48 protein-coding genes are annotated in these 50764 nt (G+C 72.7%); 26 read left to right on the forward strand and 22 right to left on the reverse strand.

Annotation, left to right across the window (positions count from 1 at the left end; translation table 11 throughout):
* Positions 1-120 precede the first annotated feature (120 nt).
* Together ACW62_RS29855 and ACW62_RS29860 are read right to left on the reverse strand one after the other, a co-directional pair.
* Positions 121-768 carry an HAD family hydrolase gene (locus ACW62_RS29855; protein WP_053207778.1) on the reverse strand — a complete coding sequence of 216 codons (648 nt, stop codon included), beginning with the start codon at positions 766-768 and terminating at the stop codon, positions 121-123.
* 382 nt (positions 769-1150) lie between these two features.
* On the reverse strand, positions 1151-2455 hold the full coding sequence (locus ACW62_RS29860) for a cytochrome P450 (protein ID WP_053207779.1): 1305 nt from the start codon (positions 2453-2455) through the stop codon (positions 1151-1153).
* Positions 2456-2537: 82 nt separating this feature from the next.
* Between ACW62_RS29860 and ACW62_RS29865 the strand changes: the two genes are divergently transcribed.
* Positions 2538-4157: a glycoside hydrolase family 3 protein gene (locus tag ACW62_RS29865; protein WP_083460334.1), complete on the forward strand. Its 1620-nt coding sequence runs from the start codon at positions 2538-2540 to the stop codon at positions 4155-4157.
* Here ACW62_RS29865 and ACW62_RS29870 read toward each other — a convergent pair.
* Positions 4154-5326: an amidohydrolase gene (locus tag ACW62_RS29870; RefSeq protein WP_053207780.1), complete on the reverse strand. Its 1173-nt coding sequence runs from the start codon at positions 5324-5326 to the stop codon at positions 4154-4156. The genes ACW62_RS29865 and ACW62_RS29870 overlap by 4 nt on opposite strands.
* A 4-nt stretch (positions 5327-5330) precedes the next feature.
* A complete protein-coding gene (locus tag ACW62_RS29875) occupies positions 5331-6461 on the reverse strand; it encodes a glutamate--cysteine ligase (protein WP_053207781.1) in 1131 nt (376 codons plus the stop codon).
* Positions 6462-6715: 254 nt separating this feature from the next.
* Here ACW62_RS29875 and ACW62_RS29880 point away from each other — a divergent pair, with 254 nt between their 5' ends.
* Together ACW62_RS29880 and ACW62_RS29885 are read left to right on the forward strand one after the other, a co-directional pair.
* Positions 6716-7414: a glycerophosphodiester phosphodiesterase gene (locus tag ACW62_RS29880; protein ID WP_053207782.1), complete on the forward strand. Its 699-nt coding sequence runs from the start codon at positions 6716-6718 to the stop codon at positions 7412-7414.
* A 96-nt stretch (positions 7415-7510) separates the two neighbouring features.
* A complete protein-coding gene (locus ACW62_RS29885) occupies positions 7511-8041 on the forward strand; it encodes a hypothetical protein (protein ID WP_157575074.1) in 531 nt (176 codons plus the stop codon).
* A 19-nt stretch (positions 8042-8060) separates the two neighbouring features.
* Here the strand turns inward: ACW62_RS29885 and ACW62_RS29890 are convergent, their stop codons facing one another.
* The gene (locus tag ACW62_RS29890) at positions 8061-8522 is read right to left on the reverse strand and encodes an NUDIX hydrolase (RefSeq protein WP_053207784.1); all 462 of its coding nucleotides are present in this window, start codon (positions 8520-8522) and stop codon (positions 8061-8063) included.
* A 13-nt stretch (positions 8523-8535) separates the two neighbouring features.
* On the reverse strand, positions 8536-9708 hold the full coding sequence (locus ACW62_RS29895; protein ID WP_205629693.1) for a class I SAM-dependent methyltransferase: 1173 nt from the start codon (positions 9706-9708) through the stop codon (positions 8536-8538).
* A 179-nt stretch (positions 9709-9887) separates the two neighbouring features.
* Here ACW62_RS29895 and groES point away from each other — a divergent pair, with 179 nt between their 5' ends.
* The 4 genes from groES to ACW62_RS29915 all read left to right on the forward strand — a co-directional run bounded on the left by groES (position 9888) and on the right by ACW62_RS29915 (position 13507).
* Positions 9888-10187 carry a co-chaperone GroES gene (gene groES, locus ACW62_RS29900; protein ID WP_053207786.1) on the forward strand — a complete coding sequence of 100 codons (300 nt, stop codon included), beginning with the start codon at positions 9888-9890 and terminating at the stop codon, positions 10185-10187.
* Positions 10188-10279: 92 nt separating this feature from the next.
* On the forward strand, positions 10280-11893 hold the full coding sequence (gene groL, locus ACW62_RS29905; RefSeq protein ID WP_053207787.1) for a chaperonin GroEL: 1614 nt from the start codon (positions 10280-10282) through the stop codon (positions 11891-11893).
* Positions 11894-11966: 73 nt separating this feature from the next.
* Positions 11967-12491 carry a hypothetical protein gene (locus tag ACW62_RS29910; RefSeq protein ID WP_205629694.1) on the forward strand — a complete coding sequence of 175 codons (525 nt, stop codon included), beginning with the start codon at positions 11967-11969 and terminating at the stop codon, positions 12489-12491.
* A complete protein-coding gene (locus ACW62_RS29915; protein ID WP_053207789.1) occupies positions 12488-13507 on the forward strand; it encodes a DUF2891 domain-containing protein in 1020 nt (339 codons plus the stop codon). Before ACW62_RS29910 ends, ACW62_RS29915 begins: the two co-directional genes overlap by 4 nt.
* Before the next feature lie 471 nt (positions 13508-13978).
* On the opposite strand, the gene ACW62_RS29920 is transcribed toward ACW62_RS29915, so the two are convergent.
* Entirely contained in the window at positions 13979-15067 is a 1089-nt protein-coding gene (locus ACW62_RS29920; RefSeq protein WP_053207790.1) for a galactose oxidase, read from the reverse strand.
* 309 nt (positions 15068-15376) lie between these two features.
* On the opposite strand from ACW62_RS29920, the gene ACW62_RS33510 reads away from it, so the two are divergent.
* Together ACW62_RS33510 and ACW62_RS29930 are read left to right on the forward strand one after the other, a co-directional pair.
* Positions 15377-17209 (forward strand): sialidase family protein, encoded by a 1833-nt coding sequence (locus tag ACW62_RS33510; RefSeq protein WP_083460336.1) that lies wholly within the window; start codon positions 15377-15379, stop codon positions 17207-17209.
* Positions 17210-17250: 41 nt separating this feature from the next.
* Positions 17251-18240 carry a TIGR03557 family F420-dependent LLM class oxidoreductase gene (locus tag ACW62_RS29930; RefSeq protein WP_053207791.1) on the forward strand — a complete coding sequence of 330 codons (990 nt, stop codon included), beginning with the start codon at positions 17251-17253 and terminating at the stop codon, positions 18238-18240.
* 77 nt (positions 18241-18317) lie between these two features.
* On the opposite strand, the gene ACW62_RS29935 is transcribed toward ACW62_RS29930, so the two are convergent.
* The 4 genes from ACW62_RS29935 to ACW62_RS29950 are packed head-to-tail and all read right to left on the reverse strand — an operon-like array spanning position 18318 to position 21434.
* Positions 18318-18524 (reverse strand): hypothetical protein, encoded by a 207-nt coding sequence (locus tag ACW62_RS29935; protein ID WP_053207792.1) that lies wholly within the window; start codon positions 18522-18524, stop codon positions 18318-18320.
* A 38-nt stretch (positions 18525-18562) separates the two neighbouring features.
* Positions 18563-19363 carry an ABC transporter ATP-binding protein gene (locus tag ACW62_RS29940; protein ID WP_083460337.1) on the reverse strand — a complete coding sequence of 267 codons (801 nt, stop codon included), beginning with the start codon at positions 19361-19363 and terminating at the stop codon, positions 18563-18565.
* The gene (locus ACW62_RS29945) at positions 19360-20427 is read right to left on the reverse strand and encodes a putative F420-0 ABC transporter permease subunit (protein WP_240477453.1); all 1068 of its coding nucleotides are present in this window, start codon (positions 20425-20427) and stop codon (positions 19360-19362) included. The genes ACW62_RS29940 and ACW62_RS29945 overlap by 4 nt, the downstream gene beginning before the upstream one ends.
* Positions 20424-21434: a putative F420-0 ABC transporter substrate-binding protein gene (locus ACW62_RS29950; RefSeq protein WP_053207793.1), complete on the reverse strand. Its 1011-nt coding sequence runs from the start codon at positions 21432-21434 to the stop codon at positions 20424-20426. Before ACW62_RS29950 ends, ACW62_RS29945 begins: the two co-directional genes overlap by 4 nt.
* Positions 21435-21637: 203 nt before the next feature.
* Between ACW62_RS29950 and ACW62_RS29955 the strand changes: the two genes are divergently transcribed.
* On the forward strand, positions 21638-22813 hold the full coding sequence (locus ACW62_RS29955; RefSeq protein WP_240477454.1) for a pyridoxal phosphate-dependent aminotransferase: 1176 nt from the start codon (positions 21638-21640) through the stop codon (positions 22811-22813).
* Positions 22814-22823: 10 nt separating this feature from the next.
* Here ACW62_RS29955 and ACW62_RS29960 read toward each other — a convergent pair whose 3' ends face one another.
* Positions 22824-23330, reverse strand: a complete 507-nt coding sequence (locus ACW62_RS29960; RefSeq protein ID WP_053207822.1) for a TetR/AcrR family transcriptional regulator — start codon at positions 23328-23330, stop codon at positions 22824-22826.
* 54 nt (positions 23331-23384) lie between these two features.
* Between ACW62_RS29960 and ACW62_RS29965 the strand changes: the two genes are divergently transcribed.
* On the forward strand, positions 23385-23732 hold the full coding sequence (locus ACW62_RS29965) for a VOC family protein (RefSeq protein ID WP_053207795.1): 348 nt from the start codon (positions 23385-23387) through the stop codon (positions 23730-23732).
* Here ACW62_RS29965 and ACW62_RS29970 read toward each other — a convergent pair.
* Entirely contained in the window at positions 23698-24264 is a 567-nt protein-coding gene (locus ACW62_RS29970; protein WP_053207796.1) for a DUF2269 family protein, read from the reverse strand. The genes ACW62_RS29965 and ACW62_RS29970 overlap by 35 nt on opposite strands.
* 187 nt (positions 24265-24451) lie before the next feature.
* On the opposite strand from ACW62_RS29970, the gene ACW62_RS29975 reads away from it, so the two are divergent.
* The 3 genes from ACW62_RS29975 to guaB all read left to right on the forward strand — a co-directional run bounded on the left by ACW62_RS29975 (position 24452) and on the right by guaB (position 27321).
* Positions 24452-24997 (forward strand): AMIN-like domain-containing (lipo)protein, encoded by a 546-nt coding sequence (locus tag ACW62_RS29975; RefSeq protein ID WP_205629695.1) that lies wholly within the window; start codon positions 24452-24454, stop codon positions 24995-24997.
* An 89-nt stretch (positions 24998-25086) separates the two neighbouring features.
* Complete coding sequence (locus ACW62_RS29980; RefSeq protein ID WP_157575075.1) at positions 25087-25731, forward strand: hypothetical protein; 645 nt, start codon at positions 25087-25089, stop codon at positions 25729-25731.
* A gap of 84 nt (positions 25732-25815) precedes the next feature.
* On the forward strand, positions 25816-27321 hold the full coding sequence (gene guaB, locus ACW62_RS29985) for an IMP dehydrogenase (RefSeq protein ID WP_053207798.1): 1506 nt from the start codon (positions 25816-25818) through the stop codon (positions 27319-27321).
* Here guaB and ACW62_RS29990 read toward each other — a convergent pair.
* Positions 27303-27971, reverse strand: coding sequence for a TetR/AcrR family transcriptional regulator (locus tag ACW62_RS29990; RefSeq protein ID WP_053207799.1), 669 nt, complete (start codon positions 27969-27971; stop codon positions 27303-27305). The two genes, guaB and ACW62_RS29990, sit on opposite strands and share 19 nt — an antisense overlap.
* An 87-nt stretch (positions 27972-28058) precedes the next feature.
* On the opposite strand from ACW62_RS29990, the gene ACW62_RS29995 reads away from it, so the two are divergent.
* From ACW62_RS29995 to ACW62_RS30010, 4 genes are all read left to right on the forward strand, one after another.
* On the forward strand, positions 28059-29015 hold the full coding sequence (locus ACW62_RS29995) for an NAD(P)-dependent alcohol dehydrogenase (protein ID WP_053207800.1): 957 nt from the start codon (positions 28059-28061) through the stop codon (positions 29013-29015).
* A gap of 25 nt (positions 29016-29040) precedes the next feature.
* Positions 29041-30150, forward strand: a complete 1110-nt coding sequence (locus ACW62_RS30000) for a GuaB3 family IMP dehydrogenase-related protein (RefSeq protein WP_053207801.1) — start codon at positions 29041-29043, stop codon at positions 30148-30150.
* A 156-nt stretch (positions 30151-30306) separates the two neighbouring features.
* Entirely contained in the window at positions 30307-31878 is a 1572-nt protein-coding gene (locus tag ACW62_RS30005) for a succinic semialdehyde dehydrogenase (protein WP_053207802.1), read from the forward strand.
* 133 nt (positions 31879-32011) lie between these two features.
* Positions 32012-32974, forward strand: coding sequence for a type IV toxin-antitoxin system AbiEi family antitoxin domain-containing protein (locus ACW62_RS30010; protein ID WP_053207803.1), 963 nt, complete (start codon positions 32012-32014; stop codon positions 32972-32974).
* Between the two features lie 51 nt (positions 32975-33025).
* Here ACW62_RS30010 and ACW62_RS30015 read toward each other — a convergent pair whose 3' ends face one another.
* Entirely contained in the window at positions 33026-34825 is a 1800-nt protein-coding gene (locus tag ACW62_RS30015; protein ID WP_053207804.1) for an ABC transporter ATP-binding protein, read from the reverse strand.
* Positions 34822-36528, reverse strand: coding sequence for an ABC transporter ATP-binding protein (locus ACW62_RS30020; RefSeq protein ID WP_053207805.1), 1707 nt, complete (start codon positions 36526-36528; stop codon positions 34822-34824). Before ACW62_RS30020 ends, ACW62_RS30015 begins: the two co-directional genes overlap by 4 nt.
* Before the next feature lie 152 nt (positions 36529-36680).
* Here ACW62_RS30020 and guaA point away from each other — a divergent pair, with 152 nt between their 5' ends.
* Both guaA and ACW62_RS30030 read left to right on the forward strand, forming a co-directional pair.
* Positions 36681-38252, forward strand: coding sequence for a glutamine-hydrolyzing GMP synthase (guaA, locus tag ACW62_RS30025; protein WP_053207806.1), 1572 nt, complete (start codon positions 36681-36683; stop codon positions 38250-38252).
* Between the two features lie 196 nt (positions 38253-38448).
* A complete protein-coding gene (locus tag ACW62_RS30030) occupies positions 38449-39579 on the forward strand; it encodes a glycerophosphodiester phosphodiesterase family protein (protein WP_053207807.1) in 1131 nt (376 codons plus the stop codon).
* A gap of 79 nt (positions 39580-39658) precedes the next feature.
* Here ACW62_RS30030 and ACW62_RS30035 read toward each other — a convergent pair whose 3' ends face one another.
* Positions 39659-40951: a PspC domain-containing protein gene (locus ACW62_RS30035; RefSeq protein WP_169792157.1), complete on the reverse strand. Its 1293-nt coding sequence runs from the start codon at positions 40949-40951 to the stop codon at positions 39659-39661.
* A gap of 124 nt (positions 40952-41075) precedes the next feature.
* Here ACW62_RS30035 and ACW62_RS30040 point away from each other — a divergent pair, with 124 nt between their 5' ends.
* From ACW62_RS30040 to ACW62_RS30060, 5 genes are all read left to right on the forward strand, one after another.
* Positions 41076-42620, forward strand: coding sequence for a PspC domain-containing protein (locus ACW62_RS30040; protein WP_157575078.1), 1545 nt, complete (start codon positions 41076-41078; stop codon positions 42618-42620).
* A gap of 5 nt (positions 42621-42625) precedes the next feature.
* Entirely contained in the window at positions 42626-43300 is a 675-nt protein-coding gene (locus tag ACW62_RS30045; RefSeq protein WP_420843628.1) for a LuxR C-terminal-related transcriptional regulator, read from the forward strand.
* A 45-nt stretch (positions 43301-43345) separates the two neighbouring features.
* Positions 43346-43702 (forward strand): hypothetical protein, encoded by a 357-nt coding sequence (locus ACW62_RS30050; protein ID WP_053207810.1) that lies wholly within the window; start codon positions 43346-43348, stop codon positions 43700-43702.
* 73 nt (positions 43703-43775) lie between these two features.
* Positions 43776-44198 carry a peptidase inhibitor family I36 protein gene (locus tag ACW62_RS30055; RefSeq protein ID WP_053207811.1) on the forward strand — a complete coding sequence of 141 codons (423 nt, stop codon included), beginning with the start codon at positions 43776-43778 and terminating at the stop codon, positions 44196-44198.
* A 24-nt stretch (positions 44199-44222) separates the two neighbouring features.
* Positions 44223-45137, forward strand: a complete 915-nt coding sequence (locus ACW62_RS30060) for a hypothetical protein (protein WP_053207812.1) — start codon at positions 44223-44225, stop codon at positions 45135-45137.
* Here ACW62_RS30060 and ACW62_RS30065 read toward each other — a convergent pair.
* The 3 genes from ACW62_RS30065 to ACW62_RS30075 form a co-directional block, all read right to left on the reverse strand.
* A complete protein-coding gene (locus ACW62_RS30065) occupies positions 45055-45792 on the reverse strand; it encodes a YwaF family protein (protein WP_053207813.1) in 738 nt (245 codons plus the stop codon). The genes ACW62_RS30060 and ACW62_RS30065 overlap by 83 nt on opposite strands.
* 104 nt (positions 45793-45896) lie before the next feature.
* On the reverse strand, positions 45897-46220 hold the full coding sequence (locus ACW62_RS30070; protein WP_053207814.1) for a YciI family protein: 324 nt from the start codon (positions 46218-46220) through the stop codon (positions 45897-45899).
* A 51-nt stretch (positions 46221-46271) separates the two neighbouring features.
* Positions 46272-46892, reverse strand: coding sequence for a dihydrofolate reductase family protein (locus tag ACW62_RS30075; RefSeq protein ID WP_053207815.1), 621 nt, complete (start codon positions 46890-46892; stop codon positions 46272-46274).
* A 221-nt stretch (positions 46893-47113) separates the two neighbouring features.
* On the opposite strand from ACW62_RS30075, the gene pcrA reads away from it, so the two are divergent.
* The gene (gene pcrA / locus ACW62_RS30080; RefSeq protein ID WP_053207816.1) at positions 47114-49426 is read left to right on the forward strand and encodes a DNA helicase PcrA; all 2313 of its coding nucleotides are present in this window, start codon (positions 47114-47116) and stop codon (positions 49424-49426) included.
* Here pcrA and ACW62_RS30085 read toward each other — a convergent pair.
* Together ACW62_RS30085 and ACW62_RS30090 are read right to left on the reverse strand one after the other, a co-directional pair.
* Positions 49402-50130 carry a DUF1700 domain-containing protein gene (locus ACW62_RS30085; protein ID WP_053207817.1) on the reverse strand — a complete coding sequence of 243 codons (729 nt, stop codon included), beginning with the start codon at positions 50128-50130 and terminating at the stop codon, positions 49402-49404. The genes pcrA and ACW62_RS30085 overlap by 25 nt on opposite strands.
* 5 nt (positions 50131-50135) lie before the next feature.
* Positions 50136-50453 carry a PadR family transcriptional regulator gene (locus ACW62_RS30090; RefSeq protein ID WP_240477455.1) on the reverse strand — a complete coding sequence of 106 codons (318 nt, stop codon included), beginning with the start codon at positions 50451-50453 and terminating at the stop codon, positions 50136-50138.
* Positions 50454-50764 lie beyond the last annotated feature (311 nt).

The raw sequence follows: 50764 nt of genomic DNA on the forward strand, positions 1-50764 counted from the left end.
AGAACACCTTCGGCATCGGACAACACCTTCCACCAGGCGTTGCTACGACCGATGGAATCCGCCTCCGATTGATTCCGCGCTTACTCCAAGATCAACAGTGGCTGGTGGCGGGCTGGTCGGTTAGAGGCGGGCCAGCGCCGCCGGGAGCTCGCCGATGCCGTCGAGGACGACGGTCGCGGTCGCGGCCAGCACCTCCGGGTCCGGCGGGAAGTGCGGGTTCGGCACCGCGACGACGGTCAGGCCGGCGGCGTGTGCGGACCGCAGCCCGTTGGTGGAGTCCTCGACGGCGGCGGCGCGGCGCGGGTCGACGTCCAGGCGGCGGGCGGCCTCGAGGTAGACGTCCGGGGCGGGCTTGCCGGCGGCGACGTCCTCGCTGGACACCGCGACCGGCACGAGACCGGTGAGGCCCGCGTAGGACAGGAAGGACGCGATCAGCACCGGCGGCGAGGAGCTGGCGATGCCGACCGGCCCGCGCGCGGCCACCGCCCGGACGACGTCGACGGCGCCGTCGATGACCGGCGGGGCGGCGGCGTAGCGGCGGGCCATCTCGTCGACGACGGCGCGCGCCACCTCGTCGGGCGTCAGGTCCGCCCCGAGGTCGTCGACGAGGTAGGCGGCCCACTCGGGTGTGCTCATGCCCTGCATGGCCCGCGTCGCCGCGTCCGTCCACGTGCCCCCGTGCTCAGCCACGACCGCCCGGCGCACCTCGTCCCACGCCTGCTCGGAGTCGACCAGCACCCCGTCGAGGTCGAAGATCACCGCATCCATGCCCGCCACGCTACGGGGTCAGCGACTGCCAGGCTTCGCGCACAGTGGCCAACGCATCAGCGGCGCTGATCCGAAGTCGGGTCTGGCCGGCCAACGACCGGCGCCAGGTCTCCTCGTCCGGTGCGGTGGCGAACTGGTTGGGATGCGGCAGCCGATTCGTCGGTCCGAACCGCCGCTAGCCGGCCCGGCATCGGAGGAGCGCTGGACGAGCTCGCGCCGCACCGTGGGCCACGGTGCATAGCCGGTTTGGCGTAGCAGCTGGACGTGCACCGTCGTGCCGTCCGGGTGACGAGCGACGCTGGCTGCGTCTCGCGCACCTCGCCCGCTCGCGCGGCAGCGTGGCGAGCCATGACTGTCACCTCCGTAGGCTAAGAGCCTACGCTCATGCCAGTCGTGAGGCATGCTCGCGGGGCTCGGGGATCAGCCAGAGCCCGCCACGGGGACGCAGGGTGATCAGCGGGTCCAGCCGCAGCGGCCGGCCGGGGACGGGGCGCAGCCGCCAGTGCCGCACGATCGTCGCCAGGCCGAGCACCGCCTCGGTCCAGGCGAACCCCTCGCCGATGCAGCGGCGCAGGCCGGCGCCGAACGGGAAGAACGCCCACCGCGGCCGGTCGGAAGCACCGTCCAGCCAGCGCGCCGGGTCGAAGGAGAACGGCTGCGGCCACCACCGTTCGTCGTGGTGGACGACCCATTGGGGCAGGACGACGAGGTCGCCCGGCGCGATGACCTGGTCGCCCACCTGATGCGAGACGAGCGCCTGGCGGCCCATCATCCACGACGGCGGGTAGAGCCGCAGCGTCTCGGACACGACGGCGCGGCACAGCGGCAGCCGGTCGAGGTCGGCCGGCCCGAGCTCGCCGCCGATGCCGGAGACCTCGTCGTGCACGGACGCCTGCACCGACGGGTGGACGGCGAGCAGGTGCAGCGCGAACGCCAGCGTGTTCGCCGTCGTCTCGTGGCCGGCCAGCAGCAGTGTCGTCGCCTCGTCGCGCAGCTCCTGCGACGACAGGCCGCCGGAGTCCAGGACCAGCGCGGACAGCAGGTCACCGCCGTCCCGCCCCGACGACGAGCGCTCCGCCACGACGGAGTCGACCAGCCCGTGCAGCCGCCGCCGGCCCCGCTGCAACCGCCGCAGCGGCCCGACTGGCAGCCCCTGCAACTTCTCGCTGAACGGCAGGAACGCCAGCTTGTACGCGCTCAGCAGGTCCGCCAGCGCCCCCTCGACGGAGCCGACGTCGACGGACGTGCCGAGCAGCGTCGCCCCGGCCGTCTCCAGTGTCATCCGGACCGTCGCCGCGTGCACGTCCAGCGGTTCGCGCGGCGTCCACGCCGCCGTCACGGCAGCGCAGCGCTCCACCATCACCGACGCGTAGCCGGTGATGCGCCGCGAGTGGAACGCCGGCTGCACGAGATCGCGGTGCTGACGGTGCACGTCGCCCTCCGCGGTGAGCAGGCCGTCGCCGAGGACGACGCGGGCCCGTTGCAGCACCATGCCCTTGCGGAACCCGGCGGCATCGGTGACCAGCACCTGCCGGACGAGGTCGGGGTGCGCGAGCTGCCACACCGGGAACGGGCCGAGCTGGAACCGGGCGACGTCACCGTGCTCGCGCTGCATGGAGGTGACGAAGCGCAGCCGGTCGGACTGGAAGGCGAGGAGGTCACCGACGACCGGCAGCGGGCGGCGCATACCCCGACGCTACGAGCGCCGGCCCGCGCGCCGCCACCCGTTGGCTCACGGTCCGGACACCCGGCGTGGCAGACTGGCGGAAATGCGGCGACTGCTCTTCCTCCTCGCCGGTGCGCTTCTGCTCGCCTCCTGCGGCGGCGGTGACGACGGTGCCGACGACGACTCCTCGGCCACCGAACCCGGCACACCGGCCACCACCAGCCCGACACCGTCGCCGACCCCCACCACGCCGCCGCCACTGGCCTGGGGGCCCACGCAGGACGAGTTCGACCGCGCCGCCGCGCTGGTCGCGGAGCTGCCGGTGGAACGGCAGGCCGGCCAGGTCATCGTCGCCCGGTACAGCGGCCTGGAGCCGCCGGTCGAGCAGATCGAGCAGCTCGGCCTCGGCGGCGTCATCCTCATGGGCGACAACGTCGAGTCGCCCGAGCAGGTCGAGCGGGCGACGGCCGAGATCCAGCAGGCCGGCGGCGACCGCGGCTACCCCCTCATCATCGGGATCGACCAGGAGGGCGGCACGGTCGCGCGCATCAAGGCGCCGGCGACGGAGTTCCCCGCCTATCTGACGCTCGGCGCGTCCCGCGACACGGCGATGGCCGCCGAGGTCGCGCAGGCCAGCGGCGAGGAGCTCCGCGGCATGGGCCTGACCATGGTGTTCGCGCCCGACGCCGACGTCACCTCCGGCCCGGACGACCCCACCATCGGCACCCGGTCGGCATCGTCCGACCCGCAGGTCGTCGCCGAGACCGTCCAGGCGTCGCTGGGCGGCTACGCGGCTTCCGGCATCGTCGCGGTGTCCAAGCACTTCCCAGGGCACGGGTCGGTGCCGGCCGACAGCCACGAGGAGCTGCCGGTGCAGACGGCGAGCCTGGACGAGCTGCGCGCCCGCGACTTCGTCCCGTTCCAGGCGGCGGTCGAGGCGGGGGCCGAGGCCATCATGGTCGCGCACATAGACGTCGAGGCGGTCGACCCTGGCGTGCCGTCGTCGCTGTCGCCGAAGGTCATCGGGCTGCTGCGGGACGAGCTCGGCTTCGACGGGCTGGTGGTCACCGACGCGCAGGACATGGCCGCCATCAGCGACGGCTACGGCTCCGGCGCCGCCGCGGTGAAGTCGCTGGCCGCCGGCGCGGACGTCGTGCTGATGCCGGCCGACGTCGAGTCCGCGCACACCGCCATCGTCGACGCCGTCGCGAGCGGCGAGCTGCCGGCCGACCGGCTGGCGCAGGCGGCTACCCGCGGCGTCGCGCTCATGCTGCACGAGGCGGCCGGACCGGCGCCCGACCCGGCCGCCGTCGGCTCGCACGAGGAGCTGTCCTACCAGGAGTCGCTGGGCGGCGTCACGGTCGTCGCCGGCGCCTGCGAGGGCCCGCTGGTCGACGGCGCCGTCCGGGTCGTCGGCGGCGAGGAGTCCGACCGCGTCCGCTTCGACGAGGCCGCCGCGGCCGCCGGGCTCACGACCGACGCGAACGCGCCGACGACCGTCCGGCTGCTCGGCGGGACGGAGCCCGGCTCCGGCGACGTCGTGGTCGCGCTGGACCGCCCGTACGCGCTCGGCGGCAGCGACGCGCCGGTGCAGATCGCGCTGTACGGGCGCACCCCAGGTGCGTTCCGCGCGCTGGCCGAGGTGCTGGCCGGGACGTCACCGGCCGGCGGCACGCTGCCCGTCCCGGTCGACGGTGTGGCCCAGCAGGGCTGCGCGTCCTAGCGCGACGCCGTCAGCGCGGCCAGCGCCGTGCTGACGAACACCCGCACGCCGTAGGTCAGCGCCTTCTCGTCGATGTCGAAGTCGCCCTGGTGGAGGTCGCCCATCTTCGGCAGCGCGCTGCCGTGCACGCCGATGCGGGCCAGCGCCAGCGGCACGTGCTCGCCGTACCAGGCGAAGTCCTCGCCGCCCATGCTGGTCGAGGTGCCGGTGACGGCGTGCGGGCCCAGCTCGGTGGCGACGGCCTGGCGCATCAGGCGCACGCTGGCCTCGTCGTTCACCACCGGCGGCACGCCCCGCTCGTAGTCGATCTCGACCCGGGCGCCGCTGGGGTGCGCGAGGTCGCGGACGACGGCGCGGACGTACTTCTCGGCGTCGGCCCAGGCGGCGTGGTCGAGCACCCGGACGGTGCCGCGCAGCACGCCCTCGGACGGGATGGCGTTGGGCGGGCCGCCGGCCTGGATCGACCCCCACACCAGCGAGAACCCGGCCCGGATGTCGATCTGCCGGGCCAGCAGCGCCGGCGCGTCGACGGCGATGCGGGACAGGGTGTCGACGGTGTCGACGGTCAGCTGCGGCCGCGCGGTGTGCCCGCCGGGGCCGGAGACGCGCACCTCGACGAGGTCGCAGGCCGCCGTGATGGGGCCGGCGCGCATGCCGATCTGGCCGACCGGCAGCCGCGGGTCGCAGTGCAGCGCGAACGCCCGCTCGACCCCCTCCAGCGCGCCGGCCGCGATGACCTCGCGGGCGCCGGCCATGATCTCCTCGCCGGGCTGGAAGATCACCCGCACCCGGCCGGGCAGCCGCGGCACCTTCGCCAGCGCCATGGCCGCGCCGAGCGCCATGACGGTGTGCGCGTCGTGGCCGCAGGCGTGGCAGACGCCGTCGACGGTGGAGCGGTAGGGGACGTCCTTGAGGTCCGGGAGCGGCAGCGCGTCGATGTCGGCGCGCAGCGCGACGGTGCGCGAGCCGGTGCCGATGTCGACGACCACGCCGGTGCCGCGCGGCAGCACCCGTGGCTCGAGGCCGGACATCCGCAGTTGCCGGACGAGGAGGTCGGTGGTCTGGTGCTCGTTCAACCCGAGCTCGGGTCGCGCGTGCAGCGTGCGACGCAGCGCCGTGAGGTCGTCGGTATGAAGGTCGAGCCAGCTCGCAAGCCAGTCGTAGGTCACTCGGTCACAACCCTGTAGCCATCTCTTCCAAGAGGCTGTCGACGACCTTGGTCAAATCACCGCCGTTCGCCTCTGCAATTGTCCGTTGCCGTTGATAGCTCGCCCCGTGCGCGACAATGCGTTCGATGTCGGCGAGTTCCGCGGTGCAGGACAGTCTACGGGCAATGGGCATGAGCTCGTCGGTCAAATCGAGCAACGCCCTGCGCACGGGCACGACGGTGTCCTTGTCGTCGACGATGATCTCGGCGTCGAGGCCGAACCGGGCGGCGCGCCACTTGTTCTCGCGGACCACCCAGTTCTTCGGCGACGGCAGCCGGTAGCCGCGGTCGATCTCGCGGTCCAGCCGCTCGACCAGACACTGGGCCAGCGCGGCGACAGCGCCCACCTCGTCCAGGGTGGGCAGGCCGTCGCAGATGCGCAGTTCGACGGTGCCGAAGTCGGGGTGCGGGCGGATGTCCCACCACACCTCGCGGACGGAGTCGATGGTGCGGGTGGAGATCAGCGTCCCCATGTAGCTCTCGAACTGGTCCCAGCCGGACAGCTGGTACGGCAGCCCGGCCGTGGGCAGCGCCTCGAACACCTTGCTGCGGGCCGACGCCAGGCCGGTGTCGTGGCCCACCCAGTACGGCGACGACGCGGATAGCGCCAGGAAATGCGGTACGTAGGACGTCAGGGCGTTGACAATGGGAATGACTTTCTCCGGCGAGCGCACGCCGACGTGCACGTGGACGCCGAAGATCTGCAGCCGGCGGGCCAGCCACTGCAGGTTCTCGACGAGTTGCTCGTAGCGCGGCTTCGGACTGATCTTCTGGCTGTTCCAGTTGGTGATCGGGTGGGTGCCGGCGCACATCAGCGCCAGCCCGCGGCGATCGGCCGCTTTGGCCACCGTCCGGACCGTCTCGGCGAGATCGGCCTTGGCCTCACCGACCGTCTGGCACACGCCCGTGACGACCTCGATGGTCGACTGCAGCAACTCGTGCTTGGCCTTCGGATGCTCCTCGGCGCCGGCCGGGCGGAGTTCGTCGAGGATCTCGATGGCTCCGGAGGTCAGCTCGCGGGTCTCGGGGTCGACCAGTTGCAGTTCCCATTCCACGCCGAGGCTGCTGTGGGTGTTCGGCGCGAAAGGGATCTGCATGTCCGGAAGTGTTGCATGCCTTCCGGTAATTACGGAATGCCCAATCTCACACCTTTTGCGGAGTGAAACCGCAGCGTGTATTGACAAGAGGCATCGCTTCACCAACGAGTGCGAGTCACGGGCACGTGCCCGGCGGGGACGACTCGCACCCGGCGCGGCCAGCGACGGGCGTGGGCATACGGTGAGCGGGCTGGCTCAAGATCCAATGCTCGCAGCATGACCACCCCGTGACAAGGCCTGAGAGGATGCATCCGATGACTCTCCCCCGGGTCCCGCCCATCACGTTCGCGCACCGTGGCGCCATGGCACGGGAGCGCGAGAACACGCTGCCGGCGTTCGAGCTGGCGCTGCGGCTGGGCGCGTCGGGCCTCGAGAGCGACGCCTGGGTCACCGCCGACGGCGTCGTCGTGCTGGACCACGACGGCCTGGTGGGGCCACGGTTCGGCCGTCGGCCGATGTCGCAGGTGCCACGGTCGGAGCTACCGCCGCACGTGCCGTCGCTGGCCGAGCTGTACGCCGCCTGCGGCACGGACTTCGAGCTGTCGCTGGACGTCAAGGACCCGGCCGCGTTCGAGCCGGTGGTCGCGGCGGTCCGGGCCGGCGGTGAGCCGGAGCGGACCTGGCTGTGCCACCCGTCGCTGTCCGTCGTGACGCGGTGGCGCCAGCAGGCGGACGACGTCCGGCTGGTCGACTCCACCCGGGTGAGCCGCCTGCAGGACGGCGTCCGCGGCCGGGCCCGCACGCTGGCCGACCGCGGCATCGACGCCATCAACCTGCACTGGCTGGACTGGACGCCGATCTACGTGCGCCTCTTCCACGAGGTGGGCGTGCACGCGTTCGGCTGGGACGCGCAGTCGCGCTCGTCCATCGATCGCCTGCTCGCCACCGGCGTCGACGCCGTCTACGGCAACCACGTCGACCGCCTGGTCGCGGCGGTCGCCCGGCTCGGCTGACCTCCGGCCGCGGGAAAGGCGGAGGAAGGCGGGAGGCAAGTGGTCGCCGCCACCGTGTACCCGTCCTGATGACGGAACACACACGGGAGACGACTCATGCAGGAACGAACGGCCCGCACGGCGCGACGCGGTGTGCGCAGGTGGACGGCGCTGGCCGCGGCGGCGCTGGTGGGCGGGGCGCTGATCCCCGGCACCGCGGCCGCCGACGAACCGGCGGCTCCGGCGGACGTGGAGGTCGCGGCCGTGCCGTACTGGCCGGGGGAACGCGAGTACTGCTGGACGTCCGACCAGGGTTCCGGCGGCATCTCCTGGCAGTCCAAGCCCACGGGAGGCGGCGGCTACGCGTTGTTCAGCGAGTCGGGCGAGAAGCTCGAGGTGGTGGACACCAAGTCCAACGGGTACCGCGTGGTGGCGCTGTTCAGCTGGTGCGAGGGCCCGTTGTACGACAAGGGTGTCTACCGGTCCTGGCTGCACCGCGACAGCGGGCCGGATGAGGGAGCGATCGACCGGCAGTACTACGACTTCGACTTCGCCGAGGGGCGCCGCCTGCTCATGCGGGTCTGCGAGAAGAAGATGAGCACCGGCCAGCTCATCGACTGTTCCTGGCCGGTCCGGATGTTCGGCTGATCGTTCCCGGCGGCCGTCCTCAGCCGAGGGCGGCCGCCAGCCGGTCGAGGAACGCGGCCTGCGCCTTGACGATCTTCTCGCGGGCGACGTCGAGCGGGAACCACTCGGCCCGGTCGATCTCGGGGAACTCCTGCGTGCGCCCGGATCGCGGCGGCCACTCCAGCTCGAACGTGCCGGGCACGACGGCGGCCGGGTCGAGGTCGCCGCGCAGCGCCCACGCCGTCACCGTCTTGCCGCCCGACTGCTTCACCGTGCCCAGTTCGACCAGTTCGCCGCCGGGGACCGGCAACCCGAGTTCCTCGGTGAACTCGCGCCGGGCCGCGGCCTCCGGCGTCTCGTCCGGGCCGTACTCGCCCTTCGGCAGCGACCACGCGCCGGCGTCCTTCTTCGCCCAGAACGGCCCGCCCATGTGCCCGAGCAGCACCTCGACGCCGTCTGCTCCGTCCCGGTGGAGCAGGATGCCCGCGCTCTGCTTGCCCATGTCCGCCAGGATCTCAGAGCGGGTCGGCGACGAGCACCGTCGCCGCGCCGGCCACCCGGGTGACGACGAACGTCGCGGTCCGCTCGCCGCGCGGCCGAACCGCCGCCCGCAGCTTCTCCGGCACGACGCCGACGCCGCGCTTCTTCACCGTCAGCACGCCGATGCCGTGGTCGCGCACGTACCGGCGCAGCGCCTTCACGTCGTACGGCAGGGTGTCGAGGACGCGGTAGCCGCGGGCGAACGGCGTGCTGACCGCCGTGTCGGCCGTCACGTAGGCGATGGACGGATCCACCAGCCCGCCGCCGACCCGATCGGCCGCCGCCGTCACCAGGCCGGCCCGGATGACGGCGCCGTCCGGCTCGTACAGATACTCGCCCAGCGGGCGGACGACCGGCCCGGGGTCGTCGCGGTCGGTCAGCGTCGCGCCCGACGGCAGCAGCGTCGCCCGCCGCGCGACGCCGTCGAGCGCGAGCCCGCCGGACCACAGCGCCGCCTCCTTCACCTCGCCGCGCTCGGACACCCACTCGGCCTCGACACCGTCGGGGATGCGTGCGTGCGGCAGGCCGGGCGCGACCTTGACGCACGCCGTCCCGGCCAGCAGCTCCAGCACGAACGACCACGGCGGCCGGTACGCGTCGGGGTCGAACACCCGCCCGCGGCCGCCGCGACGGGCCGGGTCGCACACGACCGCCGGGTACGCCGTCCGGTCCACCGTCGTCGCGTCGGCGTGCACCACCCGCGCGGGCACGCCCAGCGCGGCGACGTTCGCCGCTGCGATGGACGCCGTCAGCTCGTCCGCCTCGACTCCCGTCACCGCCAGCCCGGCCCGGGCCAGCTCGACGAGGTCGCCGCCGATGCCGCAGCACAGGTCCGCGACCGCCGCGCCCGCACCGAGCGTCGCCGCCAGCCGAGCGGCCCGGTGCCGCGCCACCCCCACCCGCGTCGCCTGCTCGTAGCCGTCGACCGTGAAGAACATCCGGGCCGCGTCGGCCGGTTCGAACTTGTCCACCGCCCGGGCCCGCAGCCGCGCCTGCGTCAGCGCCGCCGCCACTAGGTCCGGCGCGTGGGTGCGCCGCAGCCGGGTGCCCAGCGCGAACTCGTCCTCGCGTCCGTACGCGGCGCTCGCCTCGGCCAGCAGCCCGGCGCCGTCCGCCGACCTGAGCGCGTCGAACGTGGCCCTCTGCACGGCGCTCAGCCTCTCACTCCTGGCGACTAGCACTCACCCAGACCGAGTGCTAAGTTGGGCGTTGGCACCCTCCACTGGAGAGTGCCAACGGTCGAGTCGCCGGCACCCGCGACGACGGCGGCATGCGGCCGGTCCACCAGAAGCATTCGTGACATCCCGCGAAAGGGGAGGTCAGACAAGTGTCGGTCTCCATCAAGCCACTCGAGGACCGTATCGTGGTCAAGCCGCTCGAAGCGGAGCAGACCACGGCGTCCGGGCTCGTCATCCCTGACACCGCCAAGGAGAAGCCCCAGGAGGGCGAGGTCGTCGCCGTCGGCGATGGCCGCTGGGACGACGAGGGTGAGAAGCGCATCCCGCTCGACGTCAAGGTCGGCGACGTGGTGCTCTACTCGAAGTACGGCGGCACCGAGGTGAAGTACGGCGGCGAGGAGCTGCTCATTCTCTCCGGCCGCGACGTGCTTGCGATCGTCCAGAAGTGACGCGCTGACGCCCTGACCCGATCCGGCTCGACGCCGGCGCGGGTCGGGGCGTTTCCTCGTTCAGCAATACCTCCGAAAGGGACCGGTTCCCCATGCCCAAGATCCTCGAGTTCGATGAGGACGCCCGCCGGCGCCTGGAGCGCGGTGTCGACGCCCTCGCGAACACCGTCAAGGTGACGCTCGGCCCCAAGGGCCGCAACGTCGTCCTCGACAAGAAGTTCGGTTCTCCCACCATCACGAACGACGGCGTCACCATCGCCCGTGAGGTCGAGCTGGAGGACCCGCACGAGAACCTCGGCGCGCAGCTCGCCAAGGAGGTCGCCACCAAGACCAACGATGTCGCCGGTGACGGCACCACCACCGCGACGGTGCTCGCGCAGGCCATGGTGCACCGCGGCCTGAAGTCCGTCGCCGCGGGCGCGAACCCGATGGGCATCAAGCGCGGCATCGACGCGGCCGTCGAGGCGGTCCGCGCCCGCCTGGTCGAGTCTGCCCGCCCGGTCGACGAGAAGACCGAGATCGCCGCGGTCGCCGCCATCTCCGCGCAGGACCCGACCATCGGCGAGGTCATCGCCGACGCGTTCGACAAGGTCGGCAAGGACGGCGTCATCACCGTCGACGAGTCGCAGACCTTCGGTACCGAGCTCGAGTTCACCGAGGGCATGCAGTTCGACAAGGGCTACCTCAGCCCGTACTTCGTCACCGACCAGGAGCGTCAGGAGGCCGTCCTCGAGGACGCCTACATCCTGATCCACCAGAACAAGATCTCCTCGGTCAGCGACCTGCTGCCGCTGCTGGAGAAGGTCGTCCAGGCCGGCAAGCCGCTGCTGATCGTGGCCGAGGACGTCGACGGCGAGGCGCTCTCCACGCTGGTCGTCAACAAGATCCGCGGCACGTTCACCTCGGTCGCCGTCAAGGCGCCGGGCTTCGGCGACCGCCGCAAGGCGATCCTGCAGGACCTCGCCGTCCTCACCGGTGGCCAGGTCGTCGCCGAGGAGGTCGGCCTCAAGCTCGACCAGGTCGGGCTCGACGTGCTCGGCTCGGCCCGCCGCATCGTCGTCACCAAGGACGACACCACCGTCGTCGACGGCGGCGGCACGCAGGCCGACATCGACGGCCGGGTCACGCAGATCCGGGCGGAGATCGACAACACCGACTCCGACTGGGACCGCGAGAAGCTGCAGGAGCGGCTGGCCAAGCTGGCCGGCGGCGTCGGCGTCATCAAGGTCGGCGCGGCCACCGAGGTCGAGCTGAAGGAGCGCAAGCACCGCATCGAGGACGCCGTGTCGGCGACGCGCGCGGCCATCGAGGAGGGCATCGTGTCCGGCGGTGGCGCGGCCCTGGTGCACGCGCGGTCGGCCATCGACGACCTCGACCTGTCCGGCGATGAGGCCACCGGCGCCGCCATCGTGCGCGGCGCGCTGGTCGAGCCGCTGCGGTGGATCGCCGAGAACGCCGGCGAGAACGGCTACGTCATCGTGGCCAACGTCGAGAACGGCACGCCGGGCCACGGCTACAACGCCGCCACCGGCGAATACGGCGACCTCATCGCGCAGGGCGTCCTCGACCCCGTCAAGGTGACCCGTTCCGCGGTCGCCAACGCGGCGTCGATCGCCAGCCTGCTGCTCACCACCGAGGTCCTCGTGGCGGAGAAGCCCGAGGAGCCGGTGGCCGAGGGCGGTCACGGCCACGGTCACGGCCACTGAGGTTCATTGCTGCACCGGCGGCCCGGGTCCCCTGCGCGGGGGCCCGGGCCGCCGCTTTGAGACGATGTCCGGCGTGATGCGCCGCCGCTGGGTCCTCGTGCTGCTGCCGCTGCTGGTGCCGGCCGCGTGCGGGTCCGGTCCGGCCGACGCGGACGAGCTGGCCTCTCGGGCGGCCTCGATCGGCGTCGACCCGGACGTCGTCTACGCGGTGTCGCTGGACGGCTTCGAGCCGGCCTCCCAATCCGTCGGGGTGTACGGCGACGCCGGGTTCAGCGTCGCGTACACGTCGCCCGCCGGCGGCTTCGCGCAGCTCACCACGGACCCGCGCGGCGGGACCGACGCCGGTTGTGTCGCCGTCGACGACCAGCGCGAGTGCGTCGCCGTGCACGACGGCGTCGCGGTGCGGTTGTCGGCAGCCGGGGACGCCGTCGACGAGGACACGCTGCGCGCCGCGGTCGAAGGTGCGCACCCGCCGTCGGCGGACGAATTGGCCGCGCTGTTCGCGGACGTGCCAGACGGCGGCGAGCCCGTCGACCGCGGCGACCTGCCACCGGTCGGCGACGGTGCCCCGGTCGATCCCGAGGGCGCGGCCGGATGAGCACCCGACTGGACGTGCTGCGCGAGAACGCCGCCGCCTACGCGCGCACCGCGCTGACCTGTATCGACCGCGAGTACCCGCACCTGCCGATCATCTACGCCGTCGAGCCGGGACCGTATCCGCGGCACCGCGACCAGCATCCGGCGTTCTACGGCTCGCTGGACTGGCACTCGGCGGTCGAGATGCACTGGGTGCTGGTGCGGCTGCTCCGGCTGGCCGGTTCCGACCTGCCGACCGCGCTGGCCGCTTCGGTTCGGGACGCGCTGGGGGCGCACCTGACCCCGTCGAACCTGGCGCGGGAGGCCGAGTTCTTCGCCTCTGGGCCGGGCCGCACGCGGGAGCGCCCGTACGGCTGGGGCTGGCTGCTGACGCTGGCGCACGAGCTGGCGTCCTGGCCCGACGCGGACGGCGCGGCCTGGGCGGCGGCGGTGCGGCCGCTGGCCGACGTGCTGACGGCGAACCTGGTCGGCTGGCTGCCGGCGCAGACCTATCCGGTGCGCGGCGGGCTGCACCCGAACTCGGCCTTCGGGCTGCTGCGCTCGTACGACGGAGCCGGCGGCGACCTGCGCGACGCGATCGACGACGCCGTCCGCCGCTGGTACCTCGCCGACACCGACTATCCGGCGCACTACGAGCCGTCGGGCAGTGACTTCCTCTCGCCGGCGCTGGCCGAGGCCGAGCTGGTGGCGCGGGTGCTGCCGCCGGCCGAGTTCGCTTCCTGGTTCGGCCGGTTCCTGCCCGGCGCCGCGGCGTCGTCGCCGGCGCGGCTGTTCGAGCCGCCGGTGGTCTCCGACCCGTCCGACGGGCAGTTGGCGCACCTGGCCGGGCTGAACCTGAGCCGGGCGTGGTCGATGGTGGCGGTCGCGGATGCGTTGCCGGCCGGCTCGGCGGCGGCCGCCGCGCTGACGGCGTCGGCCGTCGTGCACGCCGATGCCGGCCTGCCCTACGTGGTCGGCGGCGACTACATGGTCGAGCACTGGCTCGCCGCCTACGCCGTCGGCTACCTGACGGAGTAGGCCACGCACGAAGAAGCCCCGGTGCGGAGTCACAACAGCACGCACCGGGGCTTGGCCGGGATCAGCGGTGTTAGAGCACCTACTCCAGCCACCACCCATGCTAGCCGTTGACGGGCTGATTGTCCGAATGTCATTCTGGTCGGCTAACTACATCGGGAATCCGCCCGGCGTAGTCCAGAGATGGGCTACCGGGCGGACTGTTAGAGCGGTTCACCGGTGCCCTCAGCACACAGGAAGGCATCCGTGTGAGTCACAACGACAGGCGAGGGACGTCGCTGCGCAGGCTACGAGAGCTGCGTCAGCACACCGAGGTCATCGGGCAGATCCTGAGGGATCTGCGGCCTTTGGTCATCGGGGCGTTCTCGATTCTGGGTGTCACCCTGCACCAGTTCGTCACGCTGCTGAGGTAGCGGGCGAGCCGCAGGGGAGCGAACGGGGTCGGCTGAGGCCGGCCCCTTCGTGCGTCGCGACTCAGAGCTCCGCCTGCCAGACCCGCGGGGTGCGGATGCCGGGGCCGACCTCGCCGCTCGCCACGACCAGGTCGCCGTCCCAGTTCACGGCCGGGGTGGTGGCCGGCGGCGGGCCGGGGAACCAGCCGTCCACGCTCCACCGGTCGCGTTTCGTGTCGTACCGCAGCAGTTCACCGTTGAAGCCGGTGTGGTGGTCGTAGATCCAGGTCACGATGTCGTTCTGGCGCTGCCACTCGGCCGATCCGGGCGTCGCCGCGGTCCGGAGCGCGACGTGGTGCTCGATGAGGTTCCAGCGGTCGATGTCCTTGTCGCCGCCGACGACGACCAACCCGGTCCGGCCGACGGGGTGGGCGAGCGCCGCGGTGACGCACCAGGGCAGGTCGGCGATCCGGTCCCAGCGCCGGCGCCGCGGCGAGTACGCGTACGCGTCGCGGTAGAACGTCCACGACTTGTCTGCATGCTGCGCCCGGCCGCTGAGCAGGAAGAACCGGCCGTCCTGGGCGGCCCCGACGGCGACGGTGCGCGGGTCGCCGGGCCAGCGCGGCAGCGTCGCCCAGCCGCGGTCCGGCCGGTCCAGGTCCAGGCCGTAGAAGTCGCCGCCCTCCGCGACGTGCACGACGCCGTCGACGATGCCCGCGACGCCGTACGACAGGGCGCGGGGGAGCGGCGGCAGGTCCGTGCGTTCGAGCCGCGACCGCCGGGCGTCCCAGCGCAGCACGAACACGTCGGCGAACTTCTCGGCCGGGCGCTGCAGCGTGCCGCCGGGCCCGCCACGGTAGCCCTCGCCGCCGATCACCAGCACGCCGTCGCCGGTGCTCAGCGTCGCCGCGTAGCCGACGGCGTCGGGCAGCTGCCCGGCCGACTGCCAGCGGCCGGACGCGCGGGAGTAGACGAACGCGTCGGTCCAGTACACCTTGCCGAGGGTGTTCGCCCGGGTCGCGGTCAGCGCCGGCTCCGGGAAGTTCGCCCCGCCGGCGACGATCAGGTGGTCGCCGTGCGCGCCCGCGATCGGGCCGGCCAGGCCGAGCTGGGTCCAGTACGGCTCGCCGACCGGGATCGCCGGATGCCAGTCGGTGGTGTTGGCGGGCACGTCGGGCAGCCGTCGCCACGTCGCTCCACCGCCCGCCGGGCCCGCCGTGGCGCTACTGGGCGGAACAGCCGTGGTAGGTAGATCCCTCCCGGCCCGGGTGGGGCCCACCCTAGGGGCGGGCACCGACACACTCGTTTGCGTCGAGGCGGCCCACGCCGCTGGGCCGGCCGCCGCTGCCAGGGTGAGTGCCGCTCGCCGTGTGAGGTCCGTCATGTCGGATATCCGACCAAAGAGACGACCGTTCGTCAACGTGTTGACACATATCCCATATGTGATGTGGGATGGATCTTCCCTGACGAAGGAGACCCCATGCGCCGGCCCGTCGTCCTCGCCCTCGCACTAGCGCTTCCAGCGAGCGTTCTCGCGGCTCACGTCCCCGCACAGGCGTCGCCCATCCAGCGGACCGTCGTCTTCGAGTCCGGCACCGAGGGCTACGACACCTTCCGCATCCCCGCGATCGTCCGCTCCGAGGCCGGGACGCTGCTCGCGTTCGCCGAGGGCCGGGTCGGCGGCGGGGGCGACACCGGCGACATCGACCTGGTGCTGCGCCGTTCGCACGACAACGGCCGGACGTGGGGCCCGCTGCAGGTGGTCGGCGATAACGGCGCGAACGTGTTCGGCAATCCGACGCCGGTCGTCGATCCAGCGTCCGGCGACGTCGTCCTGCTCAGCACCCACAATGCCGGCGACGCCAGCGAGGCGGAGATCATGCGCGGCGAGGTCACGCCGGAGCAGAGCCGCCGGGTGTTCGTCCAGCGCAGCAGCGACGACGGCGCCAGCTGGTCGGCGGCCCAGGACGTCACCGCCGCCACCAAGCTGCCGGAGTGGCGCTGGTACGCGACCGGGCCGGTGCACGCCATCGCGCTCGAGCACGGCGAGCACCGAGGCCGGCTGGTCGCGGCGGCGAACCACTCGACCAGCCCGGCGGCCGGCTCGTCCGACACCGGCCAGGAGGCGAAGTACTACGGCGCGCACTCCCTCTACAGCGACGACGGCGGCCTGACCTGGGAGCTCGGCGACATCGACACCCCGCTCACCGGCGTCGTGAACCCGAACGAGAACACCGTCACCGAGCTCGCCGACGGCACGCTGTACTTCAACGCGCGCGACCAGAATGGCACCGGCGTCGGCACCCGCGCGACGACCACCAGCAGCGACGGCGGCGAGACGTTCGACGCGTCGTACGCGCTGGAGCCGGGCATCGTCACGCCGGTCGTGCAGGGCTCCGTGCTGCGGCTGCCGCGCGCCGGCGACCGGCTGGTCTTCTCGGGCCCGGCGAACCCGACGGCGCGGCGGACGCTGCAGCTGCGGTACAGCTTCGACTCCGGCGCGACGTGGACCGGCGGGCTGGTCCTGCACGACGGGCCGGCCGCCTACTCCGACGTCACCGAGGCCGGCGGGCGCACGCTCGGAGTGTTGTACGAGAACGGCGACACCGGGACGTACGAGCGCATCACGTTCGCGCGGGTCCCGCAGGCGCAGCTGGACCGCGGACTGGCGCCGTCCGTGACGACGCCCGACGCGGCGGGCGGCCCGGACGGTGTGGTCGGCGGCGCGCCGGTGGTGGTGCCCGACGGCGCGGCCGGCGCCGCCCTGCGGCTCGCGGCGGCCGGCGACCACGTCGCCGTCCCGCGCGGCGACCGCCTCGACGTCGGCGACGGCCCGTTCACCGCGGCCGGCTGGTTCCGTACGGACGTCGCCGCCGACCAGGCGCTGCTGTGGGCATACAACTCGGGCAGCGGACGGGACCAGTGGTGGATCCGGCTCGAGCCCGGGAGCAACCGGATCCGCGCGCTCGTCGACACCGATCTCGGCGCGGGCACGCTGACCGCGCCGGGCTCCTACGCCGACGGCGCCTGGCACCACGTCGCGCTCACCCGCGGTGTGGACGGCCTGGTGCTGTACCTCGACGGCGTGGCTGCCGCGTCGGGACCGGCGGTGCCCGGCTCGGTCACCACCGACGCCGCGATCGGCCTGCACCTGGGCCAGCGGCCGGACGGCGCCAACCAGCTGCTCGGCGACCTCGACGACGTCTGGCTGCTCGGCCGCGCGGCGTCGGCCGAGGAGATCGCCGAGCTGGCCGCCGGCGACGCCGTCGCCGACCCGCTCGTGCACCTGCCGCTCGACGTGCTGAGCCGCTGACCTCGTACGCTGAGTGTCCCTGACGCTGAGAGAGGGACACGATGAGCCGTGCGCGGGTCGGCTATAGCGCCATGCTGGAGCGGTTCGCGCCGTCCGAGGTGGTGCAGCTGGCGGTGGCGGCCGAGGCCGCCGGGTTCGACGGCGTCATGGCCGACGACCACTTCCAGCCGTGGACGCCGCAGCAGGGGCAGGCCGGGTTCGTCTGGAACGTCATGACGGCCATGGCCGAGCGCACCCGCGGCTCGGTCGGCGTCGGCGCCACCTGCCCGTCGTTCCGCTGGCACCCGGCGGTCGTCGCGCAGGCGGCGGCGACGCTGGAGCAGCTGTACCCGGGGCGGCACTGGCTGGGCATCGGGTCCGGCGAGGCCATCAGCGAGCACGTCGTCGGCGGGTACTGGCCGGAGGCGCCGCAGCGCATCGCCCGCATGTTCGAGGCGGTGGAGATCATCCAGAAGCTCTTCACCGGCCGCGACGTCCGCCACGACGGCCGGTTCTTCACCCTCGAGCGCACCCGCCTGTGGACGATGCCCGGCGCGCCGCCGCCGGTCTACATCGCGACGTCCGGCCCGATCACCGCCCGCCGGGCCGGCGCCTCCTGCGACGGCATGATCACCGTCGCCAGCACGCCCGACAAGGTGGCCGCCCTCTTCGGCCGCTTCGACGAGGGCGCCCGCTCGGCCGGCAAGGACCCGTCGACGCTGGCGAAGATCGTGCAGGTGCACCTGTCGTGGGCGCCCGACCCGGACGAGGCCGCCGCCCAGGCGCTGCGCGAGTGGCCCAACGGCGCGATGCGGTTCTCGAAGGCCGACCTCCGCTCGCCCTACGACGTCGACCAGATCGCCCGCATGGTCCGGGTCGAGGACTTCGAGGGCCGGGTCACCATCTCCGCCGACCTCGACGTGCACCGCAAGGAGCTCCAGCGCTACCTCGACGCCGGCGCCACTCACCTCTACCTGCACGATGCCGGACCCGATCAGCGCACCTGGATCGACGTCTTCGGCCGCGAGGTGCTGCCGAAGCTCACCGCCTGAAGGCGCCGTCGGCCGCGCTCCGGGTGGCCATGATCATCAACCGTCGGCGACACCATGATGTCGCCAACGGTCGATGATCATGGAGGCGAGCTCTGGCTCACTCCAGGACGCGTGGGGCGGCGCAGCCGGCGGAAGGCGACGTACTCGGCGACACTGACGACGAGCATGATGAGCATGAGTTCGTACTGCCCGACCCCGCCGAACAGAGTGAGAACGAGCGCGAGCAGGCTCACGCCGACGCAGAACACCACGATGCCGAGCACGCCCCATGCCAGCGTCTTCATGCTTGGAGACTAGAGGCGCGGCCGGTCCGGGCGGAAGATCAGAGCGGCGAGAACGTGAGCACCGGCCGGCCGGTGCGCGGGTTGAGGTGGATGTCGGCGTCGACGCCGAAGACGGAGCGGACGACGTCGGGGACGAGCACCTCGGCCGGCGCGCCCGCCGCGGCGACCCGGCCACCGTCCAGCACCACCACCTGGTCGCAATAGGCGGCCGCCAGGTTGAGGTCGTGCAGCGCCGCCAGGGTCGTCACGCCCAGCGAGTGGACGAACGTCAGCAGCGCCAGCTGGTAGTGGATGTCGAGGTGGTTGGTCGGCTCGTCGAGCAGCAGCAGCTCCGGCTGCTGCGTGATCGCCCGCGCCAGGTGCACCCGCTGCCGCTCGCCGCCGGAGAGGGTGTGCCAGTCGCGGCCGGCGAGGTCGCGCATGCCGACGGTCTCGAGCGCGGCCAGCGCCAGCGCCTCGTCGGAGGCCGACGCGCGGTGCGGCGTCCGCCCGAGCAGCACGACGTCGAGCACCTGCAGCGGCACGTCGGTCGTCGACTCCTGTTCGACGACGGCGACGCGGCGGGCGCGGTCGCGGCGGCGCATGGCGCCGAGGTCGGACCCGCCCAGCAGGACGCGGCCGCCGTCGGGGCGGTAGGTCCCGGCGACGGTGCGCAGCAGGCTGGACTTGCCCGACCCGTTCGGCCCGAGCAGCCCGGTCATCGTGCCGGGCGCGACCGTCAGCCCGACGCCGTCGACGATGAGCCGGCCGTCGGCCGACCACGAGACGTCCGCGACCTCCAACGGCGGCGCACCGGCCGCGACCGCGGGACGAACGACGGGAGTGTCGAGAACGGTCATCGGCCTACCCTTCGGCGACGCAACAGGACGGCGAACGCGGGCGCGCCGAGGAACGCCGTGACGACGCCCACCGGCAGCTCACGTGGATCGAACAGGGTCCGGGCCAGGGTGTCGGCCCAGATCATGAAGCTCGCACCGGCCAGCGCCGACAGCGGCAGTACGGCGCGGTGCCCGGAGCCGACGATGAACCGGACGGCGTGCGGCAGCATCAGCCCGACGAACCCGATCGCCCCGCTGACGGCGACGGCCGCGCCGGTGAGCAGCGCGACCAGCGTCAGCAGCGTCCACCGGGTCGCGTTGACGTTGATGCCCAGCGTCGACGCGGTGCTGTCGCCGAATGCGAACGCGTCCAGCGTCCGGGCCCGCGACACCAGCACCGTCCCGACCACGACCACGGCGACCCAGACGATCGCGGCATCGCCCCACGACGCCCCGCCGAGCGAGCCGAGTAGCCAGCTGAGGATCTCGCGGTAGGAGTCGCCGGTCGCGGACCAGAAGATGATGAACGAGGTCGCCGCCGAGCACAGGTACGACACCGCCAGCCCGGCCAGCACCGTCCGCGTCGGCGCCAGCTCGCCGCGCCGGTTGGCCAGCGCGAACGTCACCACCAACGCCAGCAGCGCACCGGCGAACGCGGCCGCCGGCAGCCCGAGCCGGCCGATGCCCAGGATCAGCACGGCCACCGCTCCGACCGACGCACCGGACGACAGGCCCAGCAGGTACGGGTCGGCCAGCGGGTTGCGGGTCAGCGTCTGCATGACGGCGCCGCAGAGGGCCAGCGCGGCGCCCACCGCGGCCGCCGTCAGCACCCGCGGCAGCCGCAGCTCCCACACGATGCCGTCGCGCAGCAGCGACAGCGACGACGAGGACAGCCCCAGGTGGTCGCCGATCGAGCGCCACACGTCCAGCGGGTGCAGGTCGGCCGAGCCGATCGTCACCGCCAGCGTGACCGACGCCGCCAGCACCGCCGCCATGACGGCGATCCAGGCGGTCGTGCGCGCGCCGGACCGCCGCAGCTCCGGCGCCGAAGCGCCGGCCGCGGGAGGAGCCACCGTCGTCGTCACAGCCCCAGCTCCTCCAGCTGGGCGGCGAGGTCGACGACGGCCTGCGCGTTGCGGACGCCCGCCTCGGACGCCGGGAACGGCAGCCGCAGGTAGCGCTGCCCGGCGACGGCGGGCAGCGCGGCGGTGGCCGGGTTGCCCTCGAGCCGCTCGATCTTGCTGTCGGCGGTGTTCCACGCGGCGTCGACCAGGACGATGACGTCGGGGTTCCGGTCGATGATCTGCTCCCAGCTGACGTTCGACCAGGTGGCGTCGATGTCGGCGAAGATGTTCTCGACGCCCAGCTGGCCCATCATCATGGCCGGTGCGCCGATGTCGCCGCCGACGAACGGGGCGTCCTCGCCGGAGGAGTACCAGAGCGCCGTCAGCCCGTCGCCGGGCGCCTCGACCTGGTCGAGCAACGCCTGCTGCTCGGCGATCAGCTCGTCGGCGCGTTCGGCGGCGCCGAAGAACGACGCGACCTCGCGGATCTCCGTGAACAGCTCGTCGAAGGTCATCGGGTCGGGCTGGTACGCCGGCTCCTGGCAGGCGGCCGGCGACACGTACGTCGCGATGCCGAAGTCGGCCAGCGACGGCCGTTCGCCGGCGGTGTCGGCGCCGAAGTTGCTCTCCCAGCCGCCATAGACGAAGTCGGGCTCGACATCGAGCAGCGCCTCCTGGCCGGGCACGTTGTCGGACAGGACGGGGACGTCGTCGAGCTCGCCGGCGTACTGGTCAGGCAGCGGGCCGTCGGAGAAGGCCGTGCCGACGAGGCGGTCGGCGAGGCCGAGCGCGAGCATCATCTCGGTCGCGGTCGACTTGATCGTGACGACGCGTTCCGGCGGGCTGTCGATGCTCACGTCGGTGCCGCAGTTGTCGACGGTGACCGGCGTGAAATCACCGGCCGGGCCGGTTGCGGCCGCCTCGGCCGGGTCGTCGTCATCGGCCGAGCCGCAGCCGGCCAGCGCGACCGCGCCGGCAGCGACGCCGACGAGGGCAGCGCGGAGCGTTCGGGAGGGGGATAGCGCCACTGGGGTCTCCACACGAGGGCAGGGTCCGTTGGAGACGGTGCAAGGCGACCGCCGAACCAGCTGCCCACTCACCGGGCAGACGCGACAGAGCACAAGCGGTGCTCCAGGGCTCCGATCATCTTAAGCCGCCGAACCCGCTGAAATCATCCCCCCTGGGCAAGATTTATCAAAAATCCACTGTCGAGCCCCAGTACGGTGATCCCGTGCCACCACGCCGACCCGCGCTCGTCGAGCGGATGCGCCCGTTCACGTCGACCATCTTCGCCGAGATCACGGCGCTGGCGACGCGGACCGGCGCGATCAACCTCGGCCAGGGCTTTCCCGACACCGACGGCCCGGCCGTCATCCTCGACGCCGCGAGCCGGGCGATCCACGGCGGCCAGAACCAGTACCCGCCCGGCCCCGGCGTGCCGGTGCTGCGCGCGGCGATCGCCCGGCACCAGCAGCGGTTCTACGGCCTCGACGTCGACCCCGACAGCGAGGTGCTGGTCACCGCCGGCGCCACCGAGGCCATCGCGGCGACGATCCTGGCGTTGTGCGAGCCGGGCGACGAGGTGGTGACGTTCGATCCGGTCTACGACTCCTACGCCGCGTCCATCGCGCTGGCCGGAGCCGTCAAGCGGACCGTGACGCTGCGCTGGCCCGACTTCGCCGTCGACGAGGCGGAGCTGCGGGCCGCGTTCGGGCCGCGCACCCGCGTCGTGCTGGTCAACACGCCGCACAACCCGACCGGCAAGGTGTTCACGCGCGCCGAACTGGAAGCGATCGGCGCGCTGGCCCGCGAGCACGACGCCATCGTCGTCACCGACGAGGTGTACGAGCACCAGGTCTATGACGACGCGGTGCACGTGCCGGTCGCGACGCTGCCGGGCCTGGGCGACCGGACGGTGACGGTGTCGTCGGCGGGCAAGACCTTCTCGGTGACCGGCTGGAAGGTCGGCTGGCTGCACGGGCCGGCCGAGCTGGTGGCCGCCGCGCGCGCCGTCAAGCAGTTCCTCACCTTCGTCAGCGCCGGCCCGCTGCAGCCGGCCGTCGCGACCGGCCTGGACCTCGGCGACGACTTCTACGCCTCGCTGGCCGCCGCACTGCAGGGCAAGCGCGACCTGCTGATCGAGGGCCTGACGGCGGCCGGGTTCGCGGTGTCGGTGCCGCGCGGGACGTACTTCGTGGTGGCCGACGCCGCGCCGCTCGGGTTCGCCGACGGCGTCGAGCTGTGCCAGCGGCTGCCCGAGCTGGCCGGCGTCGCGGCCGTGCCGGTGTCGGTCTTCCACGACGACCCGAAGGCGGCGGCGTCGCTGGTCCGGTTCGCGTTCTGCAAGCGCGACGAGGTGCTGTACGACGCCGTCGAACGGCTCGGCCGGCTCGCCTCGCTGGTCTGACGGCCAGGGCTCAGGCCAGCACGAACTCCAGCGCCGACCGCACCCCGGCCGACGGCGCGCCGTCGGCGACCTCGAGCAGCGCCGCCCGCCAGGCCGCGGCCAAGGGCACCGCGGCCACGCGCACGTCGCCGGGCAGCAGCGCCGCCAGGGTGTCGCGGACGGGGTCGGCCGCGGCTTGCGGCGCGGTCTCGCCGAGCAGCCGGCACACGCCGAAGCGCACCGTCGCGTCGAACGCGACCAGCAAGGCCGCCCGCGCCGCCGCCCGGCCCGGCCCGCCGACCGCCTCGGCGGCGCCCTCCATGCGGTCGGTGATGCGCTTCTCGAGGTCGTCGCGGACGACGGTGTACAGGCCGAGCTTCGAGCCGAAGTGGTGGTAGAGCGAACCGGTCGTCACGCCGGCCTTCGACGCCAGCTCGGTGACGGTGGCCGCCTCGAAGCCCGCCTGCTCGAAATGGTGCATGGCGGCCTCGATCAGCCGGGCCTTCGCCGACCCGGGGACGGGGATCCACTCCTGCATGGCCATCACCGTAACACGTTGACGGAGGGCCATAACGCCGTTACGGTCTCCGGCATGAAGCTCTCCTACATCTACGTGGCCGTGCCCGATCTCAAGGAGGCGCTCGGCTTCTACCGTGACGACCTCGGCCTGGACGAGGCATGGCGCGAGGGCGACTCCACCGTCGCCTTCCAGCTGCCGAACTCGCCGATCCAGCTGATGGTGGACGTGCCGCCGGACTCCGGCGAGAACTGGTCCACCGGCCCGTTCTACGAGGTCGACGACCTGGCGGCGTTCATCGCCGAGCACAGCGGCTTCACCTGGGTCGGCGAGCCGATCGAGATCCCGGGTGGGCGGTCGGCCGCCTTCCGGGATCCGGGCGGCAACATCATGCACGTGTTCGACCAGTCCGGCGCCGAGTGATCCGGCCCCACGGCTTGTAGACCGACAGCAGGAAGGCGACGAGCAGTAGGCTGGTCGAGACGATCGGCGGGTAGAGCATGTCACCCGGCGTCGGCAGCGAGCCGACCCCGTCGCCGAACTGCCGGCCCTGCTCGGCCAGTTCCTTGACGCCCGGCCGCAGGGCCAGCAGCACCAGCGTCGACAGCAGCAGGTTGATCACCAGCTTCACCGCGACCCACCAGTACCGCACCAGGCCGTACTTGCTGCCCAGGCCGAGCAGCACGCCGCTGGCCAGGCAGACCAGCCCGGCCGTCACCATGGGCCAGACGGCGAACAGCTCGACCGCCTGGTAGACGACCGCGCGCGTCTCGTCGGAGCTGGTGCCGACGGCCGTGAAGACCAGCACCGCCATGACGATGTCCATGCCGAACCACGTGCCGGCGGACAGGATGTGGGTGACCAGCACGGCCTTGCGGGTGCGGCCGGCGAGCCGCCACGGCCGGCCAGCCGGCGGCGCCGGGGCCGGCGCTTCGGTGCGCGTCGGGGTCGTCATACCGACAGCCTGGCCGCGGGCCGCCGTCGCCGTCGTCGGGCGACGAACGTATCCGCGCGTACGCCGGATCGCGTACGCGCGGCACATGGACCGTGCCCGTTTTGTAAGGATTTGCCCCACTGGTCAACCCGGATGACCGCTCGCGCGTCTTCAGCGTCATCACCATCGGGCACCAGGGGGGATCATCATGAGACGCACCATCGCCACCATCACCGCACTACTGACCGCCACGCTCGCGTTCCTCGCGGCGCCGGCCGCCGCGGACGCCGCACCGTATTGCGGCCTGCGCTGGGGGTCGCTGCCGGAACGCGGGGCCGTGACGGAGACCGCCGCGCTCACCGACGTCCGCGCCGGCCGGCATGCCTGCTTCGACCGGCTCGTCCTGGACTTCGCCGGCGACGCCGACGGGTACCTCGTGCGCTACGTCCCCGCCGTCACGATGGACGGGTCGGGCCAGGTGGTGCCGCTGCGGGGCGGCGCCGACCTGGAGGTCGTGGCCGTCGCACCGGCGTACGACGACAACGGCCACGACACCTACGCCCCGGCCGACCGGCGCGAGCTGGTCCGCGTGTCCGGCTGGCAGACGTTCCGCCAGGTCGCGTGGGCGGGCAGCTTCGAGGGGCAGACCACCATCGGGCTCGGCGTGCGGGCCCGGCTGCCGTTCCGGGTGTTCACGCTGGACGGACCGGGCGCCGGTTCGCGTCTGGTCATCGACGTCGCCCATCGGTGGTGACGACGGCGTGGCCGTCCCGCGTCGCCCGGCCGGGCCGTCCTACACTGACCCGGCCGGGCACCCGGGCCGATCCACGGAGCATCGACGACATGGCAACACCAGAGCACCAGCTGTTCGACCAGCTGGCCGGGCCGGTCTGGGCCGGCGCCGAGCCGATCCGGGCGTCCGCGCCGGCGACCGAGGTCTCGGCGTCGCGCTACCGCGTCCGCGGCCTTTCGGAGTTCGGCGAGACCGAAGAGGCGCCCGACGACGTCAGCGCCGGCCGCTACACGGCGGTCCGCGGCGAGGCCCCCGACTGCCTGGCCGTCGGCTGTTACCAGGCGGTGTCGTCGGCGGCCGGGCTGGCCTTCGTCGCCGTCACCGACTCGCGGCTGGGTGTGCTGCAACTGCGCGACACCTCGGTCAAGGGCATGCCGACCGCCGAGGAGCTGGCCGCCGACGGCGCCGGGTTCCTGCGCTCCATGGGCCGGCTGCTGAAGGGGTTCGCGCGCGAGGTCAGCGCGCTGAACTCGATCGCCGACCGGCCCGAGTCGGCCGAGGTGACGCTGTGCTGGGAGGTCCCGCGGCTGCAGCTGGCCGAGGCCACGCGGTGGCGCAAGCCGATGATCCCGGAGCTGCCCGGTGGCGAGCGGAACGTGCAGCTGAGCTTCGCCGACGGCTCGTTCGCCCGGCTCTGCACCGACGAGGCCGGGCTGGCGTCGCTGACCGCGCTGGGCGGGCCGCCGCAGGGGTGACGACGAGCACGCCGGAGTGGCGGCACGCAGCCGGGGTCCGGGACTACCCTGGAGCCAACCCCGGCTGCCGACCAGGAAAGTGCCATGGACTCCGACGCGTTCGCGCCCCTCGCCCTCACCTTCGACGACGTCCTGTTGCTTCCCGGCGAGTCCGACGTCATCCCGAGCGAGGTCGACACCACCTCGCGGGTCTCGCGGAACGTCTCGGTCAGCATTCCGTTGCTGTCCAGCGCGATGGACACCGTCACCGAGTCGCGCATGGCCATCGCCATGGCCCGGCAGGGCGGCCTCGGCGTGCTGCACCGCAGCCTGTCCATCGAGGACCAGGCGCACCACGTCGACCTCGTCAAGCGGTCCGAGTCGGGCATGGTCACCGACCCCGTCACCATCGGCCCCGATGCCACGCTGACCGAGATGGACCGCATGTGCGGCCAGTACCGCATCTCCGGGCTGCCCGTCACCGACGACGACGGCCGGCTGCTGGGCATCATCACCAACCGCGACATCCGGTTCATCCCGTCGGCGGAGTTCGAGGAGCGCCGGGTCCACGAGGTCATGACGCGCGAGCCGCTGTTCACCGGCCCGGTCGGCATCAAGCCCGACGACGCGTTCGCGCTGCTGGCCAAGCACAAGATCGAGAAGCTGCCGCTGGTCGACGACGCCGGCCGGCTCAAGGGGCTCATCACCGTCAAGGACTTCGTGAAGTCCGAGGAGTTCCCCAACGCCACCAAGGACGGCGAGGGCCGGCTGGTCGCGGCCGCCGCGGTCGGCTTCTTCGGCGACGCGTGGGAGCGGGCCATGACGCTGGTCGAGGCCGGTGTCGACGTGCTCGTCGTCGACACCGCGCACGGCCACACCGGCGCGCTGCTCGACGTCGTCCGCCGGCTCAAGGCCGACCCCGCCGCCCGCGGTGTCGACGTCGTCGGCGGCAACGTCGCCACGCGTGCGGGCGCGCAGGCACTGGTCGACGCCGGCGCCGACGGCATCAAGGTCGGCATCGGCCCGGGCTCCATCTGCACCACCCGCGTCGTCGCCGGCGTCGGCGTCCCGCAGGTCACCGCCATCCACGAGGCGTCGCTGGCGGCCAAGCCGGCCGGCATCCCCGTCATCGGCGACGGCGGCCTGCAGTACTCCGGCGACATCGCCAAGGCGCTGGTGGCCGGCGCCGACACCGTCATGCTGGGGTCGCTGCTGGCCGGCGTGGCCGAGAGCCCCGGCGAGCTGATCTTCATCAACGGCAAGCAGTTCAAGTCGTACCGCGGCATGGGCTCGCTGGGCGCGCTGCGCAAGCGCGGCGCCGAGACCACCGGCTCGCGCGACCGGTACTTCCAGGCCGACGTCGCCAGCGACGACCAGCTGATCCCCGAGGGCATCGAGGGCCAGGTGCCGTTCCGCGGCCCGCTCGGCGGCGTCACGCACCAGCTGGTCGGCGGGCTGCGGCAGTCGATGTTCTACACCGGCGCGCGCACCATCACCGACCTGCAGGAGCGTGGCCGGTTCGTCCGCATCACGTCGGCCGGGCTCAAGGAGTCGCACCCGCACGACATCCAGATGACGGTCGAGGCGCCGAACTACGCCTCGCGCCGGTAGCCGCCCGCGGCGAAGCGGTCGGCGAGGCCGTCGAGCACCAGCTCGAGGCCGTACCCGAACTCGTCGCCGTAGGCGTACTCGCGGCCGATCACCTGCTCGCCGATCAGCTCGGTGAGGTACGGGTACTCGTCGGCGGGCAGGAACTGCTCCAGCTCGCCGACCAGCTCCTCGGCCCCGCTCGGCCCCTCGAACGGCAGGTTCAGCTCCGTCAGCACGAAGCCGTACACGTAGGCGTCGATAGCCGAGAACGCGTGTGCGGCCAGCGCGACCGAGAAGCCGTTGCGCCGCAGGCAGCCCAGCACGGTGTCGTGGTGGCGCAGCAGCGCCGGTGCAGGGCCGCGGCGCGATTCGACGAGGCCGAGCGCCCACGGGTGTGCGGCCAGTGTGTCGCGGGCCGACGCCGCGCGCGCGGCCATCGCCGGGCGCCATGGGTCGTCGAGGCCGGGCAGCCGGATACGGGTGAAGATCCAGTTCGCCAGCGCGTCGAGCAGGTCGTCCTTGCCGCCCAGGTGGTGGTAGAGCGACATCGCCTCGACGCCGAGCTCGCGGCCCACGTTGCGCATGCTCACATGCGCGAGCCCGCCGCGGTCGGCCACCTCGACGGCGGCCGCGACGATCCGTTCGCGGGACAGGGCGGCACGCGTGCTCAACGGCGGTCACCTCGCTGGGGGTCTTGTCATCCTTACAGGTGTAAGGCTATCGTGCTCGTGAGACAGACCGGTGTCAGGGGGCACGTCGTGAAGGCTGCGATCGTCGACAGGTACGGCTCGCCAGAGATGCTGCGGTTCGTGGATGTTCCACAGCCGGAACCCGGGGCGAACGAGGTGCTCGTCCGGGTGCACGCGGTCGCGGCCACCTCGGGCGACGCGCGCATCCGCGCCGCCCGGTTCCCGGCCGGGTTCGCACTGCTCGGGCGGCTTGCGCTGGGCCTGCGCCGGCCACGTCGCCGGATCCTGGGCGGGTCGTTCTCCGGCGTGGTCGAGAGCGTCGGCTCGGCGGTCACGCGGCTGCGGCCCGGCGACGAGGTCAGCGGCATGTCCGGGGTGCGGATGGGCGGCTACGCCGAGTACCTGACGGTGGCCGCCGACCGGCTCGCCGTGAAGCCGGCCGGCGTGAGCCACGACGACGCGGCCGGACTGCTGTTCGGCGGCACGACGGCGCTGTTCTTCCTGCGCGACAAGGCGCGGCTGGACTCCGGCCGGCCCGGCCGTAGCGTCCTGGTCGTCGGTGCCTCCGGCGCCGTCGGCACCAACGCCGTCCAGCTGGCGAGGCACTTCGGCGCCGCCGTGGTGGGCGTGACCAGCGGCGCGAACGCCGAGCTCGTCACGCGGCTGGGCGCGGCCCGCGTCATCGACCACACGCGCGAGGACGTCAGGCAGGGCGCCGAGCGCTACGACGTGGTCTTCGACACCGTCGGCGCCCTCTCGATCGCGAGCGGCCGCCGGCTGCTGACCGCCGACGGCGTCCTCCTGCTGGCCGTCGGGAGCCTGGGCGACGCCATCCGGGCCCGCGGCAACGTCGCTGCCGGTGTGTCCACGGAACGCCGCGAGGACTTCGAGTTCCTGCTCGGACTGGTCGCGGCCGGCGAGCTCACCGTCGTCGTCGACCGGGTGTACGACCTCGCCGACGCCGCCGAGGCACACGCCCGCGTCGACACCGGACACAAGGTCGGCAACATCCTGTTACATCCGTGACGGGTCGCTCCGATATCCTTCGCAGGTGGCGGAGATCGAGATCGGCCGTGGCAAGCGCGGCCGCCAAGCATATGCCTTCGACGACGTGGCGATCGTGCCCTCGCGGCGCACCCGCGACCCCGAAGAGGTGTCCACGCACTGGCAGATCGACGCCTACCGGTTCGAGATCCCGCTGCTGGCCGCGCCCATGGACTCCGTCATGTCGCCGGCGACGGCGATCGAGCTGGGGCGGGCCGGCGGGCTGGGCGTGCTCGACCTCGAAGGGCTGTGGACCCGCTACGACGACCCCGAGCCGCTGCTCGAGGAGATCGCCGGGCTCGAGGAGGGTAAGGCGCTCAACCGGCTGCAGGAGATCTACGCCGCGCCGGTGCGTGAGGACCTCATCGCCGAGCGGCTGCGCGAGATCCGCGACGCCGGCGTCACGGTGGCCGGCGCGTTGTCGCCGCCGCGGGTGAAGCGCCACCATCAGGCCGTCATCGACGCCGGCGTCGACATCGTGGTCATCCGCGGCACCACGGTGTCCGCCGAGCACGTCTCCGGCCGGGCCGAGCCGCTGAACCTCAAGCAGTTCATCTACGAGCTGGACGTCCCGGTCATCGTCGGCGGCTGCGCCACCTACCAGGCGGCGCTGCACCTCATGCGCACCGGCGCGGCCGGCGTGCTGGTCGGCTTCGGCGGCGGCTCGTCGCACACCACCCGCTCGGTGCTGGGCCTCACCGTCCCCATGGCCACGGCGGTGGCCGACGTCGCGGCGGCACGGCGCGACTACCTCGACGAGTCCGGCGGCCGGTACGTGCACGTCATCGCCGACGGCTCCATCGGGCGCTCCGGCGACATCGCCAAGGCCATCGCCTGCGGCGCCGACGCCGTCATGGTCGGCTCGCCGCTGGCCCGGGCCACCGAGGCGCCCGGCCGCGGCTGGCACTGGGGCTCCGAGGCGCACCACGCCGACCTCCCGCGCGGCGAGCGGGTGCACGTCGGCAGCATCGGGCCGCTGTCCGAGATCCTGGGCGGCCCGTCCTACCTCGCCGACGGCTCCATGAACCTCGTCGGCGCGCTGCGGCGGGCCATGGCCACCACCGGCTACACCGAGGTCAAGGAGTTCCAGCGGGTCGAGGTCACCGTCCTGCGCTGACCTCGGACGCCGGGTCGCGCTCCACCTCTGTTCGGCCGCTGGAGGTCTGCCGTCACATCCGACGGCAGACCTCCAACGACCGGCACGGGACCTCCCGCAGGATCGCGGCGGCCGACGAGAGGCGGCCGGCCGGTCCCGGGTCGTAGGCTGGCGTCGATGACCACCACGCCCGTCAGCGTCGACGCCGTCGTCGACCGCGCCCTCCTCGACCGCCTGACCGACCGCGTCGTCGCCCGGCCGCGGGCCGACCGCGCCGCCACCGTCGCGCCGTTCAGCGGCAGCACGCTGGCCGAGGTGCCGCTGTCCACCACCGACGACGTCGCCACGGCGTTCGCCGCCGCCCGCGACGCCGCGCGCTGGTGGGCCGCCCGGCCGGTCGCGGAGCGGGCCCGCATCATCGGCCACGTCCACGATCTCGTGCTGGACCGCCGCGGCGAGATCGCCGACCTCGTCCAGGCCGAGGGCGGCAAGGCCCGGCGCGACGCGTTCGAGGAGGTCGCCGACGTCGCGCTGGCCGCCCGGTACGTCGCCGCCCGCGGCCCGCGGGTGCTGCGCGAACGGCGCCGGCTCGGACTGCTGCCGGGGCTGACGCGGGCCATCGAGGGGCATCGCCCCAAGGGCGTCGTCGGGGTCATCTCGCCGTGGAACTACCCGCTGACGCTGGCCATCTCCGACTGCCTGCCCGCGTTCGTCGCCGGCAACGCCGTCGTGCACAAGCCCGACTCGCAGGCCATACTGACGGCGCTGCTCGCGCGGTCGATCGCCATCGAGGCGGGGCTGCCCGAGGCGCTGTGGCAGATCGTGTCCGGCGACGGCCCGGTCATCGGCGGCGCCGTCGTCGAGCACGCCGACTACGTGTCGTTCACCGGTTCCACCGCGACCGGGCGGGTCATCGCGGCGCGGCTGGGCGAGCGGATGGTCGGCGCGTCGCTGGAGCTGGGCGGCAAGAACCCGATGCTCGTCCTCGACGACGCCGACCTCGACCGCGCCGCCGAGGCCGCCGTCCGCGCCTGCTTCTCCAACGCCGGCCAGCTGTGCATGTCGATGGAGCGCCTGTACGTGGCGGCGCCGGTGCGCGAGCCGTTCCTCGAACGGTTCCTGGCCCGGGTCGAGTCGATGCGGGTCGGCGCGGCGTTCGACTACTCCTGCGACATGGGGTCGCTGATGTCGCAGGCGCAGCTCGACAAGGTCCGCGCCCACGTCGACGACGCGGTGGGGAAGGGTGCGCGAGTGCTCACCGGCGGACGGGCCCGGCCCGACCTCGGCCCCTGGTTCCACGAGCCGACCGTCCTCGACGGCGTCCGGCCCGGCATGCTCGCGGCCGACTCCGAGACGTTCGGCCCCATCGTCTCCGTCTACCCCGTCACGTCCGACGACGAGGCGATCGAGCTGGCCAACGACACCCCGTACGGCCTCAACGCCAGCGTGTGGACGGCCAACCTGCGCCGCGGCGTCGACGTCGCCCGCCGGCTGCGCTCCGGCATCGTCAACGTCAACGAGGGCTACGCCGCGGCATGGGGCAGCCACGACCTCCCGATCGGCGGCATGGGCGCCTCCGGCCTCGGCCGCCGGCACGGCCGCGAGGGCATCCTGCGCTACACCGAGCCGCAGGCCATCGCCGTCCAGCGGGTGCACAACATCGCCCCGCCGGCCGGCCTGTCCTACGACACCTTCACCGACGCGATGGCCAAGTCACTGCGCGTCCTGCGTCGCACCGGCCGCCCCTAGTTCCCATGATCATGTTCCCTCACGGCGTGTCAGCGACCGCGAGGGAACATGATCATGGGGAAGTGGGCCGAGTTGTCCACAGATTGCCGATAGCCCCTCGTGGTCGTGCTGTTCGCGACGGAGGATCGCGTCCATGGACGTCCCGCCGCAGTACGACACTCCGAGCCTGCGTGAGCTGCTCGATCGGCAGCTGGGCGTCGTCTGCGCCGGCCAGCTCCGGCGCCTGGGTCTCGACGCCCGCGTCGCGCGGCGATGGATCGCGGCGGGGCGCTGGCAGCGGCCGCATCACGGCGTCTTCGCGGCCTTCAGCGGGCCGCTGGACCGGGCCACGCAGGTCTGGGCCGCCATCCTCTGGGTGACGCCCGAGGCGGTGGCGAGCCACACGACCGCTGCTGAGCTCGACGGACTGACCGGCCGTGTCGACGATCGCATCCACGTCACCGCACCGGTCAGTCGACGGGTGCGCGGCCATGCCGACGGCGTGGTCGTGCACTACGCCCACCGGCTCCCGCTGACGCGCCACCCCACGGCGAACCCGCCGCGGACGCGGCTCGACGACACCGTCCTCGACCTCGTCGATATCGCGACTCGCGCCCGTGACGTCGAGTCGTACGTGACGATGGCCGTTCAACAGCGGCTGACCACGTCCACACGACTGGCGGCGTCGCTGCTGCGGCGCAAGAAGATCCGCTGGCGGGCGATCACCGAGGCGATGCTCGTCGACGTCGCCGAGGGCGCGCAGTCGCCGCTGGAACTCCAGCACGTGCGTGCGGTCGAACGGGCGCACGCACTGCCGCGAGGGCGCCGTCAGCGCCGTCACGCCGGCGCACGGGTGATCTGGATCGACGTGGACTACGAGCCGTTCCACACCCGAGTGGAGCTGGACGGACGCGTCGGCCACGACGGCGAGGGCCGGTTCCGCGATCGTCGCCGCGACAACGCCGCCACGGTGAGTGGGGCATGGACCCTGCGCTACGGGCACGCCGAGATCTTCGGCGAGCCGTGCCGGGTGGCGCAGGAGCAGGCCCGGGTCCTGCACGATCGTGGCTGGTCCGGCCGCCCCCGGCGCTGCGGCACCGACTGCCTACTCCCTTGATCATGTTCCCTCGCGGTCGCTGACGCGCCGCGAGGGAACATGATCAAGGAATCAGCGGGTGTCGGCCGGCGCTGACGCCGGGGCGCCGTGCCAGGACTCCCAGAGCGCGGCGTAGGCCCCGCCCTCGGCGACGAGCTCGTCGTGCGAGCCGAGCTCGGCGATCTGGCCGCCCTCGACGACGGCGACGCGGTCGGCGTCGTGGGCGGTGTGCAGGCGGTGGGCGATGGCGATGACCGTGCGCCCGTGCAGGACCGCCGACAGCGACCGCTCCAGATGCCGGGCCGCCCGCGGGTCGAGCAGCGACGTCGCCTCGTCGAGGACCAGCGTGTGCGGGTCGGCGAGGACGATGCGGGCCAGCGCGATCTGCTGCGCGAACGCCGGGCCCACCGAGTGGCCGCCGGAGCCCACGACGGTGTCGAGGCCGTCGGGAAGCGCGTCGGTCAGCTCCAGCGCGTCGACGGAGCCCAGCACCCGGCGCAGGTCGTCGTCGGACGCGGACGGCGCGGCCAGCAGCAGGTTGTCGCGCAGCGTGCCGACGAACACGTGGTGTTCCTGGGTGACCAGCACGACCTCGCGGCGCAGCCGGTCGACGTCGAGGTCGACCAGGGGGACGCCGCCGACGTCCACTCGTCCCTGCCGGGGCGGGTGGATGCCGGCCAGCAGCCGCCCGAGTGTCGACTTGCCGGCGCCGGACGGCCCGACCATGGCCAGCCGCTCGCCGTGCGCCAGCTCCAGCGACACTCCGTGCAGGACGTCCTGGCCCTCGACGTACGCGTACCGCACGTCGGCCGCCTCGATGTCCTCGCCCGCGGGCACGGCGCCCGTCGGCGACCGGTCCGGCGGCACGTTGGCGATGCCGACGACCCGGGCGAACGACGTCAGCCCGACCTGCAGCTCGTCGAGCCACGAGACCAGGCGGTCGACGGGGTCGACGATCTGCACCATGTACAGGACGACGGTGGTGACCTGTCCGACGGTGGCGTGCCCGGCCGACGCCAGCCACGCGCCCCACGCCAGCGTGGCCACGACCGGCAGCACGTACGCCATCTCGGCGGTCGGGAACCAGACGCTGCGCAGGAACAGCGTGCGCTTCTCCGCCGCGAACGCCTCGCGCAGGTCGTCGTCGGCACGCGTGACCCGGACGCCGCCGAGGCCGAGCGCCTCGATGGTGCGAGCACCGTCGACGGTCTCGGTGATGGTGCCGTTGATCGTCGCGTACGCCGCCCGTTCCCACAGGTAGCCGGCCCGCGCGCGGTTGAGGTACCACCGGGTGCCGACGATCAGCAGCGGCGCGCCGACGATGGCGCCCAGCGCCACCAGCGGCCCCGCGAACACGGCGGCCGCCAGCGTGAGCACCGTGGTGACCACCGCGACCAGGATCTCCGGGACCGCGAACCGCACGGTGCGCGACAGCGCGTCGATGTCGCCGGTCGTGCGCGCGACGAGGTCGCCGGTGCCGGCCCGTTCGACGGTGGACAGCGGCAGGCTCAGCACCCGGGTGATGAACGTCTCGCGCAGTTCGGCGAAGACCCGCTCGCCCAGGATCAGCGACCGCCGGATGGCGACCCGGGTCAGCAGGGCCTGGACGACGATGCAGCCGGCCAGGATGGCGGCCAGCACGTCGACCCTGGTCTCGGTGCCGTCGCCGGTGACGGTGTCGACCATGCGGCCGAGCAGGAACGGGCCGGCCAGCCCGGCGGCGGCCGCCAGGACGTGGACGGCCAGCGCGATGATCAGCTTGCCGCGGTGCCGGCGGAACAGCCGGCCGGCCTCGTGGCGGACCTCGGCCGGCGTGGCGACCGGCAGCGCGCCCGCGGGCGTCGGGTCGGTCGACGGCCTGCTCGTGCTCATTCCGGGTCCTCCTCTCGGGTGACGGTGCGGCGGTAGGCGGGGGTGGTGCTCATCAGCTCGTCGTGGCTGCCGGTGGCGACCAGCCGGCCGTCGTCGAACCAGACGACGGTGTCGGCCTTGGCCAGCATGAGCGGGCTGGCGGTGACGACGACGGTGGTGCGCCCGGCGCGGGCGTCGCGCAGCCGGCCGGCGATGGCCGCCTCGGTGTGCGCGTCGACGGCGCTGGTCGGCTCGACCAGCACCAGCACCTCGGGCTCGCGCACGAGCACGCGGGCCAGCGCCACCCGCTGCCGCTGCCCGCCGGACAGCGACCGGCCGCGCTCCTCGACGGTGGCGTCGAGGCCCTCGCGCAGCGTCTCGAGCACGTCGCCGGCCGAGGCGGTCTCCATGGCGGAGGTCAGCTGGGCGTCGTCGTGCCGTCCGTACGGGTCGAGCCCGCCCCGCAGCGAGCCGGTGAACAGCGTCGGCTCGGGGTCGCTCACCACGATGCGGCGGCGGACCTCGTCGACGCTCAGCTGGTCGAGCGGCACGTCGCCGAGCCGCACGCCGTTGCCGGGCACCAGCCGGCCGAGCCGGTCGGCCAGCGCGGCGGTGAACCCGGGCTCGTCGGAGACCAGCATGGTCAGTGAGCCCGGCTCGACCCGCAGCCCGGTGGCGTCGTCGACCAGCACGCCCGCGGGCGCCGCCGGCGCGTCGGTGGCGTCGTCGGGCACCTCGCGCTCGACGGCCAGGACGGCCAGCACGCGGCGCGCGGCGACGACGGCCCGGGTGGCTGCGAACGCCATCTCACCGGCCGTGCGGACCGGCATGAGCAGGAAGAACGCGTAGCCGTACAACGCCACCAGCGCGCCCGGCTCGATGTCGCCGCTCAGCACCAGCCGCGCGCCGACCCACGTCAGCAGCACCAGGAAGATGCCCGGCAGCAGCACGAGGACGGCGTCGAGGATGGCCTGCGTGCCGGCCAGCCGGACGCCGGCCGCACGGACGGTCTCGGAGCGCTCGGCGTAGCGGCGGATGAACACCTTCTCGCCGCCGATGCCGCGCAGCACCCGCAGGCCGGCGACGGTGTCGGCGCCGAGGGCGGTGAGGTCGCCCAGCGCCTCGCGCTGGCGGCGCTGCCGCTCCTGCAGCGGGCGGATCAGCGGGCCCATGGCGACGACCAGCAGCGGCACCCCGATGAGCACCATGAGGCCGATGGGCACGGACGTGTTCAGCACGATGACGGCCACGACGAGGTAGGACACGATGGCGCCGACGAAGCGCGGCACGACCTCCATCATGTGGCCGATGTGCATGGAGTCGCTGGACACGGTGGCCACGACCTCGCCGGTGGACATCGACTTCGGCACCGCGGGCCCGGTGCGCGCGGTGTGCCGGGAGACCAGCTGGATGACCCGGAACGCCGCGTACAGCCAGTTGGCCACCGACGCGCGGTGCCGCGCGACGCCGGCCAGCGCCTGCAGCACGCCCAGCCCGCCGACGAGCACCGCCCAGCGGGCCGTGCTGCCGGAGTCGTCGGCGATGATGCCGTCGATGCCGTGGCCGATGCCCCAGGGGATCAGCGCCTGCGACACCATCCAGACGACGCCGAAGAAGCCGCCGACGAGGAGTGTGCGCCACTGGGCCCGCGCCAGCCAGGTCAGGAACCTGAAACGGGAGCGGGTGTCGGGGATGCCGGGGTCGGCGTAGGGAAGAGCGCGCACGAGATACCACGGTACGAACTTTTCGGTACCGGCCGCATCTGGTTTTCCGCAGGGTGAGATCGTTCCCACCCGGAGCTGCGGGGCCACGAACGCGGCAGCCGACCCTCCTGGACGTGCGGCGTCCCGGCGAGGTCTGCACTACGCTCGGGCAGGTGGCAGAGACCTCCCATGACACCGTTCTCGTCGTCGACTTCGGCGCCCAGTACGCCCAGCTGATCGCGCGGCGCGTCCGTGAGGCGCGGGTCTACTCCGAGATCGTCCCGCACACCATGCCGGTGGCCGACATTCTGGCCAAGAACCCGAAGGCGATCATCCTGTCCGGCGGGCCGTCCAGCGTGTACGCCGAGGGCGCGCCGTCCGTCGACCCCGCGCTGTTCCAGGCCGGGGTGCCGGCGTTCGGCATCTGTTACGGCTTCCAGGCCATGGCACGGGCGCTCGGCGGCACCGTCGCGCACACCGGGAGGTCCGAGTTCGGCCGCACCGACCTCGCCGTGCAGGCCGAGGGCACCCTGTTGCAGGGCGTCGAGACCGGCGCGAAGGTCTGGATGAGCCACGGCGACTCCGTCACCGCCGCGCCGGCCGGGTTCGCCGTGCTCGCCGGCACGCCCGACACCCCGGTCGCGGCGTTCGAAGACACCACGCGCGGGCTGGCCGGCGTGCAGTGGCACCCCGAGGTGCTGCACTCCGAGCACGGCCAGGCCGTCCTGCAGCACTTCCTGTACGAGATCGCCGGCGCCCGGCCCACCTGGACCATGGCGAACATCGTCGACGAGACGATCACGGCGGTGCGCGAGCAGGTCGGCGGCAAGCGAGTGATCTGCGCGCTGTCCGGCGGCGTCGACTCCGCGGTGGCCGCCGCGCTGGTCCAGAAGGCCGTCGGCGCCCAGCTGACCTGCGTCTACGTCGACCACGGGCTGATGCGCCAGGGCGAGTCCGAGCAGGTCGAGCGCGACTACGTCGCCGCCACCGGCGTCGACCTCCACGTCGTCGACGCCGCCGACCGTTTCCTCACCCAGCTCAAGGGCGTCGAGGACCCGGAGGAGAAGCGCAAGATCATCGGCCGCGAGTTCATCCGGGTGTTCGAGGCCGCCGCTCGCGACATCGTCGCCCAGGCCGGCGAAGAAGGTGTCGAGGTTGAATTTCTTGTGCAGGGCACGCTGTACCCCGACGTCGTCGAGTCCGGCGGCGGCGAGGGCACCGCGAACATCAAGAGCCACCACAACGTCGGCGGCCTGCCCGACGACCTCCAGTTCACCCTGATCGAGCCGCTGCGCACGCTGTTCAAGGACGAGGTCCGCGCGGTCGGCGAGGAACTCGGGCTGCCGGCCGAGATGGTCTGGCGCCAGCCGTTCCCCGGCCCCGGCCTCGCCATCCGCATCGTCGGCGCCGTCGACTCCGAGCGGCTGGCCATCCTGCGCCGGGCCGACGCCATCGCCCGCGCCGAACTGACCGCGGCCGGCCTCGACCGCGACGTCTGGCAGTTCCCGGTCGTGCTGCTGGCCGACGTCCGGTCGGTGGGCGTGCAGGGCGACGGCCGCACCTACGGCCACCCCGTCGTGCTGCGGCCGGTGTCCAGCGAAGACGCCATGACGGCGGACTGGTCCCGGCTGCCTTACGAGGTCATCGAGCGCATCTCCACCCGCATCACCAACGAGGTGCGCGAGGTCAACCGCGTCGTGCTCGACGTCACCAGCAAGCCGCCGGGCACCATCGAGTGGGAGTGATCCCAGGTCCTGGTCTCACGTGACGTCCTGGTCTCATGTCACGCCAGATTCCTGGAATCGGCCCAGAAACGCGACGAGAAACCAGGACGCAACGATTGAGCGCGAAGCCCGATGGTGCGGGTGCGTTGGGCAGCGCGTCACGTCCAGTTCGACGTCGTGTGGTCGGCGGGACACGGTCGGTCCCTAGCCTGACCACATGTCGGACACGTTCGGGCGCCCACGGCCCCTCGTCGTCGCGCACCGTGGCGCGTGCGGCTATCGGCCGGAGCACACGCTGGCCGGCTACCAGCTCGCCATCGACCTCGGCGCCGACCTCCTCGCGGCCGACCTCCAGCTCACCCGCGACGGCGTCCTGGTCGCCCGGCACGACGCCGAGCTGTCCGCGTCCACCGATGTCGCCGAGCGGCCGGAGTTTGCGCACCGGCGCCGCCGCGGGCTGGTCGACGGCCGCGAGCTGACCGGCTGGTTCGTCGACGAATTCACGCTCGACGAGGTCAGGTCGCTGTACGCACGCGAGCGGATCCCCGAGCTGCGCCCGTCCAACCAGGCCTACGACGGCCGGCTGCGGGTGCCGACGTTCGACGAGATCATCACGCTGGCGGTCGAGGGCGGCCGCCGCCGCGGCCGTCCGGTCGGCCTGTACCCGGAGCTCAAGCACCCGACCTACTACGCCGAGCGGGGGTTGTCGGCGGAGGACGCGCTGATGGCGGCGCTGCTGGGGTTCCGGCTGGAGCGCGCCGGGATCCCCGTCCTCGTCCAGTCCTACGAGCCGTCGGTGCTGCGGCGGCTGGCCGCGCGCACGTCGGTGCCGCTGGTGCAGCTGGTCGACAGCACCGGCCGGCCGTTCGACTGGGAGCGCGCCGGCGACGGCCGCCGGTTCGTCGACCTGCTCACCCCGACCGGGCTGCGCGAGGTCGCCTCGTACGCGACGGTGCTGGGGGCGCACCGGTCGCTGGTGGTGCCGCGCGACCCGGAGGGCCGGCTGGGCCATCCGGGCCGGCTGGTGTCCGATGCGCACGATCTCGGCCTGGCGGTACACGCCTGGACGTTCCGGAACGAGAACTCGTTCCTGCCGGCCGACCGGCGCCGCGGCCGGGAGGCGGCCGGCCACGGCGACGCGCTGGGGGAGTACCGGGTGTTCTTCGGCGCCGGGGTGGACGGCGTGGTCACCGACCACCCCGACACCGCGGTGCGGGCCAGGGATCAGGCCTTCGGGTCGCGCTCTCGGCGCAGCTTGCTCAGCGACGCCAGCAGCCCGGCGAGGCCGATCGAGACCAGCAGTACCGGCATGGCGACCTCGAGGCCGGACAAGCCCAGCACGTCGTAGTGCACGAACGGCCACATGGCGCTCACTCCAAGGAAGAGAAGTCCGAAGATCAGGGAGACGACGTCGGTGTCGTGCCGCTTCATCGGGTCACCTCCAGGTCGCCCAGGCCCAGCTCGAGGTCCAGCACGACGGTGCCGCCGCCGGGCCCGTCGATCCCGGTGTCGGAGACGTCCTTGCGCTCCTGGGCGAGACCGTCCTGCCGCTCGCCGAACACGTCGAGGTTGCCGGCGCCGACGGAGGCCTGGGTGAGCTCGACGTCGGCGTTGGGCGGCAGCGTGACGGTGAGGCTGCCGGCGCCCTGCTCGATGTCGAGGCGCACGGTGTCGCCGTCGGTGAGGGTGAGCCCGGACAGGTCATAGTGGATGTCACCGGCGCCGTACTCCTGAGTCCCCGTGGGGATCTGGTCGGTGGTGACGTAGGTGCGGGTGATGGTGCCCGAGTTGTGGTAGTCCCACTGCGACACGAACGTGGCCGGGACCAGCGCGAACGCCAGCAGGAAGCCCAGCACGATCAGCCCGCGGGAGCGTCCGTACCAGGCGCCGACGATCAGGCCCAGCGCGACGATGCCCAGCGGCACGGCCACGTAGAGGGCCGGCGGGTAGTCGGCCCAGGACGCGTCGTTGGCGGCGAGCACGCCGACCGACACCAGCGCGAGGCAGAACGTGATCAGGCCGAGCGCCGAGCGCTGCTTGGCCCGCTTCGCCGGCGGGGGCGGCGGCGCGGATGCCGGCGGCTCGGGCGGCGGACCCCAGTCGGGGCCCTCCGGCCAGCCGCTGGTGGGGCCGGACGGCCCGGCGGGCGCGGTGGCGGTGGGGCCGGTGGTGGCGCCGGCCGGGCCGGTGGCCGTCCCGCCGGGGGCCGCCGGAGCGACGCTGGGGTCGTAGACGTACGAGCCGAACCCGGCCTCCTGCGGGTAGTCGGCGCCGGCCTGATCGTCGTCGGCGCGGCGGCGCAGCAGCAGGTACACGCCCATGACGGCGAGCAGGAGCAGCACGCCGCCGTCCCACGTGCCGGCGATGATGCCGATGCCCGCGGTCAGGCCGATGCCGCCGAGCAGCAGCGCCAGCGGGACGGTGCCCGAGCGGCGGTTCTCGCCGCGCCCGAGCGCCTGGTCGAGGATCGAGCGCTCCTCGTCCTCGGCGGGGACCACCAGCCAGCCGATGGCGTACAGCAGCACGCCGACGCCGCCGAAGATGGCCAGGACGACTGTGGCGACGCGCAGCACGACGGGGTCGATGCCGAGCCGCCGGCCCAGCCCGCCGAGCACACCGGCGACGACTCGGTCCGACCGGCTGCGGCGCAGCAAGCGGAACTCGTCCGAGACACTCGGCCCGGCGCCCGTGGCGGGGGAGGCAGGAGGCACATCACTCATGGCAACGATGATGCCGAGGAAACGGCCCTGAATGCATCGGGGATGACCCGGAACGGTCCCCGAGCCCGGATCTCCGGGAGGTCCCTCATGGCGGCGCGCGCTCGCGCGTGTGACCATCGATGTCATGAGCACTGTGCCGACGCCACGTGCTGCCGGGCCGGCAGCACGCGGTCCGGCGCGCCCCGGCGAGGCCGGCGACGACCCCGTCGCGGCGCCCGAGGACGCCGTCGCGGCGCCTGAGGATGCCGTCATGGCGCCCGCCGAGCCGGTCGACGGCGGCCCGGAACCCGAGTCCGGGGCCGCTGCGGCCACCGAGCGCGGGCCGCGTGAGCTGCCGCCAGGCGAACCGCCGGAGGCCGGCCGTACCAGCGCGCGCGAGCCCGACGCCGCCGCCGACCCCGGCGCGCCGCCCAAGTTCGTCCGCCACTCCGACGGCCGCATGGTCGCCGGCGTGGCCGCCGCGCTGGCCGCGCAGTTCAAGGTGCAGCCGCTCGCCGTCAGAGTCGCGTTCAGCCTGCTCAGCGCCGTCTCCGGGTTCGGCATCGTGCTCTACCTCGCGCTGTGGATCTTCACCCCGCTCGACCAGACGGTGCAGCGCGAGGCCGAGGAGGCGCGCACGCCGGCCGGCCTCGCCGCCGCCACCCGTACCGGCAAGCGCCGCCGCCGCACGTTCGCCCAGCGCACCGGCGATCTCGGCCAGCTGGCCGCGTTGGTCGTCCTCGGCGCCGGGGTGTGGTTGCTGGTGCAGCAGACCCCGCTCGGCGTCAGCCCGGCCGTGTTCTTCCCGCTGCTGCTGGCCGCCGCCGGCCTGACGCTGGTCTGGCGGGCCGCCGACGAGCAGGAGCGCAGCCGGCTGTCGGTCATCTCGCCGCGGCTGCCGTGGCTGGCCGCGCTGACCGGCAAGGGCGGCTGGATCGCCGGCATGCGGGTGGTGGCCGGGGCCGGCGTCGTCGTGGCCGGCGTCGTGGTGTTCCTCGTCGGGCAGGGCCAGTTCGACCAGACCATGGACGCCCTGGGCGGCGTGCTGGTCATCCTGGTCGGCGTCGGGCTGATCATCGGGCCGTGGCTGTGGAAGCTGTGGCGCAACCTCGACAGCGAGCGGCGCGCCCGCATCGTCTCGCAGGAACGCGCCGACATGGCGTCCCACCTGCACGACTCCGTGCTGCAGACGCTCGCGTTGATCCAGAAGCAGGCCAACGACCCCCGCGCCGTCGTCCGGCTGGCCCGCAGCCAGGAGCGCGACCTCCGCGCCTGGCTCTACAGCGACCTCGTCGACGACGGCTCCTCGCTGGCGGCCGCGCTGACGAAGATGGCCGCCGAGGTCGAGGACGCGTTCGGCACGCCGGTCGAGGTGGTCACCGTCGGCGACGCCGAGATCGACGACGTCGCCCGGGCCGTCCTCAAGGCCGCCCGCGAGGCCACCGTCAACGCCGCCAAGCACTCCGGCGCCGACAAGATCGACATCTTCGTCGAGGCCGGCGACGACGGCGTCGAGGTGTTCGTCCGCGACCGTGGCGCCGGGTTCGACCCCGACTCCGTCCCCGAGGATCGTCTGGGTGTGCGACGCTCGGTCATCGGACGCATGGAGCGGCACGGTGGCGAGGCCACCATCCGGTCCGAGCCCGGCGAGGGCACCGAAGTACGACTGTCGACGAGGAGAAGCTCGTGAGCGAGATCAAGCCAGACGACGCCAGGCCCGCCGATGCCGGCCCGGTGACGGTCGTCCTCGTCGACGACCACGCCATGTTCCGCACCGGGGTCCGCGCCGAGCTGGCCCAGGCGCCGTCCGTCGACGTCGTGGGCGAGGCGGCCGACACCGCCGAGGCGGTCGCCGTCGTGCTGCGCACCAAGCCCGAGGTCGTCCTGCTCGACGTCCACCTGCCCGGCGGCGGTGGTGGCGAGGTGATCCGCCAGGTGCACCCGAAGGAGCCCGGCGTGCGGTTCCTGGCGCTGTCGGTGTCCGACGCCGCCGAGGACGTCATCGGCACCATCCGGGCCGGCGCGCGCGGCTACGTCACGAAGTCCATCACCGGCGACGACCTCGTGGCCGCCGTCGGCCGCGTGGCCGACGGCGACGCCGTCTTCTCGCCCCGGCTGGCCGGGTTCGTGCTCGACGCGTTCGCCGGCACCGAGGCGCCGTCCGTCGACGACGACCTCGACCGCCTCACCCAGCGCGAACGCGAGGTGTTGCGGCTGATCGCCCGCGGCTACGCGTACAAAGAGATCGCCAAGGAGCTGTTCATCTCGGTCAAGACGGTCGAGACGCACGTGTCGGCGGTGCTGCGCAAGCTGCAGCTGTCCAACCGGTACGAACTGACCCGGTGGGCGACCGACCGGCGGCTCGTCTGACCCGGTGGTCCTGAAGTACGACACGGCGTAGTAGGCTGCTCGATCATGGAGTTCGTCTACGACCTGGTGCTCGTGCTGCACTTCTTCGGTCTGGCCAGCCTGCTCGGCGGCATCATGGTGCAGCTGAGCGCGCGCGGCGGCCGCGTCGTCAACCTGGCGATGCTGCACGGCGCGCTCACACAGCTCGTCACCGGCGTCGCGATGGTCGGCATGGCGTCCGGCATCGACTCTCTCGACAAGGACGTCAACAACGCGAAGATCGGCGTGAAACTGGTCATCGTGCTGATCATCACCGCCTTGTGCTTCGCCCAGCGGAAACGCACCGCCATCGCCGACGGACTGTTCTTCGCCCTGTTCGGGTTGACCGCCGCGAATGTCGTGATCGCGGTTTTCTGGAGCTGAACCCCCGGCGGTTCCCGGAGGTGACGCCGTCCGTTAGGGTGGCGACGCAGCCGAGCCCGACAGGGAGGTCCGCGTGACGCCGATCCGCCGCCTGACCGCCGCCATGGCCGCGACGATTCTGACGAGTGTGCTGGTCACGGGCGCTTCTTCGACGGCGTCCGCCGCCGAACACGACGGCGGCTGCCAGGGCCTCGAGCTGTGCCTGCACTACAACTCCGGGCGGGCCGGCGCGCTGCACGACTTCCGCTACCGGGTCAGCGACTTCGCGCCCTACCGTTTCCTCGGATCCGGCGCGGGCGCCGGCCAGCCGGTGAAGAACAACGCCGCGTCGGCCACGAATCGCGACGGCTATTTCACCGCGCGCGTCTACTTCAATTCCGGTTATGCTGGCCCGGCTGACGACGTGCCGCCGCTGTCCGCCCGGAATCTCGGCGACACGTACAACGACAACGCATCGTTCAACTGGTGCCACCAGCAGCCCCTGGTGTGCGGCTGACCGGTGGCCTGGGAAGGCCGTGGCATGACCGCCCGTGTGCTCGTCCGTATCGCCGTCCTCCTCGCGCTCCCGGCCGCCGGGTGCGTGGCCGCGCCCGCTGACGTCGCCGTCCAGTCGCCGGACGGTGCCGGTGTCGTCCAGGCGCGCTCCGCCGGCGCGGAGCCCAAGGCGGGACTGACGCTGCCGCTCGACGCGTACGCGCTCACCGCCGCGGAGGGCCGGGTGCTCGGGTCGGCGGCGGAGGCGCGGGTGCGCGAGTGCGCGGCAGGGCTGGGCCTCGACGACGCGGCGATCGAGCCGCTGCCGTTCGCCGCCGATGTCGCAGCCGTCGCCGCGCGGCACGACCGCCGGTACGCCGTCGCCGACCCCGAGGTCGCCGCCGAGCACGGCTACCACCCGCCGCCCAGTACCGACGTGCGGCGCGAGTTCCACGAGGCGCACACCGACGCCGAACTGGAGGTCCTCGTCGGCGTCACGTCCGACGGCGCCGCCACCACCCGCGACGACATACCCGAGGGCGGCTGCCTCGGCGCGGCCTCCCAAGCGGCCTCCGTCGCGTCCGAGTCGTCGCTGCGGGCGGGGCAGGACCTCGTCTCCGCCGTCCAGGCCGATGCCTGGCACGCCGCGCTGGCCGATCCGCGGGTGCTCGACGCGTTCGCCGCCTGGTCCGCGTGCATGGCCGGCGCCGGGTACCACTACGCCGCCCCCATGGACGCCAACGACGACCCCCGCTGGTGGACGTCCGACGCGGCCGGCGCCGACGAGCTCGCCACCGCCGTCGCCGACGTCGCCTGCAAGTCCTCGACCGGCCTGATCCCCGTCTGGTCCGCCGTCGAGGCCGGCTATCAGTCCCAGTTCATCGCGGCCAGCCAAGCGGAGCTGGACGCCTACCGCGCGCTGCTCGACCAGCAGGTGTCCGCCGCGTCCACGGCCAGGTGATCAGGGCCCATACGGCGGCGACGAGCACCGTCTCGACCACCACGTACCAGGGCCAGGGACCGAACAGGTCGAGTATCGACGCCGAGTCCGGCTTGGCGTTGAGGAAGCCGTAGTTCGTGCCGGCCGCCGCGTTGAACGCGAACACCGTCACTGCCCACGCCGCCGTCGCGGTCACCGCCACCCGGTACGAGTCCCAGCCGGGCCGGATGCCCAGCCCCCACGTCAGGAAGACCGCCGCGAGCACCGTCAGGCCGTGCATCGACCAGTAGAGGACGAACGCGGGGTCGGGGAACTCCGCGTCGAGATCCGGGGTGAGGATCGGCTGGATGCTGAGGGTCAGGCCCCAGTAGAACGTGAGCGCGGCCGACCAGCGCCGGTGCGTCAGGAGCGCGTGGATCGCCGCCAGCCAGGCCAGGTCGCACAGCTGAATCGGCAACGAGAGGCCCACGTCGAAGCGGCCGGGCAGGTTGAAGTACACCTGCAGCGGCAGGGTCAGTACCAGGAAGACGACCGCGAACCCTGCGCTGAGCCGATCCGCCGCCCGAGTGCCGCGGACCGCGCGTCCCCGCCGCACCAGCCACCAGGCCAGCGCGGTCAGCACCGCCAGTACGGCCACGTGGGAGGCGCCGTACGGCGTGAACGTGTCGTCCGCCATCGCACCGCTCCCACGCTGATTATTCCCGTCGGGGGCGAGGTCATGCGGGGGCGACCACCCGGGCCCACTCCTCGTGCACCCTGGTGGTCCCACCCCGGGGTTGCTCACAGGAAGGGCCGCACCTCGATCTTCCGATCGCAGACCTTCGACGCCTCGGTGGCGAGATCGAGCGCCACCTCCAGATCCGGGGCCTCCCACACCCAGACGCCGGCGAGGTACTCCTTCGTCTCCATGAACGGGCCGTCGGTGATCAGCGCCTCGCCGCCCCGGTTGTCGACGACCGTGGCCGCGGTGGTGTCGGCGAGTCCGCCCGCGAAGACCCAGTAGCCCTCGGCGATCAGCCGTTCGTTGAACACGCTGATGGCGGGCTGCCTGTCCGTGCTGCCGGGATTGCTCTTGTCATCGATCACGGAAACCAGAAACTTCATCAGGTGATCCTCCTGTGGTGTCAGGACAGTGTGGTGGACCGGTCAGGGACGTCAGGCCGCTGCGTACTGCGGGCGCCCCGCCGGCCGGTAGACCTGGATCGTCACGCCCTTCGAGTCGACTCGCGACTCGACCAGGTCGAGCGCGAGATCCGGGCCGGTCTGCGGGAACAGTCGCGCGCCCTGGCCGAGGATCACCGGGACCACGAGCAGGGTCAACTCGTCGACCAGGTCGTTCTCGAGCAGCCACCGGGTCAGGGCGCCACTGCCATGCACCTGCAGCTCACCCCCCGTCTCGGCCTTCAGCTCTCGGACGGCGGCCGCGACGTCTCCGGACAGGACGGTGGTGCCCGGCCACGCCGGATCGGTGAGCGTGGTCGACGCCACGTACTTGGGCCGTGTGTTCAACGCCCGCATGACCGGCTCCCAGCCGGGAACGTCCCGTTCCGTCAACGATCCCCACGAACCGGCGAAGATCTCGTAGGTACGCCGGCCGAACAGGAACGCGTCGGCGCGCTGGTAAGTCCGGTTGATGAACGCGTGGGTCTCGGCGTCGCCCCTCCCCCGGGCCCAGCCGCCCCGCTCGAATCCGTTCCTGCGCTCCTCGTCGGACGCGTGCCCGTTTCCCTGCATCACTCCGTCGATGGTGACCTGGGTCATGGTCGTCAGCTTCATGATCGCGGCTCCTCTACCGTGGCGCAGCCCCTCGTGGGCGACCTCACCCCTGCTACGAACACCACCACCCCGGTTCGACACCGCCTCCCGGATTTCTTCGACGACACGTCCGCCGATCGAACGGGCGTTCGTAAGCGTGTTCGGGCCGAGTCTGTCGGTGGTCGGGCATAGGCTGGGGGCGCCAGCCAAGCGAGTGAGAAGGCGAGTGTGACCTGCCGGCGATGAGTGCCCTGTTCGACGACCTCACCCTGACCGAATCGGCCACGCCGAAGAAGCCGGTCAGGCGGCGGAAGCGCGACCCCGAGGCACTGCTCGACGGCCTCAACGGGCCGCAGCGCGACGCCGTGACCCATCACGGGTCGCCGCTGCTCATCGTGGCCGGGGCGGGGTCGGGGAAGACGCGGGTGCTCACGCGGCGCATCGCGTACCTGCTGGGCGAGCGCAACGCGCACCCGGGCTCCGTCCTCGCCATCACGTTCACCAACAAGGCGGCTGGCGAGATGAAGGCGCGCGTGTCCGACCTCGTCGGCAAGCGCTCCGACATCATGTGGGTGTCCACATTCCACTCCGCGTGCGTCCGCATTCTGCGCCGCGAGGCCAAGGTCTTCGGCTACACGTCGTCGTTCTCCATCTACGACGCGGCCGACTCGCAGCGGCTCATGGCCATGGTGTGCCGCGAGCTCGACCTCGACCCACGCCGCTACCAGCCGCGCCAGTTCAGCTACACCGTCAGCAACTTCAAGAACGAGCTCATCGACTACGAGACCGCGCTGGCCAGGGCCGACACCCACCACGAGAAGATGGTGGCCGAGGCGTACGAGCTGTACCAGCGCCGGCTCACCGAGGCCAACGCGTTCGACTTCGACGACCTCATCATGACGACGGTGCACCTGCTGCAGGCGTTCCCCGAGGTCGCCGAGAACTACCGGCGGCGGTTCCGGCACGTCCTGGTCGACGAGTACCAGGACACCAACCACGCCCAGTACGTGCTGGTGCGCGAGTTGGTCGGCACCGGCGTCATCTCCGGCGAGGACGAGCCCGCGGTGCCGCCGGCCGAGCTGTGCGTGGTGGGCGACGCCGACCAGTCCATCTACGCGTTCCGCGGCGCCACCATCCGCAACATCCTGCAGTTCGAAGAGGACTACCCCGACACCCGGGTCATCCTGCTCGAACAGAACTACCGCTCCACCCAGACCATCCTGTCCGCCGCCAACGCCGTCATCGCCCGCAACTCCGGCCGTAAGCCGAAGCGGTTGTGGAGCGACAGCGGCGACGGCGCCAAGATCGTCGGGTACGTGGCCGACGACGAGCACGCCGAGGCGCAGTTCGTCGCCGACGAGATCGACCGCCTCACCGACGACGGCGAGGCCCGCACCGGCGACGTCGCGGTGTTCTACCGCACCAACGCCCAGTCGCGGGTGCTGGAAGAGATCTTCGTCCGGGTCGGCCTGCCCTACCGCGTCGTCGGCGGCACCCGGTTCTACGAGCGGCGCGAGATCCGCGACGCGCTGGCCTACCTGCGCTTCCTGGCCAACCCGGAAGACTCCGTGTCGCTGCGGCGCATCATCAACGTCCCCAAGCGGGGCATCGGCGACCGCGCCGAGGCCATGGTCGAGGCGCTGGCCCAGCGCGAGCGCAGCACGTTCTTCCAGGCGTTGCGCCACGCCGCCGACGCGCCCGGCATCGCCACCCGGTCCGTCAACTCCATCGAGGGGTTCGTCCAGCTGACCGACGAACTGCGGGCGCTGGTCGAGGCCGGCGTCGGCCCGGCCGCCGTGCTCGAGGCGACGCTCGACCGCACCGGCTACGTCGCGGAGCTGTCCGAGTCCGACGACCCGCAGGACGAGACCCGCCTCGACAACCTGCGCGAGCTGGTCGCGGTCGCCGGCGAGTACGAGGCGAGCGAAGACTCCGACGGCTCGCTGCCCGGGTTCCTCGAACAGGTCAGCCTGGTCGCCGACGCCGACGAGATCCCCGAGGGCGACGACCACGACGGCATGGTCACGCTCATGACGCTGCACACCGCGAAGGGCCTGGAGTTCCCGGTGGTGTTCCTCACCGGCCTCGAGGACGGCGTCTTCCCGCACCAGCGCTCGCTCGGCGGCAACGCGCAGGAGCTCGAGGAAGAGCGCCGGCTGGCCTACGTCGGCATCACCCGGGCGCGCGAGCGGCTGTACCTGTCTCGGGCGTTGCTGCGCAGCGCGTGGGGGTCGCCGGCGCACAACCCGGCGTCGCGGTTCCTCGCCGAGATCCCCGACGAGCTGATCGACTGGCGCCGCACCGAGGCCGACCAGGTCAAGTGGACCACGCCGCCGCCCCCGCGCCGCCAAGCCGTCAGCGGCCGGTCCACCGGCGCCGGCAACCGCCCGGTCATCTCGCTGTCGGCCGGCGACCGCGTCACCCACGACGCGTTCGGCCTCGGCACCGTCGTCGCGACCAACGGCCAGGGCGAGCACGCCCAGGCCACCGTCGACTTCGGCGAGTCCGGGCTGAAGACGCTGCTGCTGCGCTACGCCCCGGTCGAGAAGCTCTGAGCCGGCTCCGCCGCCCGCCGCCGTCCGTTCCGGTACACGACGACGATGGTGGCGACGCTCGCTGCCGCCACCACGAGGAGGATGGCCCAGAACACCGCCGGCGTCAGCCAGCCGCCCTCGGTGGTGCAGGTGGTGGGGGTGTCGCTCCCGCCGGTGCACATCTCGGACGAGCTGGTGTGGAACAGGCCGAGGAACAGCAGCACGTTCAGGCCCGGCAGCAGGAACGTGCCGAGCAGCTTCTCGGTTGGCGTCCACAAGGGTGACATCCAGAGCACCGTCCAGCCGGCCACCGTAGCGACCGGCAGCAGGAAGATCCCGCCGAACCCGGCCAGCGCCGTCAGCACCAGCGGAGCAGCCATCAGCGTCGCCACGACGAGACCGGGCACCCAGTCGCGTTGCAGCATGGGCACGTCGCGGCGCCGGTCGTCCCCTGTAGCGACCGCAGCGGGACCGCCGCTGTCGCCGTCGTCGCCGGTGGCCTCGGCCGCGATGGTGAGCGGGTCGCCGAGCGCCCGCAGCACCTCGTCGACGTCCGCGTCGGTGCGCTCGGGCAGGTCGGCCAGCGCCGCCTGGATGTGCTCGCGAACGCCTGTGACGAGATCGTCCCGCTCGCTCGCCGGCAGCGCCCCGAGTGCGCCGGCCAGTTCGGCCAGGTAACGGTCGATGCGCTGGTGCTGGGTGGCGGTCAGCATGGGCTCCTCCATGGCGCTCACCCTCGCCCGTTGGCGAGGACGCGGTCGACGGCGTCGCGGAACGGCCGCCAGGTCTGCTCGAACGTGTCCAGCGAGGCCCGCCCGTCGGGCGTGAGCCGGTAGTAGCGGCGCGGTGGCCCGGACTCCGACTCCTGCCACGACGACGCGACCAGCCCGCCCTTGCGTAGCCGCGACAGCAGCGGGTACAGCGTGCCCTCACCGGCCATCAGCACGCCGTCGGTCAGCTCGCGGGCGATGTCCAGCCCGTACCGGTCGCCGTCGCGGACGAGGGCAAGGATGCAGTACTCGAGCGCGCCGCGCCGGAGGTTGGTCATGATCTGACCCTCACCAGGTACCATGCGAGACAAGATACCAGATCTTGCCCCGCTCCGGAACCGGCCTCATGTGCGGCCGGCGTCTCGGTGCCCGTTCCCGCATCTCCGGCGCCGCGTCGATCCACACGCCGCGCGCCCGGGTACGCCTCCAGCGGCGCCGCTGAGTGGCGTATCCGGTTCGCGGAGCCACGATCCGCGTACGCCGCCCCACCCCGCCAGGTTGATCTTGGAGTAACGGTGGAGTTGGTGGGGGCGGATTCCATCGGTCGTAGCAACGCCTGGTGGAAGGTGTTGTCCGATGCCGAAGGTGT

The sequence above is a fragment of the Jiangella muralis genome (assembly GCF_001270745.1).
Taxonomy (GTDB): Bacteria; Actinomycetota; Actinomycetes; order Jiangellales; family Jiangellaceae; genus Jiangella; species Jiangella muralis.

What these genes read in the sequence shown, in the direction of transcription:
- ACW62_RS29855 (WP_053207778.1), bottom strand. Translation starts at nt 768, where the DNA reads ATGGATGCGGTGATCTTCGACCTCGACGGGGTGCTGGTCGACTCCGAG.
- ACW62_RS29860 (WP_053207779.1), bottom strand. Translation starts at nt 2,455, where the DNA reads ATGCGCCGCCCGCTGCCGGTCGTCGGTGACCTCCTCGCCTTCCAGTCC.
- ACW62_RS29865 (WP_083460334.1), top strand. Translation starts at nt 2,538, where the DNA reads ATGCGGCGACTGCTCTTCCTCCTCGCCGGTGCGCTTCTGCTCGCCTCC.
- ACW62_RS29875 (WP_053207781.1), bottom strand. Translation starts at nt 6,461, where the DNA reads ATGCAGATCCCTTTCGCGCCGAACACCCACAGCAGCCTCGGCGTGGAA.
- ACW62_RS29880 (WP_053207782.1), top strand. Translation starts at nt 6,716, where the DNA reads ATGACTCTCCCCCGGGTCCCGCCCATCACGTTCGCGCACCGTGGCGCC.
- ACW62_RS29885 (WP_157575074.1), top strand. Translation starts at nt 7,511, where the DNA reads ATGCAGGAACGAACGGCCCGCACGGCGCGACGCGGTGTGCGCAGGTGG.
- ACW62_RS29890 (WP_053207784.1), bottom strand. Translation starts at nt 8,522, where the DNA reads ATGGGCAAGCAGAGCGCGGGCATCCTGCTCCACCGGGACGGAGCAGAC.
- groL (WP_053207787.1), top strand. Translation starts at nt 10,280, where the DNA reads ATGCCCAAGATCCTCGAGTTCGATGAGGACGCCCGCCGGCGCCTGGAG.
- ACW62_RS29915 (WP_053207789.1), top strand. Translation starts at nt 12,488, where the DNA reads ATGAGCACCCGACTGGACGTGCTGCGCGAGAACGCCGCCGCCTACGCG.
- ACW62_RS33510 (WP_083460336.1), top strand. Translation starts at nt 15,377, where the DNA reads ATGCGCCGGCCCGTCGTCCTCGCCCTCGCACTAGCGCTTCCAGCGAGC.
- ACW62_RS29930 (WP_053207791.1), top strand. Translation starts at nt 17,251, where the DNA reads ATGAGCCGTGCGCGGGTCGGCTATAGCGCCATGCTGGAGCGGTTCGCG.
- ACW62_RS29935 (WP_053207792.1), bottom strand. Translation starts at nt 18,524, where the DNA reads ATGAAGACGCTGGCATGGGGCGTGCTCGGCATCGTGGTGTTCTGCGTC.
- ACW62_RS29940 (WP_083460337.1), bottom strand. Translation starts at nt 19,363, where the DNA reads ATGACCGTTCTCGACACTCCCGTCGTTCGTCCCGCGGTCGCGGCCGGT.
- ACW62_RS29960 (WP_053207822.1), bottom strand. Translation starts at nt 23,330, where the DNA reads ATGCAGGAGTGGATCCCCGTCCCCGGGTCGGCGAAGGCCCGGCTGATC.
- ACW62_RS29965 (WP_053207795.1), top strand. Translation starts at nt 23,385, where the DNA reads ATGAAGCTCTCCTACATCTACGTGGCCGTGCCCGATCTCAAGGAGGCG.
- ACW62_RS29970 (WP_053207796.1), bottom strand. Translation starts at nt 24,264, where the DNA reads ATGACGACCCCGACGCGCACCGAAGCGCCGGCCCCGGCGCCGCCGGCT.
- ACW62_RS29975 (WP_205629695.1), top strand. Translation starts at nt 24,452, where the DNA reads ATGAGACGCACCATCGCCACCATCACCGCACTACTGACCGCCACGCTC.
- ACW62_RS29980 (WP_157575075.1), top strand. Translation starts at nt 25,087, where the DNA reads ATGGCAACACCAGAGCACCAGCTGTTCGACCAGCTGGCCGGGCCGGTC.
- guaB (WP_053207798.1), top strand. Translation starts at nt 25,816, where the DNA reads ATGGACTCCGACGCGTTCGCGCCCCTCGCCCTCACCTTCGACGACGTC.
- ACW62_RS30005 (WP_053207802.1), top strand. Translation starts at nt 30,307, where the DNA reads ATGACCACCACGCCCGTCAGCGTCGACGCCGTCGTCGACCGCGCCCTC.
- ACW62_RS30010 (WP_053207803.1), top strand. Translation starts at nt 32,012, where the DNA reads ATGGACGTCCCGCCGCAGTACGACACTCCGAGCCTGCGTGAGCTGCTC.
- ACW62_RS30015 (WP_053207804.1), bottom strand. Translation starts at nt 34,825, where the DNA reads ATGAGCACGAGCAGGCCGTCGACCGACCCGACGCCCGCGGGCGCGCTG.
- ACW62_RS30030 (WP_053207807.1), top strand. Translation starts at nt 38,449, where the DNA reads ATGTCGGACACGTTCGGGCGCCCACGGCCCCTCGTCGTCGCGCACCGT.
- ACW62_RS30035 (WP_169792157.1), bottom strand. Translation starts at nt 40,951, where the DNA reads ATGAGTGATGTGCCTCCTGCCTCCCCCGCCACGGGCGCCGGGCCGAGT.
- ACW62_RS30040 (WP_157575078.1), top strand. Translation starts at nt 41,076, where the DNA reads ATGAGCACTGTGCCGACGCCACGTGCTGCCGGGCCGGCAGCACGCGGT.
- ACW62_RS30050 (WP_053207810.1), top strand. Translation starts at nt 43,346, where the DNA reads ATGGAGTTCGTCTACGACCTGGTGCTCGTGCTGCACTTCTTCGGTCTG.
- ACW62_RS30060 (WP_053207812.1), top strand. Translation starts at nt 44,223, where the DNA reads ATGACCGCCCGTGTGCTCGTCCGTATCGCCGTCCTCCTCGCGCTCCCG.
- ACW62_RS30065 (WP_053207813.1), bottom strand. Translation starts at nt 45,792, where the DNA reads ATGGCGGACGACACGTTCACGCCGTACGGCGCCTCCCACGTGGCCGTA.
- ACW62_RS30070 (WP_053207814.1), bottom strand. Translation starts at nt 46,220, where the DNA reads ATGAAGTTTCTGGTTTCCGTGATCGATGACAAGAGCAATCCCGGCAGC.
- ACW62_RS30075 (WP_053207815.1), bottom strand. Translation starts at nt 46,892, where the DNA reads ATGAAGCTGACGACCATGACCCAGGTCACCATCGACGGAGTGATGCAG.
- pcrA (WP_053207816.1), top strand. Translation starts at nt 47,114, where the DNA reads ATGAGTGCCCTGTTCGACGACCTCACCCTGACCGAATCGGCCACGCCG.
- ACW62_RS30085 (WP_053207817.1), bottom strand. Translation starts at nt 50,130, where the DNA reads ATGGAGGAGCCCATGCTGACCGCCACCCAGCACCAGCGCATCGACCGT.
- ACW62_RS30090 (WP_240477455.1), bottom strand. Translation starts at nt 50,453, where the DNA reads ATGACCAACCTCCGGCGCGGCGCGCTCGAGTACTGCATCCTTGCCCTC.